The 57,671-nt window shown below is 75.3% G+C and carries 45 protein-coding genes (1 of these 45 running past the window's edge); 26 read left to right on the plus strand and 19 right to left on the minus strand.

Features of this window, described 5'->3' with window-relative positions; genetic code table 11:
* Positions 1-735 precede the first annotated feature (735 nt).
* Entirely contained in the window at positions 736-1,767 is a 1,032-nt protein-coding gene (locus ABWU78_RS12745) for a CorA family divalent cation transporter (RefSeq protein WP_253053863.1), read from the minus strand.
* The gene (locus ABWU78_RS12750; protein ID WP_253053861.1) at positions 1,767-1,958 is read right to left on the minus strand and encodes a hypothetical protein; all 192 of its coding nucleotides are present in this window, start codon (positions 1,956-1,958) and stop codon (positions 1,767-1,769) included. The genes ABWU78_RS12745 and ABWU78_RS12750 overlap by 1 nt, the downstream gene beginning before the upstream one ends.
* Before the next feature lie 509 nt (positions 1,959-2,467).
* Here ABWU78_RS12750 and ABWU78_RS12755 point away from each other — a divergent pair.
* The 4 genes from ABWU78_RS12755 to ABWU78_RS12770 all read left to right on the plus strand — a co-directional run bounded on the left by ABWU78_RS12755 (position 2,468) and on the right by ABWU78_RS12770 (position 11,486).
* Positions 2,468-5,536, plus strand: a complete 3,069-nt coding sequence (locus ABWU78_RS12755; RefSeq protein WP_439158610.1) for a LuxR C-terminal-related transcriptional regulator — start codon at positions 2,468-2,470, stop codon at positions 5,534-5,536.
* A gap of 258 nt (positions 5,537-5,794) precedes the next feature.
* Complete coding sequence (locus tag ABWU78_RS12760) at positions 5,795-7,702, plus strand: glycosyl hydrolase family 18 protein (RefSeq protein ID WP_439158611.1); 1,908 nt, start codon at positions 5,795-5,797, stop codon at positions 7,700-7,702.
* Positions 7,703-7,989: 287 nt separating this feature from the next.
* Complete coding sequence (locus tag ABWU78_RS12765; protein ID WP_439158612.1) at positions 7,990-10,662, plus strand: glycosyl hydrolase family 18 protein; 2,673 nt, start codon at positions 7,990-7,992, stop codon at positions 10,660-10,662.
* 203 nt (positions 10,663-10,865) lie between these two features.
* Positions 10,866-11,486, plus strand: a complete 621-nt coding sequence (locus ABWU78_RS12770; RefSeq protein WP_439158613.1) for a hypothetical protein — start codon at positions 10,866-10,868, stop codon at positions 11,484-11,486.
* A gap of 98 nt (positions 11,487-11,584) precedes the next feature.
* On the opposite strand, the gene ABWU78_RS12775 is transcribed toward ABWU78_RS12770, so the two are convergent.
* Both ABWU78_RS12775 and ABWU78_RS12780 read right to left on the minus strand, forming a co-directional pair.
* Positions 11,585-12,625 (minus strand): hypothetical protein, encoded by a 1,041-nt coding sequence (locus ABWU78_RS12775; RefSeq protein ID WP_353708399.1) that lies wholly within the window; start codon positions 12,623-12,625, stop codon positions 11,585-11,587.
* 291 nt (positions 12,626-12,916) lie between these two features.
* On the minus strand, positions 12,917-14,758 hold the full coding sequence (locus ABWU78_RS12780; protein WP_439158614.1) for a DUF4012 domain-containing protein: 1,842 nt from the start codon (positions 14,756-14,758) through the stop codon (positions 12,917-12,919).
* Between the two features lie 140 nt (positions 14,759-14,898).
* Between ABWU78_RS12780 and ABWU78_RS12785 the strand changes: the two genes are divergently transcribed.
* The 9 genes from ABWU78_RS12785 to ABWU78_RS12825 all read left to right on the plus strand — a co-directional run bounded on the left by ABWU78_RS12785 (position 14,899) and on the right by ABWU78_RS12825 (position 24,697).
* Positions 14,899-15,450, plus strand: a complete 552-nt coding sequence (locus tag ABWU78_RS12785; RefSeq protein WP_205206527.1) for an RNA polymerase sigma factor — start codon at positions 14,899-14,901, stop codon at positions 15,448-15,450.
* 69 nt (positions 15,451-15,519) lie between these two features.
* Complete coding sequence (locus tag ABWU78_RS12790; RefSeq protein ID WP_439158615.1) at positions 15,520-16,980, plus strand: hypothetical protein; 1,461 nt, start codon at positions 15,520-15,522, stop codon at positions 16,978-16,980.
* Positions 16,981-17,270: 290 nt separating this feature from the next.
* Positions 17,271-18,509 (plus strand): inositol-3-phosphate synthase, encoded by a 1,239-nt coding sequence (locus ABWU78_RS12795; RefSeq protein WP_439158616.1) that lies wholly within the window; start codon positions 17,271-17,273, stop codon positions 18,507-18,509.
* Entirely contained in the window at positions 18,506-19,423 is a 918-nt protein-coding gene (locus ABWU78_RS12800) for an SCO3242 family prenyltransferase (RefSeq protein WP_439158617.1), read from the plus strand. Before ABWU78_RS12795 ends, ABWU78_RS12800 begins: the two co-directional genes overlap by 4 nt.
* Complete coding sequence (locus ABWU78_RS12805) at positions 19,420-20,370, plus strand: sugar phosphate isomerase/epimerase family protein (protein ID WP_439158618.1); 951 nt, start codon at positions 19,420-19,422, stop codon at positions 20,368-20,370. Before ABWU78_RS12800 ends, ABWU78_RS12805 begins: the two co-directional genes overlap by 4 nt.
* Entirely contained in the window at positions 20,367-21,068 is a 702-nt protein-coding gene (locus ABWU78_RS12810; protein ID WP_253053843.1) for an EboA domain-containing protein, read from the plus strand. The genes ABWU78_RS12805 and ABWU78_RS12810 overlap by 4 nt, the downstream gene beginning before the upstream one ends.
* On the plus strand, positions 21,068-21,946 hold the full coding sequence (locus ABWU78_RS12815; RefSeq protein WP_439158619.1) for a TatD family hydrolase: 879 nt from the start codon (positions 21,068-21,070) through the stop codon (positions 21,944-21,946). Before ABWU78_RS12810 ends, ABWU78_RS12815 begins: the two co-directional genes overlap by 1 nt.
* A gap of 28 nt (positions 21,947-21,974) precedes the next feature.
* Positions 21,975-23,282 carry a metabolite traffic protein EboE gene (eboE, locus tag ABWU78_RS12820; RefSeq protein WP_439158620.1) on the plus strand — a complete coding sequence of 436 codons (1,308 nt, stop codon included), beginning with the start codon at positions 21,975-21,977 and terminating at the stop codon, positions 23,280-23,282.
* A complete protein-coding gene (locus ABWU78_RS12825; RefSeq protein ID WP_353708407.1) occupies positions 23,279-24,697 on the plus strand; it encodes an alkaline phosphatase family protein in 1,419 nt (472 codons plus the stop codon). Before eboE ends, ABWU78_RS12825 begins: the two co-directional genes overlap by 4 nt.
* A gap of 104 nt (positions 24,698-24,801) precedes the next feature.
* Here the strand turns inward: ABWU78_RS12825 and ABWU78_RS12830 are convergent, their stop codons facing one another.
* Together ABWU78_RS12830 and ABWU78_RS12835 are read right to left on the minus strand one after the other, a co-directional pair.
* Positions 24,802-25,491: a DUF4241 domain-containing protein gene (locus ABWU78_RS12830; protein WP_439158621.1), complete on the minus strand. Its 690-nt coding sequence runs from the start codon at positions 25,489-25,491 to the stop codon at positions 24,802-24,804.
* A gap of 99 nt (positions 25,492-25,590) precedes the next feature.
* Positions 25,591-29,193, minus strand: coding sequence for a S8 family serine peptidase (locus tag ABWU78_RS12835; protein WP_439158622.1), 3,603 nt, complete (start codon positions 29,191-29,193; stop codon positions 25,591-25,593).
* Between the two features lie 313 nt (positions 29,194-29,506).
* On the opposite strand from ABWU78_RS12835, the gene ABWU78_RS12840 reads away from it, so the two are divergent.
* The gene (locus ABWU78_RS12840; RefSeq protein WP_253053831.1) at positions 29,507-30,241 is read left to right on the plus strand and encodes a hypothetical protein; all 735 of its coding nucleotides are present in this window, start codon (positions 29,507-29,509) and stop codon (positions 30,239-30,241) included.
* Between the two features lie 4 nt (positions 30,242-30,245).
* Here the strand turns inward: ABWU78_RS12840 and ABWU78_RS12845 are convergent, their stop codons facing one another.
* From ABWU78_RS12845 to pnuC, 7 genes are all read right to left on the minus strand, one after another.
* A complete protein-coding gene (locus tag ABWU78_RS12845; protein WP_439158623.1) occupies positions 30,246-31,766 on the minus strand; it encodes an AMP-binding protein in 1,521 nt (506 codons plus the stop codon).
* A 22-nt stretch (positions 31,767-31,788) separates the two neighbouring features.
* Positions 31,789-32,400 (minus strand): hypothetical protein, encoded by a 612-nt coding sequence (locus tag ABWU78_RS12850; RefSeq protein ID WP_353708411.1) that lies wholly within the window; start codon positions 32,398-32,400, stop codon positions 31,789-31,791.
* On the minus strand, positions 32,390-34,378 hold the full coding sequence (locus tag ABWU78_RS12855) for a hypothetical protein (protein WP_353708412.1): 1,989 nt from the start codon (positions 34,376-34,378) through the stop codon (positions 32,390-32,392). Before ABWU78_RS12855 ends, ABWU78_RS12850 begins: the two co-directional genes overlap by 11 nt.
* Positions 34,375-35,658 (minus strand): hypothetical protein, encoded by a 1,284-nt coding sequence (locus ABWU78_RS12860; RefSeq protein WP_353708413.1) that lies wholly within the window; start codon positions 35,656-35,658, stop codon positions 34,375-34,377. The genes ABWU78_RS12855 and ABWU78_RS12860 overlap by 4 nt, the downstream gene beginning before the upstream one ends.
* Positions 35,655-37,262 (minus strand): ATPase, encoded by a 1,608-nt coding sequence (locus ABWU78_RS12865; RefSeq protein WP_439158624.1) that lies wholly within the window; start codon positions 37,260-37,262, stop codon positions 35,655-35,657. The genes ABWU78_RS12860 and ABWU78_RS12865 overlap by 4 nt, the downstream gene beginning before the upstream one ends.
* A gap of 82 nt (positions 37,263-37,344) precedes the next feature.
* Complete coding sequence (locus ABWU78_RS12870; protein WP_439158625.1) at positions 37,345-38,472, minus strand: AAA family ATPase; 1,128 nt, start codon at positions 38,470-38,472, stop codon at positions 37,345-37,347.
* Positions 38,469-39,110 carry a nicotinamide riboside transporter PnuC gene (gene pnuC, locus ABWU78_RS12875; RefSeq protein WP_439158626.1) on the minus strand — a complete coding sequence of 214 codons (642 nt, stop codon included), beginning with the start codon at positions 39,108-39,110 and terminating at the stop codon, positions 38,469-38,471. Before pnuC ends, ABWU78_RS12870 begins: the two co-directional genes overlap by 4 nt.
* Positions 39,111-39,365: 255 nt before the next feature.
* Here pnuC and ABWU78_RS12880 point away from each other — a divergent pair, with 255 nt between their 5' ends.
* On the plus strand, positions 39,366-39,809 hold the full coding sequence (locus tag ABWU78_RS12880) for an OsmC family peroxiredoxin (protein WP_439158627.1): 444 nt from the start codon (positions 39,366-39,368) through the stop codon (positions 39,807-39,809).
* 103 nt (positions 39,810-39,912) lie between these two features.
* Here the strand turns inward: ABWU78_RS12880 and ABWU78_RS12885 are convergent, their stop codons facing one another.
* Complete coding sequence (locus ABWU78_RS12885) at positions 39,913-40,956, minus strand: NAD-dependent epimerase/dehydratase family protein (protein ID WP_439158628.1); 1,044 nt, start codon at positions 40,954-40,956, stop codon at positions 39,913-39,915.
* Between the two features lie 62 nt (positions 40,957-41,018).
* Entirely contained in the window at positions 41,019-41,729 is a 711-nt protein-coding gene (locus ABWU78_RS12890) for a TetR/AcrR family transcriptional regulator (protein WP_439158629.1), read from the minus strand.
* Between the two features lie 115 nt (positions 41,730-41,844).
* Between ABWU78_RS12890 and ABWU78_RS12895 the strand changes: the two genes are divergently transcribed.
* The 3 genes from ABWU78_RS12895 to ABWU78_RS12905 all read left to right on the plus strand — a co-directional run bounded on the left by ABWU78_RS12895 (position 41,845) and on the right by ABWU78_RS12905 (position 48,392).
* A complete protein-coding gene (locus ABWU78_RS12895) occupies positions 41,845-42,654 on the plus strand; it encodes a hypothetical protein (protein ID WP_439158630.1) in 810 nt (269 codons plus the stop codon).
* Complete coding sequence (locus ABWU78_RS12900; protein WP_439158631.1) at positions 42,651-44,753, plus strand: YhgE/Pip family protein; 2,103 nt, start codon at positions 42,651-42,653, stop codon at positions 44,751-44,753. The genes ABWU78_RS12895 and ABWU78_RS12900 overlap by 4 nt, the downstream gene beginning before the upstream one ends.
* Before the next feature lie 720 nt (positions 44,754-45,473).
* The gene (locus ABWU78_RS12905) at positions 45,474-48,392 is read left to right on the plus strand and encodes an FAD-binding and (Fe-S)-binding domain-containing protein (RefSeq protein WP_439158635.1); all 2,919 of its coding nucleotides are present in this window, start codon (positions 45,474-45,476) and stop codon (positions 48,390-48,392) included.
* A gap of 58 nt (positions 48,393-48,450) precedes the next feature.
* On the opposite strand, the gene ABWU78_RS12910 is transcribed toward ABWU78_RS12905, so the two are convergent.
* Complete coding sequence (locus ABWU78_RS12910) at positions 48,451-48,945, minus strand: DUF6174 domain-containing protein (protein WP_439158632.1); 495 nt, start codon at positions 48,943-48,945, stop codon at positions 48,451-48,453.
* A 151-nt stretch (positions 48,946-49,096) separates the two neighbouring features.
* Here ABWU78_RS12910 and ABWU78_RS12915 point away from each other — a divergent pair, with 151 nt between their 5' ends.
* Positions 49,097-50,896: an oleate hydratase gene (locus ABWU78_RS12915; RefSeq protein ID WP_439158633.1), complete on the plus strand. Its 1,800-nt coding sequence runs from the start codon at positions 49,097-49,099 to the stop codon at positions 50,894-50,896.
* On the opposite strand, the gene ABWU78_RS12920 is transcribed toward ABWU78_RS12915, so the two are convergent.
* A complete protein-coding gene (locus tag ABWU78_RS12920) occupies positions 50,871-52,514 on the minus strand; it encodes a PLP-dependent aminotransferase family protein (RefSeq protein ID WP_439158634.1) in 1,644 nt (547 codons plus the stop codon). The genes ABWU78_RS12915 and ABWU78_RS12920 overlap by 26 nt on opposite strands.
* A 110-nt stretch (positions 52,515-52,624) precedes the next feature.
* Here ABWU78_RS12920 and ABWU78_RS12925 point away from each other — a divergent pair, with 110 nt between their 5' ends.
* From ABWU78_RS12925 to ABWU78_RS12945, 5 genes are read left to right on the plus strand one after another with little or no spacing between them, the layout of a single operon-like run.
* Positions 52,625-53,608, plus strand: a complete 984-nt coding sequence (locus ABWU78_RS12925; RefSeq protein ID WP_253053784.1) for an aldo/keto reductase — start codon at positions 52,625-52,627, stop codon at positions 53,606-53,608.
* Positions 53,609-53,667: 59 nt separating this feature from the next.
* Complete coding sequence (locus ABWU78_RS12930) at positions 53,668-53,856, plus strand: hypothetical protein (RefSeq protein WP_353708423.1); 189 nt, start codon at positions 53,668-53,670, stop codon at positions 53,854-53,856.
* A 40-nt stretch (positions 53,857-53,896) separates the two neighbouring features.
* Positions 53,897-54,514, plus strand: coding sequence for a nitroreductase family protein (locus ABWU78_RS12935; RefSeq protein WP_353708424.1), 618 nt, complete (start codon positions 53,897-53,899; stop codon positions 54,512-54,514).
* Positions 54,511-54,891 (plus strand): hypothetical protein, encoded by a 381-nt coding sequence (locus tag ABWU78_RS12940; RefSeq protein WP_353708425.1) that lies wholly within the window; start codon positions 54,511-54,513, stop codon positions 54,889-54,891. The genes ABWU78_RS12935 and ABWU78_RS12940 overlap by 4 nt, the downstream gene beginning before the upstream one ends.
* Positions 54,860-55,261 carry a hypothetical protein gene (locus ABWU78_RS12945; RefSeq protein ID WP_353708426.1) on the plus strand — a complete coding sequence of 134 codons (402 nt, stop codon included), beginning with the start codon at positions 54,860-54,862 and terminating at the stop codon, positions 55,259-55,261. The genes ABWU78_RS12940 and ABWU78_RS12945 overlap by 32 nt, the downstream gene beginning before the upstream one ends.
* 60 nt (positions 55,262-55,321) lie before the next feature.
* Here the strand turns inward: ABWU78_RS12945 and ABWU78_RS12950 are convergent, their stop codons facing one another.
* Positions 55,322-56,194, minus strand: a complete 873-nt coding sequence (locus ABWU78_RS12950) for a 2-phospho-L-lactate guanylyltransferase (RefSeq protein WP_353708427.1) — start codon at positions 56,192-56,194, stop codon at positions 55,322-55,324.
* A complete protein-coding gene (cofD, locus tag ABWU78_RS12955; RefSeq protein ID WP_353708428.1) occupies positions 56,187-57,140 on the minus strand; it encodes a 2-phospho-L-lactate transferase in 954 nt (317 codons plus the stop codon). The genes ABWU78_RS12950 and cofD overlap by 8 nt, the downstream gene beginning before the upstream one ends.
* 70 nt (positions 57,141-57,210) lie before the next feature.
* Here cofD and ABWU78_RS12960 point away from each other — a divergent pair, with 70 nt between their 5' ends.
* Together ABWU78_RS12960 and ABWU78_RS12965 are read left to right on the plus strand one after the other, a co-directional pair.
* Positions 57,211-57,531 (plus strand): MTH1187 family thiamine-binding protein, encoded by a 321-nt coding sequence (locus ABWU78_RS12960; RefSeq protein ID WP_353708429.1) that lies wholly within the window; start codon positions 57,211-57,213, stop codon positions 57,529-57,531.
* Between the two features lie 115 nt (positions 57,532-57,646).
* On the plus strand, positions 57,647-57,671 hold the start of the coding sequence (locus tag ABWU78_RS12965; RefSeq protein WP_353708430.1) for a hypothetical protein. The gene runs 1,430 nt beyond the window's last position; 25 of the gene's 1,455 nt are visible here — the first part of the coding sequence; the start codon lies at positions 57,647-57,649; its stop codon lies off the right edge, out of view.

Genomic DNA, 57,671 nt, shown 5'->3' on the forward strand with positions numbered 1-57,671 from the left:
GCCGCTCGTTCCTCGCGGCTCCCGCCAGGCCCGACCACGACGCGGCACCACCACCCACCCCGCCCTGCGTCGTCTCGCCCCGGTCTCCGCCCACCTGGGGCGACTGCCCGCGGTGTCGGTTCACCGAGCATGCTCCCGCTGTCGCCTTCGGTCGCCGCGTGGCACGGTCGCTCCCGGCTCCCGGCTCCCGGCTCCCGGCTCCCGGCTCCCGGCTCCCGGCTCCCGGCTTCCGGCTTCCGGCTTCCGGCTTCCGGCTTCCGGCTTCCGGCTCCCGGTGCCGCTGCGCCCTGGCCGTGGGTTGCGTCACCGTCGGACGGTGCTGGTCGTAGCGATGTCGCGTCGAGTCGTGGCGACGTCACGTCGAGCAGGTGGTTGTGGATCGTCGGGGGGTGCCTGACGAGCCGTGGTCGCCTGTTCGGCTTGCGAGGACGGCCTGGTCGGCCGGGCGGCGGGCTGTGGGTGGGCTGATGGAAGAGCGGTGGGGGTGGGCTCGGATGCGAAGGGGGGTCAGAGCGGCGCTCCGAGAACCCACGCCCGACAGGCCAGGGTGACGGCGCCGCAGCCCCGAGCACCGAGGCCACCCGCGCCGCGGACCCGACCCCGCGGGATTGAGGCCCAACCCCGCGGGCTTGAGGCCCGAGCCCGCGGGATTGAGGCCCGAGCCCGCGGGCTGGAGACCCGAGCGCGCGCCGCGGGCCGGGCTCGCCGGCGAGACGCGAGCGCGCGCTGTCGGGGTCAGCGGAGCCAGCCGCGGCGCTTGATGTAGGCGAGCGGGATGACGGCTGCCACGAGGGTGAGCAGGACGGTGAGCGTGAAGCCGTAGGGGCGGTCGAGCTCGGGCATGTGCGTGAAGTTCATGCCGTAGAACGACGCGATGAGCGTCGGCGGCAGGAACACGGCCGTGATGATCGTGAAGACCTTGACGATCTGGGCCTGCTTGACGTCGAGCGAGGTCATGATCGCCTGCTGGAGGTACCGCACCTTGTCGTGCTCGAAGCTCGCGTGCTGCTTCACCCCGTCGATGTCGGCCACCAGGGTCTCCACGAGCCCGGCGAGCACGGGGTCGGAGTCGGCGATCTCGCTGCGCAGGTGCCGCGCGGCGCGCGCGAGCGAGAGCTGGGACTCCTGGGCGCGCGAGACGATCTCCTCCGCGCGGTTCATGCGGGTGATGGTGTCCTGCATGTCGCTCACCCCGATCTCCCGACCGCGGGAGTCGACGCCGCGCGTCGCCTCGTCGATCTCGTCGGACATGTCCTCGAGCAGGTCGCTCGCGTACGACACGACGCGGTCCGCCGCCTCGTTGAGCGCGTAGAGCAGCGCGTACGCCACCCCGTAGGAGGATCCGGTGAGCCACGGGGTGCGCCGCATGCGCGCGATCGCCTTGTCGAAGACGCCGTAGTGGCGCTGCGGCTGGGCGGTCACGACGACGTCGGGGGAGAGGGCGAGCACGATCCGCTCGTAGACGACCCGGTCGCCGTCGCGCCGCGTGGCGGTCACCGGGAGGTAGACGTGCGCGTCGGTCTCCCAGACCCGGTCGCCGGCGGCGGCGAAGTCGACGCCGTGCTCGGCGGCGCGGGCCGTCGCGTCGGGGTCGCCCACGCCGACCTGGACCCAGCGGGAGCGCAGGACGCGGGGGTCGAACCGGGGTGCGCCGGTGCCCTGCGCGCGGGCGTGCAGGTCCAGCCCGCCGCGTGCGGGGGCGGGGAGGGCACGGTCGGCACCGGCCGTGAGGGCGAGGCCCGTGGGCTCGGGCAGCGTCGTCGTCATCAGACACCTCCGGCGGTGACGTGCGCGAGCAGCAGGGCGACGCAGATGAACACGTACAGGCCGACGGTGAAGGAGATGGACTGGCGTTCCAGGTTCGGTCGGCGGGCGCGACGTCGGTCCTCGCGCGCGTCGCGCAGGGGAAGGCGTGCGGGGCGCGTCCGGGTCTCGGTGGCAGGCGAGCGCTGGGTCATGGTGGTCGTCCTTCTCGGCGGGCCGACGACCACGGGCGAGCGCCACGGGGTGGGCGGCGGGCGCGGGTGGGTCGGCGAGGTGCGTCGGCGGGTGTTCCTGCGGCGCGCACGACGGCGCGCGCGGTGCGCACTGGCGACCTCCCCGCGCGGGGCGACGGCCGGCCGCGCGAGTCCTCGGGCTTCGCCGACTCAGGCGACGGGCTGCGGGCCACGGAGGGTGAGCGCGCAGTGCACGGTTCTATGACTGCTGCCGTCCGGCATGGGGCTCACCTCGCTCTCGTGGCGGCGGCGCCGTGGGCGCCGCACCCGGGTCGGGGCGCACGAGAACCGTGGCCGCGACGGGGATCGAGGCCAGGCTAGCCCTCCGTCCCAGACGGGGCAAGCGCCGTCGGCCCAGGTGGCGGTCGTGTGACGACCGGGAAACGATGTGGTGATCCCTTGTTTACGGAGGGTTGTTAACATTTCATCCGGTCGACGGGCGACGAAGCCCCCGGACGGAGGGTCCCGACATGTCAGAACAGCACGACTACCTGGTTCCCGAGCCGCACCGTCGCGCGGACACGCGGTCCGCGCGACGGCTCGAGCGACTCTCCTCCCGCGCGCAGGAGGTCGACCGCGCGCTCGCTGCCGTGAGCGAGGGCAAGGGCGGCCTCGTGTGGACGGCCGAGCGCGGCATGGGGGCGAGCGCGACGCTCGAGCTCGTGTGCGAGGCCGTCGCGACGTCCACCTTCGCGCGCCCGACGCTCACCCTGCGGTGTCGCCCGCCCGCGGGTGCTCCCGCGCCGGGCTCCGCGGTCGTGTCGCTCGTGTCGCAGGTGTCGCAGCTCGCGGGCGGCGTCGTGCCGGAGCGCCTCACGCGCGTCCTCGAGCCCGTCGACCCCGGCTTCGGCCACCTCCCGGAGGTCGCGGCGGTCGCGCTCGCCGAGCTCCTCGTGGAGTCGTTCGACGGCGCGACGGTCGTGCTCGTGGCCGACGACCTGCACCTCCAGGACGAGCTCAGCAGGGCCGTCCTCGCGAGCCTCGTCGCGCAGCGCCACGCGCCGGTCGTGCTCCTCGGTACGGCGACGGCGGGCGCGCTCGACCCGTCCTCCGGGCCGTTCGAGCTCCGCGCGGTCCCGCCGCTCGCGCCCGCCGACGCCCTGCACCTGCTGCTCGTCGAGCGCCGGCTCGCCGTCGCGCCGCACGTCGCGGCGCGCCTCGCGTCGCTCCTCGGCGGCAACGCCGCCGCGCTCACCCAGACGGCGGCGCTGCTCACGCCGGAGCAGCTCTCCGGGGGGTCGATCCTCCCGGACCCGCTGCCGGCGGTGCCCGCCGTGCGCTCGCTCTTCGCCGACCGTCTCGCCGCCCTCAGCGAGGGGGAGCGGCACGCGCTCCTGGTCGCGGCCGTGGCCGTCGTGGACCGGACGGAGCTGCTGCTGTCGGCGACCGGCCTCGCGATGGACGAGGTCCTCGACGGCCCGCTCGCCGAGCACCTCGCGCTCGTGGGTGGCCGCTTCGCGTTCGTCGACCCGCGCATGCGGTCCCTGGTCCACGCGGACGCGCGGCTCGCGGAGCGCACCTCGGCGCACGTCGCGCTCGCCGAGGCGCACCGCCGGGCGGGCGAGGAGGACGTCGCGGTGTGGCACTCGGCGCTCGCGACGCTCGTCGGCGACCCGGCGCTCGTCCCGGGACTGCTGCGGATCGCGCGTCGGCACCTGGACCGCGGGGACGTCGTCTGGGCGCACGAGGTGGCCCGCGAGGCCGCGAGCCAGGCCGCTACCGAGCACCGCGCCGAGGCGTTCGCGATCGCGGGCGTCGCCGCGCTGCGGTCGGGCCACGTGCAGGACGCGGCGGACTGGTTGCGCAAGGCGTCTCGCAGCGGCGACGACGCGCTGCGCGCGCGGACGCTTGGGCCGCTCGTCGCCGCGCTGACGCTCGCGGAGGGCCAGGTGCCGGACGACGTCCTCTCGCCCTACCTGCGCGGCGGACAGCCCGACGACCTCGCGCCGGACGCCGTGGCGGGGGTCGTGTCGGGCGTGCTCAACGCGGCACGGCTGCACGCCGAGCGGGGCGACGGCGTGAGCACGTCCCAGCTCCTCGACACGGCGACCTTCCTCGCGTCGTGGTGCGACGACGACGAGACGGCCGCGGGGCTCGCCCTCGCACGGTCCTGGGCGGCCGTGTTCGGCGTGGGCGAGCGCGGCGTGGTCCCCGACGTCGACCTCGGTCCCGACCACGAGGCGTCGCTGCAGGTGAGCCGCGCGCTCGCCCTCGCGGCCGACGACCGGCTGGACGACGCGGCGCAGACGCTCGCGAGCGTCGTCGCGTCCCTCGCGCCGGTCCGCGACGGCGGCCGGTGGTTCGACGGGCCGGACGCCGCCCTCACGCCGCTCGCGGAGGCGCACGTCCGGCTGGCCCAGTCGCTCGTGCACCTGTGGCGCGGCACGCTGACCCGGGCCGCGGACGAGCTCGCCGAGGCGGCGTTCCGGCTCCCGCTCGGGCTGCCGTTCGCCGGGCTCGGCGTGGCGGCGGCGCGCCGTCTCGACATGATGACCCGCGGCGTCGTGGGACCGGTGGCGACGGCGCTCGAGGAGACGTGCGCGAGCCCGACGTCCCGCCCGGTCCGGCTCGGGCTCCTCGTGGACCGGGCGATGGGCGCGGCGTTCGCGCACCACGTGACCCAGGCGGCCACGCTCCTCGAGCTCGCGGCCGAGCGCGAGCGCCCCGACAGCGCACGCATGCTCCCCCTGCCCGGGCTGGACGACGTCGAGGCCTGGGTCGTCGCCGGGCGCCACGACGCGGCGCAGCGCGCGCTGGCCCGGCGGAAGGTGGACGCGAAGGAGCTGCCGCCCTCGCTGCGGTCGGCGACGCTCGTCCGGGCCGACGTGTCTCTCGCCGCACCCGAGGACCTCACCGTGCCGCTCGAGCGGGCGACGCGCGTGAACCGGACCACGGCCTCGCCCTACGAGCACGCGCGGACGGACCTCTGCGCCGCGCGGGCTCTCGTGCGGGCCGGAGAGCTGCAGCGTGCGCACGGCCTCTTCCTGTCCGCGATCGAGCTGTTCGACGACGCGGGGGCGGACGCCTGGACGACGATCGCGCGGGAGGAGCACGCGGACGTCGTCCGGCTCCTCGGCGGACCGGTGACGGACGACGCCCCCGGGACGCCGGTGCCCGCGGGGCCGGTCGCAGCGGCGACCGGGGCCGTGGTGGGCGGCGCGCCCGCCGGCTCGTGGGCGGCCGCGGCGCGCGCCGCGGGCCTGCACGCGCCGCTGCCCGGGGTGCTCGGCGGGCAGCGGCCGGGAGCCGAGCCCGTGGCCCGTCCCGTGCCGCCGGACGCGTGCCGGCTCGCCGTGCGCGAGAGCGACGTGTCGGACGAGGCGCTCGCCGAGCTCCGGGGTCGGTGGTCCGACGAGCTCACCGAGCGCGAGCTCGACGTCGCGCTGCTCGTCGTCCAGGGCGCGTCCAACCGGGAGGCCGCGGACCAGCTGTACCTCTCGGTGCGCACGGTGGAGGTGCACCTCGGTCGCGTGTTCCGCAAGCTCGGGGTGCGCTCGCGCGTCGAGCTCACCGTGCTCGCGCACCGCGTGGGGCGTTGAGGGGAACCCACCACCCCGTCGGGACGCTACGTAGCGAGGGGCGCGAGCCGCGTTCGATTCGGTGTGATTCGTCCGCTTCTGAGGGTCTCTGTCCTACGGGTGAACCCTTACGTGGCGGGTAAGTTCGCACCATGAACAATGTGGGAAGCGCGGATAACGCCGCGGTGCCCGCGTCATTACGTTCGAGAGGACCCGAGGGCGACGACGACTCCGGAGGACGGCAGCGTGGCCCACCGCACCAGCAGCGAGGCAGGACCCATGGACGTGTCCCTCTTCACCCGACCACCCCGACCCGGGCGCCGTCGCGGCGCACGCGTCGCGGCGCTCGCGACCGCTGCGGCGCTCGTCGGCGGACTCCTCGCGGGAGTCGCACCGGCCCAGGCCGCCGAGGTCGCACCCGCCGCCGTCTCCCACCCGGGCGACAGCGACGTGAACGGCTACCGGAACGTCGGCTACTTCACGCAGTGGGGCGTGTACGGCCGAAACTTCCAGCTCAAGAAGGTCCAGGACTCCGGCGCTGCCCAGGACCTCACGCACATCAACTACTCGTTCGGCAACATCCACTACCAGAACCTCACGTGCTTCATCGCGAACAAGGCGCAGGGCACGGGGCCCAACGGCTCCGACGGCGCTGGTGACGCGTGGGCGGACTTCGGCATGGGCTACACCGCCGCGAACTCCGTGGCCGGCGTCGCCGACACGTGGGACCAGCCGCTCGCCGGCTCGTTCAACCAGCTCAAGCAGCTCAAGGCGAAGAACCCGCAGCTCCGCGCCCTCATCTCCATCGGCGGCTGGACCTGGTCCAAGAACTTCTCGCGGGCTGCCGCGACGCAGGCGTCGCGCGAGAAGTTCGTGTCGTCGTGCATCGACATCTACATCAAGGGCAACCTCCCGGTGATCGACGGCCGCGGCGGGGCCGGCGCCGCCGCCGGTGTGTTCGACGGCATCGACATCGACTGGGAGTGGCCCGGCTCGAACAACGGCGAGGTCGGCAACTACGTCGACACCGTCAACGACCGCGCGAACTTCAAGCTGCTGCTCGCCGAGTTCCGCAAGCAGCTCGACGCGTACGGCGCGCAGACCGGCAAGCACTACCTGCTCTCGGCGTTCCTCCCGGCCAACCCGGACGACATCGCGGCGGGCGGCTGGAACGACCCGGCGATCTTCGAGTACCTCGACTACGGCAACGTCCAGGGCTACGACCTGCACGGCGCGTGGGACCCCGCGCTCGCCGGCCCCCAGGCCAACCTGTACGACGACCCCGCCGACCCGCGGGCGGCCAACCGCCAGTTCAGCGCCGACAAGGCGGTGCAGGAGTACCTGCGCGGCGGCGTCGACCCGAGCCAGCTCGGCCTCGGCATGGCCATGTACGGTCGCGGCTGGAAGGGCGTCACGTCCTCGGCCCCGTGGTCGGCGGCGAACGGGGCCGCACCGGGCACCTGGGAGGCGGGCAACGAGGACTACGACAAGCTCCGCACTCGGGGCCAGGACTACTACGACCCGGCGACGGTCTCGGCCTGGCGCTACGACGGCGACCAGTGGTGGGGCTACGACAACGCGCGGTCCGTCGCCGCCAAGGCGGAGTACATCGACCGCCTGAACCTCGGCGGCGGCATGTGGTGGGACCTCTCCGGCAACCACGACGGCACGCTGCTCGGGACCTTCACGGACAAGGTCCGTGCGCTCCCGGCGGGTCCGGTCGACGGCACGGACGGCTCGACCGACCCGACGGACCCGACCGATCCCACGGACCCCACGGACCCGACCGACCCGACGGACCCGACCGACCCGACGGACTGCCTGGCCGCCTGGTCGTCGACCGCGGTGTACACGGGCGGCGCGACGGTGTCGTTCGAGGGGAAGAACTACCGCGCCAAGTGGTGGACCCAGGGCGACCGCCCGAGCGCGGGCGGCCCGTGGGAGGCGACCGGCACGTGCGGCGCGACGGACCCGACGGACCCGACCGACCCGACCGATCCGACCGACCCCACGGACCCGACCGACCCGGGCACGTGCATGGCGCCCGCCTGGTCGTCGAGCGCGGTCTACACCGGTGGCGCGACGGTCTCCTACCTGGGCCAGAGCTACCGCGCGAAGTGGTGGACGCAGAACAACGTCCCGGGCGCGGAGCAGTACGGCCCCTGGGAGTCGCTGGGCGCCTGCTGACGCCCACCCCTGACGGCGCCGGTCGCCACGAGCGACCGGCGCCGCCGAGCGGGGCCCCGTCCACGACGTGGTCGACGGCGGGTGCGGTGACGAGTCCCGTGCACCCGCCCGTGCACCCTCCCCTCGCCGCGTCACCGAACGCCTCCGTCGTCGACCGCCGTCGTGACGGGTCCCGCTCGGCACCCCTCAGCAACCCTTCACCCGTCGGTCGCCCTCCCCCCGGCGACCGTGCCCGACGCGACGCCGTCCGGCGTCGTGCGCACCGACCCAGCAGATCGAGGTACCCCATGCGGTTGTCCCTGACCCCTCGGGCGCGCGCCCCCCGCGCTCCCGGACGCCGGCCACAGGTCGTCGCGGCCGTCACGACGCTCGCCGTGCTGGCCACCGGCCTCGCCGGTGCCGCGGCCGCGCAGGCCACGACCCCCCTCGCCGCCGCCACGGCCACGGCGTGCGCGGACCCCTGGTCCGCGACCCCCGCCTACGTGGGCGGCGCGACCGTCGCGTACGGCGGCCAGAACTACCGGGCGAAGTGGTGGACGCAGAACAACGTCCCGGGCGCGGAGGCGTACGGCCCCTGGGAGTCGCTCGGCGCGTGCGGCGACACCCCGACCGAGGAGCCGACGACGGACCCGACCACGGACCCGACGACCGACCCGACGACGGACCCGACCACCGACCCGACGACCGACCCGACGACCGACCCCACGACGGACCCGACGACCGACCCCACGACGGACCCGACGACCGACCCCGCCGCGAACCCGGACGAGAAGTGCCGTCCTGACGGCATGGCGCAGACGCCGGGCGTCAGGACGCCCTACTGCGACGTGTACGACGAGAGCGGTCGGGAGAAGCTGCCGAACGGGCTCGACCGCCGCGTCATCGGCTACTTCTCGAGCTGGCGGACCGGCACGAACGGCCAGCCGCGCTACCTCGCGAGCGACATCCCCTGGGACAAGCTCTCCCACATCAACTACGCGTTCGCGCACATCGACGGCAACGACAAGGTCTCCGTGAACGCGGGCGCGGCCGGCAACGCGGCGACGGACATGACGTGGCCGGGCGTCGCGGGTGCGGAGATGGACCCGGCGCTCGACTACACGGGCCACTTCAACCTGCTGGCGAAGTACAAGAAGGCCCACCCGGGCGTCAAGGTCATCCCGGCCGTGGGCGGCTGGGCCGAGACGGGCGGCTACTTCGACGCGAGCGGGAAGCGCGTCGCGTCCGGCGGCTTCTACACGATGACGGAGTCGCAGGCGCGCATCGACACCTTCGCGGACTCGGTCGTCGACTTCGTCCGCCAGTACGGGTTCGACGGCATCGACATCGACTACGAGTACCCGACGTCCAACAACCAGGCCGGCAACCCGGACGACTTCCAGATCTCCGACAAGCGCCGCGGGCAGCTCTTCCAGGGCTACGTGAACCTCATGAAGACCCTGCGCGAGAAGCTCGACGCGGCGGGCGCGCAGGACGGCGAGTACTACATGCTGACGACCGCGACGCCGTCGTCGGGCTGGCTGCTGCGCGGCATGGAGGTCTACCAGGTCACGCAGTACACGGACTACGTGAACATGATGACGTACGACCTGCACGGCGCCTGGAACGAGTACGTGGGCGGCAACGGCGCCCTGTTCGACGACGGCAAGGACCCCGAGCTCGCGGCCGGCGGCGTGTACAGCGCGTACAAGGGCATCGGCTACCTCAACGGCGACTGGGCCTCGCACTACTTCCGCGGCGCCATGCAGGCCGGCCGCATCAACCTGGGCGTGCCGTTCTACACGCGCGGCTTCCAGGGCGTCCAGGGCGGCACGTACGGCATGGGCGGCACCGCGAAGGCGCCGGCCGGGTTCCTCTGCCCGGCGGGCACGAACAACAAGTGCGGCTACGGCGCGGAGGGCATCGACAACCTCTGGTACGACAGCGACCCGCAGGGCAACGCGGTCCCGGCCGGCGTCAACCCGATGTGGCACGTGCTCAACCTCGAGAAGGGCGTGACGGGCGACTACGTCTCCTCGTACGGCGTCACGGACACGATCCAGGGCACGTACGAGCGCCACTTCGACCCGGTCACGAAGAACGAGTGGTGGTGGAACGCGCAGACGAAGACGTTCCTCTCCGGTGACTCGACCGAGGCGATCGCGGCCAAGGCGGACTACGTCGCGAACACCGGCCTCGGCGGCCTGATGATCTGGGAGCTCGCGGGCGACTTCGGCTACGACCAGGCGAAGGGCCAGTACGAGATCGGCAGCACGCTCGTCGACCTCATGCACAGCAAGCTCTCGGCCACGACGCCGTACGGCGCGTCGAAGGCGAACGCCGACCGGACGATGCCGACGCAGGCGCTCGACGTCGACATCCGGTACACGGAGTTCGCGCTCGGCGACAACAACTACCCGATCTCGCCCAAGGTCGTCTTCGCCAACAACGGTGCGAAGGACATCCCGGCGGGCGCGACGATCTCGTTCCAGTACGGCACGACCGACCCGGGCGAGATGAGCGACTGGAGCGGCTTCAAGACCACGGTCACCGCGAAGGGCCACACGGGGGACAACGTCGGCGGCCTCGACGGCGACTTCCACACCGTGCAGTTCACGGTCCCGACGGGGGGCATCCCGGCGGGCGGCTCGATCACGAACCAGCTCAAGTGGTCGATGCCGGCCGCCCAGTTCTCCAACGTGATCGTCACGGTCGACGGCGTGGACTACGCCACGACGTACGACCACCCGCGCGGCGTCACCGTCGTCGACCTCCCGGGCTCCGGGAGCGGCGGGGGTCCGGGCGGCCCCGGCACCGGCACGGGCGAGTGCACCGCCGCGGCCTGGGTCGCGGGCACGGTCTACACCGGCGGCGCGGTCGTGAGCCACGGCGGTCACGTGTGGACGGCGCGCTACTGGACCCAGAACGACACCCCCGGCGCCTCGGCGTGGGGTCCGTGGGCCGACGGCGGCGCGTGCTGACGCACTGCCGGCGTCCCTGACGAGGTCCCGCCGCGACGGCTCGCGGGTACGGGGAATCCCGTACCCGCGAGCCGCCATCGTGTGGGTCTCACGCATCTCGACCCGTGGTCGCGCTCGCTAGCGTGACAAGACCGACGAGGTCTCCGCAGCTCCCCCCAGTGGGCTGCGGGGACCTCCGACCGTGAAAGGCGACCAACGTGCACGTGCAGCATCGAACGACCCGTCTCTCCCTCTCCCTCGCGGCCGTCGCGTTCGGCGGCCTGCTCCTCGCCGGCTGCTCGGGGGGCTCCGAGCCCGACGCGACCGCCGACGGAGGCTCGGGCCCGGCGACGGCCGAGGACCACGGCGCGCACGGCGCCCACGCCGACGAGAGCAAGGTCCCGGTCGGCCCCCTCCAGCTCCCGGCCGCCGAGTACTGGTCCGTGCTCCAGCCCGCCGACGGCGTCACGCAGGTCCGCTCGGGCGGGTGCCCCGAGGACGCGGTCTGCCCCGCCTTCGAGATCCTCACCGGGGCGGGCCTCGACGGCGTCGACCCCGCCGCCGCCCACGTGCCCGACGGCGCGACCTGCCCGGGCACCGACCAGCTCGCGGCCCGCGCGGTGGGGGAGGCGGTCGAGTCGGACGTCGAGGTCGCGGGGACGGCCGCCACGCTCGCGCGCTGGACGCTCTCGTGCGTCGACCCCTCCGGGGCCGAGGTGCGCACCGTCGAGCAGCTCCAGTGGTACGTCCCCGACGCTCCGGGCGGCGCGGTGCTCGTCGTCGACCGCTGGGCCTTCGAGGGCCTGGAGTCGCGCCTGGCGGCCGGTGCCTGGGCGGCCGCCTGACGGACCCGCCCCCGACGGGTCGTCTCGTCGCGACCGGCGATGCACGAAGGCCTCGCACCCTTCCGGGTGCGAGGCCTTCGTCGTGCGTGCGGTGCCCGTCAGCCCTTGCGGGTCCGGCGCGTCAGCAGGACGATCGCCGCGCCGACCACGGCGAGCCCGGCCGCGATCGCCGCGTACAGGCCGACCGTCGCGCCGGTCTCCGCGAGCGTCGGGTTCTGGCTCCCGGCGACGGGGTTGTCGACCGGCGTCACGCCCGGGAAGCAGTTGCTCGTGTCCTGCGGGTAGGTCACCGGGACGGTCACCTCGGGGTTCACGGCGAACGTCACGTCCACGGTGCCCGTGGCCCAGCCGTGGGTCGCGGTGTTGATCCACATGTTGTTCACGAGCTCCCAGCCCTCGTCGGCCGGCAGGTCGACGAAGCGCTCGGGATACGCGCCGGGCCACAGCACCCGTCCGCTGAGGGGGAGGTCGGCCATGACCTCGTCCTCGCCGTCGGGGTTGTGCCACGTGAGGGTCGCCGTCGTGTTCGGCGTGCCGGTGACCGAGACCCCGTAGTCGAGGTAGGACACGCCCTCGACGCACACGGGCGTGAGCACGTCGACCTTGATCGTCGGCTCCGGGGTGCCGGGCGGGTTCGTCGCGCACTCCGGCGTCGACGGCGGGTAGGCCACGACGGTCTCGGCCGTCGGGTTGACCTCGAAGACCACCGTCACGCCCGCGCGGACCCAGTCGAACTCGTCGCCGACGACCCACTCGCCGTCCACGAGGCTCCAGCCGGGCCAGTCGACGGGGTTGCCCGCGCCGTCGACCTCGGCGCCCGGCCACAGGACGCGGCCCGAGAGCGCCAGGCCGGACTGGACGACGTCCTCGCCGTCCGGGTTGACCCAGGTGATCGTGAGCGGGTTCGTCTCGTCGTTCTCGTAGTTCTCGGGGAGCTCGAAGACGTAGTCGAGGTAGGGCACGTCGCCGTCGCACACCGGCGAGGCCACGGTGATCTCCGGGACGTACGTCTCGGGGTCGGTGGTAGCAGCGCTCGCGGTCGTCGCGACGACGGGGACGGTCAGGAGCGCGGCGACCGCGGAGAGCGCTCCGACGAGCACCGCCCGTCCCGTGCTGCGCAGACCCTTCGAGGTACGCATGGCTTCTTCACCCGTCTCGGTTCAGGGATTGTGGTGTTCCGGTACACAGAGAGCCCCGGAGTGCGGTCCGTGATGCATCGTGCGCCACGGACCGATGGCACGGGTCGAGCGACAGGCGCCCAGGATAGCGAGGATCGGACCCTGAACTGGACGGTCGTCCGGGTGAAATGTGCCCGTCAGGACCATCGTTATCGTGCCGTGATCCTCGGCGTCATCCTCGGCGGGAGACCGCGCGTCCGTCCGCCCGTCCCGGGGGCGGGGCCGGCAGGTTCGGGAGGGCGTCGCGAGGGTTCACCCGCACGCGGCGACCGGCACCACCTCGAGGCCGGGCGCCGACACCGTCGGGGTCGTCCACACGTCGATCGTGCCGTCGGCGCCGGGGTGGTCAGGGGCGTCGCCCGGCGTCGTCACGGTGAAGGAGACCGCCGTGCTCTGACCCGGCGCGAGCTCGACGGGGAGCGAGGTCGCGCGCCGTCCCCCCACCTCCGCGACGAGCGCCCCCGTCGGTGCCCCGCCCACCCGGACGGTGCCGACCTCTCCGCCCCGCGGCGGGTAGAGGACGACCACCGTGCGGACGTTCCCCGGGGTGACGCCCGAGATGCCGCCGCCGGTCACGTACCACGGCAGGCTCGTCCCGGCGTCGGCCGGTGCGGTGGACGTGAGCGCGGCGCTGAACGTGTCGACCCGTCCGCCGCCGGTGCACACGCTGCCGGTGAGCCGGACGTCCGTGCCGAGGTAGTAGCTCATCTTGCCGCCCGTGGCGTCGTTGAGGAACACGCCGACGGAGCCCTCCGCGCGGTCCGCGGTGTCGATGTCGCCCGCGACGACCGTGCCCGCCAGGCGGTCCTGCTCGTCGGGGTGCGCGGACCAGAGGAGCACGCGGTGCTCGTCGGCGCCGCGTGCGAGCGCGTCGCGGGCGAGCGCGGGGTCCGCGCCCCCGGCGAGGAACGTCCCGAGGACGGTCGACGCGACGGAGGCGAAGAACGCGTCCGTCTGCTCCCCGGGCTCCAGCTCGACGTAGGCGTCCGAGAGGAGGACCTGGACGACGTTGCCCGCGTCGAGCGCGACGGTCTCGTCCCCGAACGGCACCTGGACCGCCCCGGTGGCCTCCAGCAGGTACGACAGCGCGACGGGGTCGATCGCGGCCACGCCGTCCACCGTCTCGCCCTGGGCCTGCTCCCACATGGCTGCCGTGAGCTCCGCGGTCGTGGGGAAGTCGGGCGTGAGCGGGGTGTCCTGCACGTACCGGCCCACGCGGTCCGTGAAGAGCTGCTCGACCCCGGCGTCCAGCGGGAGGACGGGCTCGGCGAACGGCGGGACGTCGGCCGTCGAGGCCTGGCGCTCCAGGGAGACCGCGCCGCCGTCGACCGTGAGGACCGCGAGCGCCCCGGGGATGCCGCCGCCCGCGCGCAGCTCCGCGTTGTTGAGCGCGACCACGAGGTACCGGCGCGGGCCGTCGGCGCCGAGCATGGCCGGGCCGAGCGCGGTGACGCGGTCGGCGGTGCGCACGACGGGGCGCAGGTCGTCGGTCCGGGCGACGAGCGTCGCGTACGGCTCCGCGATCTCCTGGTGCAGGGCGTCGGGCGCGACGGCCGCGAGGCGCGCGTCGATGTCGTCGAACGCGTCCGCGGCGCGGGCGACGGCGGGAGCGGCAGCGGCGAGCGGGGCCAGGTCGACGCGCCCGTCCGCGACGGTCAGGCTGTCGCCCTCGACGGCCCCGAGAGCCTGTGTGAGCGCCGGCAGCACGGTCGCGGCCAGGTCGTCCACGGTCGCCGCCGCGGCGGAGAACGCGCGGACGTCCTGCCCGTACACGGGGAGGTGCGCGGCCAGGGACCACAGCGGGCCGTCGGTGCTCGCGCGCGCGGTCGCGGTGAAGGGCTGGACCCGGTCCAGGGCCGCCTCCGCGGTCTCGACGTCGCCCGCGCGCAGCGCCTCCTCGGCCGCGGGGACCTCGTCGAGCGCGCGGGTCAGCGCGTCGCGCGCGGCGAGGGCGTCGCGGGCGAGCAGCGCGACGCAGACCACCAGGAGCACGGCGAGGAGGATCAGCGCCCAGCCCAGCCACGACGCCCAGTGCCGCCGTCGTCGGCCGCCCGTGTGGCGGGGCGGCAGGTCGACCGGCTCCGTCCTCGTCATGCCCCACAGCGTAGGTGCTGCGCGGTGGCAGGATCGGTGCCGTCGCGGGTGAGGTTCGGGTGAAGGACGTGCCGTGCAAGGAACCGGCTCCCCGGGACACAGAGCGGTTGACAGCCCCGACCCGCCGACGAGGAGCCGCCGTGACGACCGACGAGGCAGCCGACGCCGCCGTCCACGACGAGGCCTGGTTCGCCGCGCTCTTCGCCGCGCACGCGACGCCGCTCTACCGCTACTTCCGCCGCCGGCTGCCGAGCGCGGCCGGCTCCGTCGGGCCGGACGCCGACGACCTCACGGCCGAGGTCCTCGCGACGGCCTGGCGGCGCCGCGAGGACGTGCCCGACGGCGCCGAGCTCCCGTGGCTCTACCGCACCGCGGGCTTCGTCCTGGCCAACCACCGGCGCAAGGCGCGGGCGGTGCCGGTGGCCGAGGTGCCCGACCGGGGCGACGAGGGCGCGGACGTCGAGCACGTCGTCGTGCAGGACGACGAGGTGCGGCGCGCCCTGGGCGCGCTGTCGGTCCGCGACCGGCGCATCCTCCTCCTGCACGCCTGGGAGGGCCTGGGCGGCGACGGCCTGGCGGCGGTCCTCGGCACGTCGCGCGGGGGAGCCGACGCGGCGCTCTCGCGGGCGCGGGCGCGGCTGCGCACCGCGTGGGCGGAGCAGTCGGCCCTCGCGCAAGAGTCGGGCGCCTGAGCACACATCACGGGTAGACCCGACCGGCCGCGCCCCCGCGGCGCGGCCCCGCAGTACCTGGAGGGCGACATGACCAGCCACACCCCCGACCAGCCCGACGACGTCGACCTGGAGCGCCTGCGCGCCGCCGATCCGGCGGCGAGCGCCGCACCGGACACCGGCGCCCTGGAGGCCGCGGTCCGCGACCGCGTCCCCGAGGCGTTCGGCGACCGCTCGGTGGTGACCGGCGAGCCGCTGTCCGGGCCGGGCGGCCCGACGGCGACGCTCGTCGACGAGCTCGCCGAGCGCCGTGCGCGACGCCTGCGTCGGCGGGCCCCGCTCCAGGTCGCCGCGGTGGTGGCGGGGGCGCTCGTCATCGGGGCGGGCGGCTACGCGCTCGGTGCCGGAGCGGTGGGAGCGTCGCCCGCGGGGGACTCGGCCGTGGAGTCGACGGCGCTCGCGCCGTTCCGGCTGGGGGGCGCGGGCGCGGCCCAGGAGGAGTCGGGCCTCGCCCCCGACGCCGCCGCGTCGGGGCAGGCGTTCTCGTCCGACGCACGGGCCTCGGCGGACATGGCCTACCCCGGCGCCTGGGGCGGGCGCACGGTGTTCCACCAGGACGGCCTCTCGACGCAGGGGACCAGCGCGGACGCCTGGGCGTACGACGCCGCGGGCGTGTTCTCGCAGGAGACCGCACGGCGCGTCGCGGACGTCCTCGGCGTCTCGGGCGAGGTGCGCGAGGAGTACGGCTCCTACGTCGTGGGGTCGGCGGACTGGACGGGGCCGACCGTCTCGCTGCAGCCCGACGGCCTCGCGAGCGTGAGCTACAACGACCCGACGAAGGACCCGTGGGGCTGCGTGGCCGTCACGCCGCTGCCGGCCGACGGTGCGGACGAGCCGGACGGCCCGTCCGCCGAGCCGGGCGCGTGCCAGGAGCGGGACCACGGTGCGCCGCCGAGCGGTGCGGACGCGGTCGAGCGGTTGCGCGACCTGCTCGGGACGCTCGGCCTGGACCCTGCGGGGTACGAGGTCGTCGCGGCGGAGCAGCCCGCCGACCAGGGCGCGCCGCGGGCGACCGACGTGACCGCCTACGAGGTCGTCGAGGGGCGGCGCACGGGGACGCAGTGGAGCGCGACGTACTCCGGGGACGGCCTCGCGTCCCTCTACGGGAGCCTGGCGCCGCGCGTCGCGATCGGCGCGTACTACGTGGTGAGCCCGGCGGAGGCCGTGGACCGCCTGGGCGACCCGCGGTTCGGCGGGGGAGGCATGATCGCCTTCGCGCGGGAGGACGGCACCGCGCAGGCCGTGCCCGAGATCGCGCCCGCCGAGCCGGAGGCGCCGACCGTGCCGCCCACGGTCGGCGAGGGCGCCCGGTTCGCGTGGCCCGTCACGGACGTGACGATCACGGACGCGCGCCTGGGGCACGCGGTGCAGTACCAGCCCGACGGCGCGGCGGTGCTCCTGCCCGCCTACGAGCTCTCCGACGCCGACGGCAACGTGTGGTCCGTCGTGGCCGTCGTGGACGACCGGCTCGACTTCTCTCCCGCGGGCTGAGCCCACCTCTCCGGGGACGACCCGGCGGCCGGTGTCCGCGCGATGCCGACCGTCGGGTCGTCCCCGGCGTGCGCTTTTGCATCGTGCAAGCGTCGTGCTCCGCGAAAGTAGGCACGCTTTTGATTGACCCTCGACAAAAGTGTGGCTAGGGTCGCAGCAGACCGGGCGCCCACCGGGTCGGAGAGCGGTCACACGCCCTCGTCCGGGCGTGCGGTCCGACGATGGCAGGGAGGCCATCGTCGTCGTGCTCGGCGGCGCTCCGGCGTCCGCCGACGGGAACGGGAGCAACGATGCACCACTTCGCTTCTGACGGCTCGTCAGACCGCCCTGCTCCGGACGCGCGCACGGGGCTCTGGCTCGTCGGCGCCCGCGGCTCCGTCGCGACCACCGCGGCCCTCGGCCTCGCCGCCATCGCGGACGGGCGTGCCGCGCCCACGGGGTGCGTCACCGTCTCCGAGCCCTTCGCGTCGGCGCCGCTCCCGTCGTTCGGCGACCTCGTCGTCGGCGGCCACGACATCTCCGACGTCTCGATGGTCAAGCGCGCCGAGCTGCTCGTCGAGGCCGGGATGATCGCGCCGCGCCTGCTCACCGCGGCGCACGCCGCGCTGGAGCGGGCCGACGCCGAGGTCCGGCCCGGCTACTCCGCCCACCCCGCCGAGGGGGCACCGCGCGAGTCCCAGCAGGCCGCCGCGGAGCGCCTGGCCGCGGACATCGTCGACTTCCGCGAGCGCCACGGCCTCGCCCGCGTCGTCGTGGTCGACCTCGTGTCGACCGAGCCGCTGCCCGAGCCGGCCCCCGAGCTCTCCGACCGGGAGCTCCTGCGCGTCGCGCTCGCGGACCCGGAGCGCGCCGTGCTCCCGCCGAGCTCCGTGACCGCGTACGCGGCCCTGCTCGCGGGCGCCCCGTTCGCGGAGTTCACGCCGTCGGCGAGCATGCACCTGCCGGTGCTCCTCGAGCTCGCCGCCGAGCGCGGCGTCCCGGTCGCGGGCCAGGACGGCAAGACCGGCCAGACGTGGCTGCGCACGATCCTGGCGCCCGCCTTCGCGGCGCGCGGCCTGCGCGTCCTGTCCTGGGCCGGCGCCAACCTGCTCGGCGGCGGCGACGGCGCCACCCTGGCCGACCCCGAGGCCGTGCAGAGCAAGCTCGTCTCCAAGTCGCGCGGACTGCAGGACCTTACGGGCAGCCAGGTCACGCCGCTGCACATCGACAACGTGCCGGACCTCGGAGACATCAAGGTCGCGTGGGACCACGTGCACGTCGAGGGCTTCCTCGGCTCGCGCCTCACGCTGCAGACCACGTGGTCCGCCTACGACTCGATGCTCGCCGCGCCGCTCGTGCTCGACCTCGCGCGCCTGCTCGCGCTCGCCGACGCCGCGGGGTACGCGGGACCGGTCGCGGAGCTCGGGTTCTTCTTCAAGGACCCGTGGGCGAGCGACGTGCACGACTTCGCGGCGCAGACCGTCGCGCTCACGGACTGGGTCCGCGAGGCGGCTGCCCGCGTCGGCGCCGCACCGGCCGACCGGCCGTGACCGGCTCGCTCCACGACCACCTGGACCTCGTCCGCGCCCCCGCGGTCCTCTCGGTGGTCGGTGACACCCTCGCGGGCGCCGCCGCCGCCGGTCACCCGCTCACGCCGCGCCGTGCGCTGCTCCCACTCGCGTCCGCGTGCCTCTACGCCGGAGGCATGGCGCTCAACGACTACGCGGACCGCGAGCTGGACGCGGTGGAGCGGCCCGAGCGGCCGATCCCGTCCGGGCGCATCTCCGAGGGCCGCGCGCTCCGGGTCGCGGTGGGTCTCACGGCCGCGGGCGTGGGGCTCGCCGCCGCGGGCGGGGGACCGCGGGCGCTCGCGGTCGCCGTCCCGCTCGCCGCGAGCGTCTGGACCTACGACACGGTCGCCAAGGAGCACGCGGTGGGTCCCGTCGTCATGGCCGCGTGCCGTGGTCTCGACGTCCTGCTGGGTGCGGGCGTCGGGCACCTGCGTGCCGCGCTGCCCGCCGCGGCGGGGATGGCGGTGCACACCGCGGGCGTGACGTTCGTGTCCCGCGGCGAGGTGCACGGCACGACGTCGTCCCTCGCCACCGGGGTGGCGGCGGCCACCGCGGTGGGCGGCGCGGTCGTCGGCGTGGGGGCGCTGCGCCGCGGTCGCGGGACCGGCCCCGGCCGTGCGACGCGTGTGGCGACGGCCGTCGCGGGCGCCGTGGCGGCGGGCGCGTACCTCGCGACCGCGCTGCCGCGTCAGGTCGACGCCGCGATCACGCCGTCGGCGAGCAACGCGTTCGCGGCGACGAAGGCCGGGATCCGGGCGATGCTCCCGCTCCAGGCGGCCTGGGCGGCGCGCGGCGGCAGCCTCGCGTCGGTGGGCGTGCTCGCGGGCGTCGAGGTCGCGGGTCGCCTGCTGCGCCGGGCCGGGCACGGACGCGCCGAGATGAGCGAGACGTGAGCGGGCGCGAGGACTCCGGGCGGGGCGCGCCGTTCACGCTCGGCTACGGCACCAACGGCTTCACGGACCACCCGCTCGACGTCACGCTCGACGTGCTGGAGCACGAGGGCTACGGCGCGGTCGCGCTCACCCTCGGGTTCCCGCACCTGGACCCGTTCGCGGACGGGTGGCGCGCGGAGGTCGAGGCGCTGCGCGACCGCCTCGCCGCGATGCACGGCGGCGCGGGGATGCGGGTCGTCGTCGAGACGGGCACGCGGTTCCTTCTCGACCCGTACCGCAAGCACCGGCCCACGCTCGTCGACGCCGAGGCCGACGCCCGGCTGCGCTTCCTGCGTCGCGCGGTCGAGATCGCGGCCGTGCTCGACGCCGAGTGCGTGTCCTTCTTCTCCGGCGTCCTGCCCGACGGCGCGTCCCCGGCCGCGGGCTGGTCGCTCCTGCGCGACCGCCTGCCCGGCCTGGTCGAGCACGCCCGCGGCCACGGCGTGCGGCTCTCGCTCGAGCCCGAGCCCGGGATGCTCGTCGAGACCGTGGGCGACGCGCTGCGGCTGCGCGACGACCTCGGGGGCGACACCGGGGACCTCGCGGACCTCGGCGTGACGGTGGACGTCGGGCACTGCCTCGTCGTCGAGCCCGACGGCGTGGTGGGTGCGCTGCGCGCCGCCGCGCCCTACCTCGCGAACGTGCAGCTCGACGACATGCCGCGCACGCACCACGAGCACCGCCCCTTCGGCGAGGGCGAGATCGACCTGCCGCTCGTGCTCGCGACCCTCGCCGAGGTCGGCTACACCGGCGTCGCCGCGGTCGAGCTGCCTCGCCACTCGTACGACGCTCCCGGCCTCGCGCGCCGCAGCATGACAGCGCTGAAAGAGGCGTGGGACCGACGCCCCGCGGTGCACGCGCCCGACCAGGAACCACCCGTCTCCGACCACCCCCAGGAGGTGCCATGACCGAGCCAGCCCCCGCGGCCCCCGCGGCCCAGGACGGCGCGACCACCGAGGGCGAGCGCTGGCTCGCCGAGGCGCGCGCCGACGTCGCGCAGGACCCCGCGACCGTGTCGCGCGCGTTCGCGCTCGCCGGCCGCAAGGTCGGCCGGGCGCCGGTGCGCCCGGACGCCGACCCCGCCGGCGTCGTCCACGGGACGGTCGACGACGAGGCGCGCGCCGCGATCGTCGTCGCGCTCGCCGAGGCGCTCGGGCGCGGCGCCGACGGCGACGCGTCCCTCGCGGCCCGCCTCGCCGACCTCTACCAGCACGGCGACACCGCCGAGCGGCGCGGGGTGCTGCGCGGGCTCGACGCGCTCACCGCGCGAGGGGCGCTCGCGGGCGACGCGGCGCCGTCGGTCGTCGCCGTCGGGCGCGACCTCGCCGCCGACGCGCTGCGCACCAACGACCAGAGCCTCGTCGCCGCGGCGGTCGGGCCGTTCGCGGCCGCGCACCTCGACCAGCACGCGTGGCGCCACGCCGTCCTCAAGCTCGTGTTCATGGGCGTGAGCCTGGACGCCGTCGCCGGTCTCGACGACCGCGCGGACGACGAGCTCGCCCGCATGGCGCGCGACTTCGCCGCCGAGCGCCGCGCCGCGGGACGCGTCGTGCCCGACGACGTCGCCCGCCTCGCCCCTGACGTCACCACCGGGAGGACCGCCTGATGCGCATCTTCGACCCCCACATCCACATGACCAGCCGCACGACGGACGACTACGAGGCCCTGTACGCCGCGGGCGTGCGCGCGCTCGTGGAGCCGGCGTTCTGGCTCGGGCAGCCGCGCACGAACGTGGGGTCGTTCCTCGACTACTTCGACGCCCTGCTGGGCTGGGAGCGGTTCCGGGCGGCGCAGTTCGGCATCCGCCACCACGCGACGATCGCGCTCAACCCCAAGGAGGCGAACGACCCGCGGTGCCGCGAGGTGCTCGACGAGATCCCGCGCTACCTGCTCAAGGACGGCGTCGTGGCGGTCGGCGAGGTCGGGTACGACTCGATGACGCCCGAGGAGGACGAGGTGTTCTCCCGCCAGCTCCAGATGGCGCGCGACGTGGACCTGCCCGTCCTCGTGCACACGCCGCACCGCGACAAGCTCTCGGGCACGCGTCGCACGCTCGACGTCGTGCGCGAGTCCGGCGTGCCGTCGGAGCACGTGCTCGTCGACCACCTCAACGAGACGAACGTGGCGCTCGTGCTCGACGCGGGGGCGTGGGCCGGGTTCTCCATCTACCCGGACACCAAGATGGACGAGGACCGCATGGTCGCGATCCTCCAGGAGCACGGCACGGACCGGATGATCGTCAACTCCGCGGCGGACTGGGGCCGGTCCGACCCGCTCAAGACGCTCAAGACCGGGCGGGCGATGCTCGCGGCGGGGTTCACCGAGGACGACGTCGACAAGGTGCTGTGGCGCAACCCCGTCGAGTTCTACGGGCAGTCCGGCAACCTCGTGCTCGACCCGGTGCCGGGCTTCGTCGAGGGCGACCTGCCGACGCCGGGCGTCGAGTTCGAGGGCTCGTCCGTGCTGCGCGGCGTGCGGGCGTAGCGGGCCGTCGCGGAAGGGCACCACCACCATGCTGTTGTCGTACTGCACCAACGTCCACCCGGCCGAGGACCTCGACGGGGTCGTCGAGCAGCTCGTGACCTACGCGGGCCCCGTCCGCGCGGCCGCGGGCCTCGACGTCCTCGGCGTCGGGCTCTGGATGCCCGCGACGCTCGCGCACCGGCTCGCCGCGTCGCCGGCGGACCGGGCGTGGCTGCGCGCCGTCCTCGACGAGCAGGGTCTTCAGGTCCACACGCTCAACGCGTTCCCGTACGGCGGGTTCCACGCGGACGTCGTCAAGCTCGACGTGTACACGCCGACGTGGGCGCAGCCCGAGCGGCTCGCGTACACGCTCGAGTGCGCCGAGGTGCTGGCCGACCTGCTGCCCGACGGTGCCGCCGGCTCGATCTCGACGCTCCCGCTCGCGTGGCGCGAACCGTGGTCCGCGGCCGACGACGACGCCGCGACGCGCGCGTTCGTCGCGCTGGGCGCGGGCCTGCGCGAGCTGCGCGAGCGGACGGGGAAGACCGTGCGCGTCGCGGTCGAGCCCGAGCCGGGGTGCGTGCTCGACACGGTGGACGACGTCGTGGGCTGGCTCGCGGCGCGCACGGGGCCGCTGGGTGCCGGGGGCGTGCCGGACGAGAGCCGGATCGACCCCGAGCACGTCGGGGTGTGCCTCGACACGTGCCACCTCGCCGTGTCCTTCGCGGACCGGCGCGCGGGGACGGCGGCCACGGTGCGGCGCATCACGGACGCCGGGCTGCGCGTCGTCAAGGTGCAGGCGTCGGCGGCGCTGCACGTGGACGACCCGTCCGACCCGGCCGCGCGCGCCGCCGTCGGCGCGTTCGCCGAGAAGCGCTACATCCACCAGGTGCGCGAGCTCACGGCGGCGGGCGACGTGCTCGCGGCCGACGACCTGCCCGACGCCCTCGGTGACGGGCCCGGGACCGGGGCGGGGGACGCCGTCGGGCACCCGCTGCCGGGGGAGGGGCCGTGGCGCGTGCACTTCCACGTGCCGCTGCACCACGAGCCCGCGGCGCCGCTCGCCGCGACGACCGACGTCCTGCGCGACGCGGTCGACGCGGTGCGGGCGGCCCCGCACGGCGACGAGGCCCACCTCGACGTCGAGACCTACACGTGGTCGGTGCTCCCGGAGGGAGCGGCCACGGCCTCGCTCGTCGCCGGCATCGCGGCCGAGCTCCGCTGGGCCACCACCCACCTCACCGCCGAGCACGAGGTTGCTCCCGGAAAGACGCCGACAACGAGAGCAACCCCGGACTCGACCGCGAGCAACCTCGGGCTCGGCCACGAGACTCACTTCACCAGGAGGACCGCATGAAGCCCGTGCTGCTGCTCGACGTCGTCGGGCTCACCTCGACCGCGCTCGCGCACATGCCGCGCCTGCGCCAGCTCGCCGCGAGCGGCTGGCAGTCCGAGCTCGCGACCGTGCTGCCCGCCGTGACGTGCAGCGTCCAGGCCACGATGACGACCGGGCTCAGCCCGGCGGAGCACGGGATCGTCGGGAACGGGTGGTACTTCCGCGAGCTCGGCGACGTGTACCTGTGGCGCCAGCACTCCCGGCTCGTCGAGGGCGAGAAGCTGTGGGAGGCCGCGCGCCGGGCCAGCCGCGAGTATTCGTCGGCGAACGTCTGCTGGTGGTACGCCATGGGCATGACGACGGACGTCACCGTCACGCCGCGCCCGATCTACCACGCCGACGGCCGCAAGTCCCCGGACGCGTACGTGCGCCCCCCGGCGCTGCACGACGACCTCGTCGGCCGGTTCGGCGAGTTCCCCCTGTTCACGTACTGGGGCCCGACTGCGGACATCTCCTCGTCCCGGTGGATCGTCGACGCGACGCGGCACGTGCTGCGCACGCACGCGCCGGACCTCACGATGGCGTACGTCCCGCACCTCGACTACGACCTGCAGCGGTTCGGGCCGACGTCCCCGCAGGCCGACGCCGCCGCGGCGGAGCTCGACGCGACGCTCGCGCCCCTGCTCGACGACGCCGCGAACCAGGGCGTGACCGTCCTCGTGGTCTCGGAGTACGGCATCGCGGACGCCGACCGGCCCGTGCACCTCAACCGCATCCTGCGCCGCGAGGGCCTGCTCGAGGTCTACGTGCAGGACGGCAAGGAGCAGCTCGACCCGTGGACGTCGCGCGCGTTCGCGGTCGCGGACCACCAGGTCGCGCACGTCTACCTCGGCGACCAGCACGACCCCGCGCTCCAGCGACGCGTCACCGACCTGCTGCGGGGGATCCCCGGGGTCGACGAGGTTCTCGACCGCGACGCACAGGCCCGGTACGGGCTCGACCACGAGCGCTCCGGCGACCTCGTCGTCGTCGCGGAGCCCGGGGCCTGGTTCACGTACTACTTCTGGCTCGACGACGCGCGCGCGCCCGAGTACGCGCGCGGCGTCGACATCCACCGCAAGCCCGGCTACGACCCCGCCGAGCTGTTCTTCGACCCCGCGGACAAGCTCGCGAAGGCGAAGGCGGGGCTCAACCTCGTGAAGAAGAAGGTCGGGCTGCGGTACGCCATGAGCACCGTCCCGCTCGACGCGTCGTACGTGAAGGGCTCGCACGGCCGGCTGCCCGACTCGTCGGCCGACACCCCGCTCGTGCTGTGCTCCGACGCCGTGGTGCCGGCGTCCGTCGCGGGCGTCGTGGAGAGCGGGAGCGGACAGATCCCGGCAGCCGCGATCAAGGGCCTGGTCCTGGAGCTGCAGGGGCTCGGAGCCCGCGTCTGACCCGCAGCCCTCGGGCCGGCCGTCCCCGCGCCACGACGCCGAACCCGGGATCCCTCCTCAGCGACGGTCGCCGCTGAGGAGCGGTCCCGGGTTCGGCGCAACCGTCAGTCCTCGTCGTCGTCCGGGAGGGCGACGAGGAGGTCCAGGTGCAGGCCGAGGACCGTGCCGTCGGCGGCGACGGTGCGCACGAGCGGGTAGAAGCCGTCGCCCCAGCCCGAGTGGGAGAGCACGACGTTCTCGCCGTCCTGCGCGCCCGGGAGCAGGATGTTCGCCGACCCCTCGCGCAGGTGGTCCGGCGAGTCCGTGAGCGCGAACCAGCTCGTGTCCGTGCCGTCGTCGAACACCTCGTCGTACCAGTCGCCGTCGGGCATGAGCCGGGCGACGGCGTCCGCGTCGGCGAACGCGACCGTCCCGGCGTCGACCGGCACGCCGTACGCGGCGCCAGCCTCGGGCGGCCCGTCGGCACCCTCCGGGACGACCGGCTCGACGGCCGCCACCTCGCCGTCGGCGAGGACGACGCTCAGGTACGCCTCGCGCAGGTGGGACCCGTCCTGCTCGTCGGAGACGTCGGCCACCGTGACGCGCACGGGGTAGCGGCCCGGCTCCACCTGCACGACGAGACCCTCGCCGAGCAGCGTGAACGGGTCGGACGCCTCGAGCCGGCCGCTCGGCAGGACGAGCTCGCCCAGGTCGTGCACGGTGAGGCGCAGACCGGGGCTCCCGGCGGGCCCCGTCCCCGTGGCGGGGCCGGGGCGCAGGGCGAAGAACGTGTCAGGGGTGGGGAAGTCGCTCACGCCGCGAGCCTAGCCGCCGCCGGCTCGGGCCCGCTCGGCCCCTGACGCGGCGAGGGCCGCCACCCGGACGGGTGACGGCCCTCGCGGTGCGGCGCGCGGCTACGAGCAGCTCAGCGCCTCGTAGTCGGCGTCGTAGGTCGTCGTGACCTCCTCGCCGTCGACCTCGGCGGTGAGGGTCGCGGTCACCGAGCCGGCGTCGAACGACGCAGAGCGCGACGAGAACGACTGGTAGGCGTTCTTGCCGTCCTTGACGTTCGGGAACGTCTTCTCGCCGTACGGGGTCGTCACCACGACGTCGGCCGTCGCACCCGACTCGTTGAGCACGCGGACCGCGACGTGCGCCTTGCCGCCGAGGCAGCGTGCCTCGGCCGTGACCGTCGCGTCGACGACGGCGGACGTCGTGACGTCCACGGTCTGCCAGCGCTTGGTCGCCGTCGCGTTGTGCAGGTGCAGCAGCAGGAGCTTGCCGCTGCCCGCCTCGACCGCGGCCTGGGAGCGGTGCACCGGGATCGACGTGTCGTCGGCTCCGACGTACAGGAGCTGGTCGCCGCCGTCGAACCAGTAGGCCGGGTCGTACGGGTCGCCCGTGAACGTCTCGGTCGCGTCGACGAGCTGGTCGGCGGCCTGCGAGTACGGCGAGTACGTGAGGACCTGGAAGGTCGGCACGTCGCCCTCCTCGATCCCGAGCGACCCGATGCCGACCGGGATGACGACGACGTTGTTGTCGAACACCGAGGTGTCGACGTTCCCCCACACCGAGTTGATCGGCTGGAGGTCGACGTTGTCCCCGGCCTCGTACTCCGTGCCGTCCGGCGCGGTCCAGTCCTTGAGCGTGAACGTCGCCGCGAGGGTGAGGTCCGTCTCGCTGTTGTACTTGATCGCCGCGATCTCGAAGTCGGCCGTGCCGTCGGAGTCGACGTCGACCTCGACCGCCGGGATCGAGACCGAGCCGAGGCTCGCCCACTCCCCGTCGACCGCGACGCCGATGCCGATGACGCCGTCCGCGGGGTCGCCGCCGTCCGCCGCGACCTGCGGCGCCGTCGACGTGAAGCCGACGGCGCGCACGTCGGCCGCCGCGATGGCCGACGCCGAGGCGCCGACCGCCGCGTCCGCCTCGAGGCGCGGGCTCGTCGTCTTGAGCTCGAACGGAGCGACGAGCGAGAACCAGCCGCCCGAGGCCACGCCGCGGCCGTCGAGGTCGAGGTCGGCGGTGGTGGCCGAGCCCGGGAAGGCGACGGCCGTGCCGGAGAGGTCGCTCACGAGCTTCGGCGACGCCTGGACGGGGACGCGCAGCGCGGCGCCGCCGTCGGTCGGGGTGAGGACGACGCGGCCGCTGACGGACGACACGAAGTCGCGCGGCACGCCGACGCCGGAGTCGGCCGACGACGTCGGGTCGAGCTCCTTGGCGAGCGTCGCCGGGTCCGCGGTCAGCGTCACGGTGACGACCGTGCGCTGCCCCGCGGGGACGGTGACGGACGCCGGGGCGACCGACACGGTCGCCCCGCCCGCCGTGCTGGACTGGGCGAAGCTCGTCGCGTACGTCTTCGGGGCGTCGCCCGTGTTCTGCACGGTCACGGTCTTGCGCACGGTCACGGTGTCCTGGCCGACCGGCACGACGCCGAACGCCACGGACACCTGGTCGGAGTCCTGCGACGCGTAGGCGAGGGTCGTGTTCGCGACCGCGTCGACGGCGTCGACGCGGCCGGAGCCCACGCGCTCGGGTCCGTAGGCGGTGCCCGTGCCCGACGGCCCGGTGAAGACGTCGTGCGTCGCGGTGTTCATGACCGACGCCTTGACCTCGGCCGGCGCCCAGCCCGGGTGGGCCTCCTTGACGAGCGCCGCGATGCCGGCGACGTGCGGGGTGGCCATGGACGTGCCGGACTTGATGCTCGCGCCGTCCAGGTGACCGGACGCGACGGAGGCGATCCCCGTGCCGGGGGCCGCGACGTCGGGCTTGGCGACGCCCAGCGAGCCGTGCACCCCGCGCGACGACCCGCTGTTGAGCGTGTCGCCGATCTCCGGGATCGAGACGAACGACGACAGCGCGAGCGACGGGCCGATGGTCATCGTGACCTGGCCGGCCTCGATCGCGGGGCGCAGCGCGTCGTGGCTCGGGCCGGTGAGCTGGGCGCCGGGGATGCCGGCGTTGCCCGCGATGCCCGCGACGAACGACGAGAGCTCGGAGGAGAGCAGCACGCCGACGGCGCCCGCGGCCTGCGCGTTGTTGAACCGTGCGGCGCTGCCGCACGCGCGCGTCGCGTCGTTGTCGTCCCAGGAGAGGAACGCGATCTTGCCCGCGACGGCCGCTGCCTGCTCGGGCGTGAACGCCTGGCAGCCGTCGACGTCGCCCCCGAGGAACGCGACCGGCGCGGTGACGTCCGCCCCGCCCGCGTAGTCCACCGAGTTCTGGGCGGGGTACTCGCCCGCGAGCGCCTCGGGGGCGTCGACGCGCACGGCGTCGAACGTCTGGGTGTCGCCGACCGAGTTGGCGACCGTGAGGGCGGTGCGCGCGTTGCCGGGGGAGCCACCGACGTCCGTCACGTCGCCGGCGTTGCCCGACGCGATGACGGACAGCGTCCCGAGGCGGGAGAGCTGGTCGATGAAGAGGTTCTCCGGGTCGTCCGCGGGGGAGCCGTCGGAGCCGAGGGAGAGGTTGACGATGTCGAGGCGGTCGGAGAGGTCGCCGTCGCCGTTCGGGTCGGCCGCCCACTCGAGCGCGTCGACGACGACGCCGGTCGAGCCGCCGAGGTCGCCGAACACCTTGAGCGCGTACAGGCCCGCCTCGGGCGCGGAGCCCGGGCCGACCTGCCAGTCGGAGATGTCCGTGAGCGTCGAGTAGTCGCCGTCGAACGTCTCGCCGTCGGCGGTGACGCCGTAGGCCGCGGTCGTGCCGGCCACGTGCGAGCCGTGGCCCGAGCCGACCGAGTCGAGCGAGTCGATGGGGTTCTCGTCGGGCGTCGGCACGAGCGTCGTGCCGGGGACGGTGCCGCTCGCGTCGTAGTCGTACCCCGCGAAGTCGTGGCCGCCGAGGAACTTCAGCTCGTCGTAGGTCCCCTCGGGGACCGGGCCGGTACCGCGGTCGCCGTAGGCCTCGTCGAACGCCTCCTGCGTGCCGGGGCCGCCGAACGCCTTGTGCGTGTAGTCGATACCCGTGTCGATGATGCCGATGCGCACGCCCTCGCCGGTGAGGCCGGTGCTCTGCCACGTCTCGAGCGCCCGCGTGAACACGTCCGTGCCCTTGTTCGCCGGCTTCTTGGGGATGATCCGGTAGACCGTGACGACGGAGGCGTCGCGCGCGAGGTCGCGCACGCGGGCCGCGTCACCCGTGACGACGACGCCCGCGACGAGCGTGCTCGTCACCGACACCTGCTGCGGGTTCCGCGCGCCGGCGCTGCGGGCGGTCGCCTGCTGCGGGACGACGTCGTCCGCGAGCTGTGCGACCTCCTGCGCGTTGGCCTCGACCTCCTGGGGGCTCGCGCCCTGCGCGGCGAGGTCGACCGCCGACGGCGCGTCGAGCTCGACGAACGCCGTGACGGTGCCGGTCGCCTTCGCGAGGGACGGGGCGACCTTGTCGGTCGGGGCGAGGGACGCGCCCGACTGCACGCCGAGGGAGTCCCCGGGGTCGGGCGGCGGGTCCGCGACAGCAGGCGCGGCGGCCGCGGCGACGACGGCGAGGCTCGCGGCGGCAGCGGTCAGTGACACGGGTAGAGAACGGTGCTTCATCGACACTCATCTCCCCGGCAGAGCCGGTTCGGCGAAGGGTTCGTGGATGGGTCCTTCCCTGCGGTCTCGCCCGGGTGGGACACAGACCACCCGAGCACGGTAACCAACGACCGCCCGAACTGCCCAGCGACGGGCGCCCGCACTCGGGCACGGCGCCCGGAGACAACGTGGCCGGCACGCTCTACGATGCGGGCGGGGTCACAGGACGTGGCCGTCCTGTGGGAGTCCCCTTCCCGCGTCAGGTCCACGGGGGTGCGAAACCCGGGGGCGTGGCCCACGCAGAAGGAGAACCATGACCAGATCCTCGCTCCGGGTCCTGTCCGCCGCGCTCGTCGCCGGCGTCGTCGCGACCGCCGCGGTCGCCTCTCCTGCCCTGGCGTCCGAGCCCGACCTGCGCGTCGTGACGTGGGACCGGACGGCCACGACCGACCCGACCGCCGACGCCGCCTCCGACGCGCAGGTCTCCAGCGGGGAGAGCTGCGCGGTGCAGGCCCAGCCCCTCCTGCCCGGCCAGGACCCCGCCACGCTCCCGCCGGCGCCCGAGGTGTGCTTCGACTCGCTCGAGGAGGCGCTGGAGTTCGCCTCGGGCGGCGACGTCGCCGCGGCGCGCCTCGCCGACGCGACCCCCGCCGAGGTCGAGGGGCTCGTCGCCGAGCTCAACGCGTCGGCGGTGGCCGGGTCGGGTCTCGGCACGACGGCGCGCGCGACCACCGCGGCGGCGAGCTCGCTCGTCCTGGGCGTGCTGTGGCGGGACGCCAACTACAAGGGCGCGTCGAAGGTGCTCTACGGCTCCGGCACCAACGGCTGCTACGGCGGGTCCACCTACGGGTTCCCGAACCTCGCGAACCTGCTCATGAACAACGTCGTCAGCTCCGCCACGACCTACGCGGGCTGCTGGGTGACCCTGTACGACTCGTACAGCTACGCGGGCGCGAAGAAGAACTGCACGCCGCACTGCGCGACGCTGGGCACGTTCGACAACAAGGCGTCCTCGGTCGTCTACCGCCCGGTCGGCCAGCTCGGCTGAGGCGTCAGGCGGCCCCGCCGGGCACGTCGCTCGACCAGCGACGCGCCCGGCCCGCCCCGAGCCGGGCGGGGCTCACCTCGCGCACGGCGACGCGGCGTCCCAGCAGGTGCCCGACGGCGTCCCCCGCGGCGCGCACGGCCCTGGCCCCGGCGTCACCGGGCGCGTCGGGGACGACGTCGAGCACCACGCTCCCGTCAGCCGCCTGGTGGAGCTGCCACGCGGCCATGCCGTGGGCCTGGAGGTGCTGGGCGGCGTCGACCGACGGCACCCAGGCGCCGTCGGGCCGCAGGTAGCGCACGGGCGACCGGCCCTCCAGGTCGTGCAGCTCGACCTGGTCACCGCGCCGCACGATCCGCGCGCGGTCGCCGGTGCGGTAGCGCAGCAGCGGCAGGTACGGGTTCTCGTCGACCGTGACGACGACCTCGCCGAGGCCGCCGTCGGGGACGGGCACGCCGTCGTCGTCGAGGATCTCGACCCAGACGCGTCGGCCCCCGACGACGACGAACGGCCCCCCGTCCGTGCGGGCCGCGACCGCGCCCGTCTCGCGCAGCCCGTAGAGGTCGGCGACGGGCACGTCCCACGTGGCGTGCAGGCGTGCGCGGGCGACGCCCGACAGGTGCGCGGCCCCGCTGACGAGCGCGACCGGGTGCAGGGCGAGACCCTCGTGCGCGAGCCGGGCGAGCGCGAGCAGCGGCAGCGGCGAGCTCGACACCACCTGCGGGTCCTGCGCCGCGAGGAACGCCGCACGGTCGCCCGGGCGCGTCCACGCGCCGGGGTCGAGGTTGACGCGCGCCATGGTCGGTGCGGCGACGCCGGGGCCGCGCCGGAACCCGGTCATCGCCGACGCGTACGTGAACGCCTCGCGCTGGTCCACGAGGTTCATCAGGCCCAGGCGGCCGGGCGCGGGCTCCCAGTCCGCGCCCGTGCTCGCGACGAGGTGCTGCAGGAGCACGAGGTCCGCCGCGACGGCCACGGGGTGCAGCGGGACGCGGACCGCCGCGCCCGTGCTGCCGGAGCTCGTGCCCTCGAGCACGCGGCCGAGCGGCACGTCCACGGGGACGAACGACGCCACGTCGTGCCGCAGGTCGTCGCGCGTGACGGGGCTGACCGCGGTGAGCGGCGACCCGGCCCGGCTCTCCCCGCGGTCGCGCGCCCGGCGGTACCGCGGCACGACGGCGTGCGCCTGGTCGACGAGGGCGCCCACCCACGCGGGCGGGTCGACGGGCGGCGGGTCGGTGCCGGGCGTCGCGGCGGGGCCCTCGGCGCGGGTGCCGGTACGGGTGTCGGCATGGCCCGCGGCGAGGCGGGCCGCGACCTCGTCGAGCACGGGCAGGTCGTCGGGGCGCAGCCGGTCGCCCGTGACGTGGACCCAGGCGGGCGCGGCGGGGTGGTCCCGCACCGCGTCGAGCGCGGCCCGGCCCGCGTCGTCGAGCGTGGGCCAGCGCTCGGCGTCGGTGAGCGCGACCGCGGAGCCCGGGGCGTACTCGTCGAGCGTGAGGTCGGGGGCGTCGTCGGGTGTCGTCATGGAGTCCTCGTCAGGAGCTTCGCTAGTAGTTCGCGTACTGCGCGGCGGCCTCCTTGGCGCGCTTCTCCGCGAGCTCGCGGGCGAGCTGCTCGGCGCGGCGCGCCTCCTGCGCCATCTCGCGGGCGATCCGGCGCTGCTCGGCCGTGCTCACGGCCACCCACCGGTCCGCGGCCACCTCGGGGCTCTCGCCCGCGGGCCGCAGCCCGAGCTCGCGCAGCACGGCGCGCGCCAGCTCCTCGCGCGCCGTCGGCGCGTGCAGCCACTCGTCCGGCGTCCGGAGCAGGGCGAGGGCGGGCACGGTCTGCTCGACGACCCGGACGAGCGCGCCCGGCGTCGCGGCGGCCCGGGACGCGGGCGCGGCGAGCAGGCGCTCGTCGCGCAGCAGCCAGCAGACCGTCCCGGCGAGCGCCGCGTACGGGGCGTGCGTGCACAGCGCCTCGACGGCGGCGCGCTGCGGGCCGCGCAGCACGCCGACCGCGCCGGACCCGGCGAGGAGGTCGGCGGTGTCGCCGACGAGCGCGGCGGCCGCGACCACCCGGTGGTCCAGCACGTCCGGGGGCGTGTCGGCCAGACGGTGCACGACGTCGGCGAGCGCGGGGCCCTCGACCGTCGGGCGGGCGAGGTCATCGGTCACGGCGGGCTCCTTCCGGTCGGCTGCTCGCTGTCGTGCTCCTCGACGGTGCGCTCGCCGGGGCGCCGGTCGAGGAGCCCCACAGCTCGCGCGCGAAGGCGCGGGCGAACGCGACGAGGTCGTCCTGGGTCTGCACGGCGTGGACCCGGTAGCCCACCGCGTAGTCCCGCACCGTCTCGGCACCCTTCGCCGAGACGTCCAGCACGAGCGTGCCCCCGCCCCCGGCGGCCGCGACGGCGCGCGCCGCGGTGCCCTCGTGGGGCGCCACGAGCTCCGTGTCGGGGCGCGCACCCCAGCGGAGCCGGACGACGTCGTCGAACATCGACACGACGCCGTCGTCGGAGATGACGGCGACGTGGCACGGGCGGGTGCGCGTCGGCGGGGCGCCGGTGACCGGGTCGCCGAGGTGCGTGCGCTCCAGGAGCGGGACCGGGAACGACGTCGAGCCGCCGAAGTGCGCGACGACCGCGTCGAGCACGCGGTCCTCGTCGCGCACGAACCCGTCCGTCCCGGCGACCTGCTGCGGCCCGCTCCACGTCGTGGCCTGCACGCGGGCACCCGCACGCAGGGCCGAGAGCGCGAGGACGGCCCCGGCGAGCGCGATCGGCGCGACGCGTCGCGTCGGGTCCGGCATCGAGCCGGACGAGTCGAGGTAGAGGTCGAGGTCGACGGGGACGCGGTCGGGCTCGTCGCCCGCGTCCTCGTCGACCGACCGGCGCACGGTCGTGAACCCCGGCACGACGACGGGCGAGCGCAGCAGCGTCCCGGTCCAGTCCACGTCGCCCAGCTCGTCGCCCACGTCCCACTGCTCGTGCGCGCCGAGCAGCGGCTCGGTGGCGCGCACGTGCTCGCGCACGGGGAACGGGACGAGCAGGGGCGCGGCGCGCTCGCGGTACCAGCGCCGGGCGGACGCCGCGGCGTCCGTCGTGAGCCCGAGCAGCCGGAGCGTCGCGTCGTAGTCCGCCGGCGCGAGGGCCTGGCCGGTCGCGTCGTGCGCGCCCTCGCCGTCCGTCCCGGGCGCGTGGTGCGCGGCGTCCGTCACGGGGTCTTCCTCCGCGCCCAGCCCGAGGTCCCCGACGACGCGCGGGTCGAGCGCGGGGTGCCGCACCGGCTCGACGGCGCGCGGGTCCGTCGCGAGCCCGCCGGGCACCGCCCCGGCCACCTCGTCCTGCCCGCAGACGACCTGGGGCAGCGTGGACCGCCGCCGCTGGAGGTGCCGCCGTCGGGCCTCGCGGTCCCCGCGCTCGGGCCGGGCCTGGCGGCGCGGGTCCTGCGCGGTGGCCGGCGACCCCGCCTCCGCCGCGAGCAGCGTGCGCAGCAGCGCGGCGAACCCCGCGGCGCCGCCCACGGGGTCGTCCGCGTAGGCGCGCACGAGGCGCGCGACGAGCGTCGCCTCGCGCTCGGCCACCGGGACGTCGGACGCGGTGAGGTTGCCGCGCGGCAGACCCCAGAGGATCTCGTCCGCGCGGAGCACGGTCTGCATGACCGTGCTCGTCCCCGGCCCCAGCGCGCGCCACAGCCCGGCGAGGTCGATCCCGGCGCGGCGCTGCAGGCGGTCGTTGATGAGCAGGTCGCTCCACAGGTTGGCGGTGAGCGGCGCGAGCTGGTCCTGGTCCACGAGCCCGGCGCGCGTGCGCGCGACGAGGAGCGCGCTCGTCGTGAGGTCGCCGGGGGAGAGCACGTGGTGACCCACCTCGTGCGCGAGGACCGCGACCGCGTGGTCCTCGATCCCCAGCGCCACGACCTCGGCGAGGTCCACGTGCACGCTCACGCGGGTCGTCGAGAACCACGCGAACGACCCGACCCCCTCCGGAACGGTGCCGGGTCCGTGCAGCGTCGGGGCGCCGAGGCGCGTGAACCGGCCCCAGGCCGCGAGCGCCTCGGGCCACGCGGCCTGCCACCGCTGACGCAGCGCCCCGAGGTCGGCGCGAGGTCGCTCGTCGGGCAGCGCCCCGACCGGTCCCTGCGCGGGCGCGCTCACCGGGGCCACCGCACGAGGAGGACGTCGTACGAGCCGGTCCGGCTCAGCAGCGCGAGCCGGCCCGACGGCGTCTCGACCACCGCGGCGCCGCTGACGTCGGTCAGGGCCGCGTCGGGCGCCGGGTCGGGCGTGGGTCGTCCGGCGGGACCGTGGTCCGACCCGTGCAGGCCCTGGTCGTCGACGTCGATGTCGGCGCGGGGCGGCGTGACCGCGCCCGTGGCGTGGTCGCCGGCGCCCGGGGCGCGCGCGACGAACGCGCCGTGGACGTCGGCGACGAGCGTCCACTCGACCGTCTCGGCGCCGACGGTCGCGGCGTCCGCCGCGGCGCCCACGGCGGCCGGCACGCCGTCGCCGGTCGAGAGCAGCACCCAGCGCAGGCCGGGATGGCGCGCGTCGGTGCCGACCACCAGCGCGGGCGACAGCCACGGCCCGCCGAACCCGCGGAAGCCGCCGAAGCGACCCAGGACCTGGGCGGGCCCGGGAGCGCCCGGGAGCAGGACCCACCGTGCCCCGGCGGGCTCGTCGCCCGGCCCGACGGCGGGCCACCACCACGGGTCCGCGGCGTGGCGGTCGAGCACGGCCCGCAGGTCCGCGGCGTCGACCGTCCCGACCGTCCCGGAGGCCCCGCCCGCCCCGGACGCAGGGAGCGACAGCGCGGCCCGCGCGACCGGCTCCGGGAGCGACCGCGCGGCGTCGAGCGCCGCGCCCCGGTAGCGCACGAGCCCGCTGCGCCACGCCGCGACGAGGACCGCGCCCCGGACCAGGTCCGCCGCGGAGGGTCCCGGACCGACGTCCGCCGGGCTACCGACCCCCACGGTGGCGGCGTCGACCACGCGCGCCGCCCACGCCGTCACGTCCCCGCGCGCGCCGGGACGGCCGCCGACGGCCCGTGCGGCGTCGACGACCGCTGCGACCGTGGCCGCGGGGGCGAGGGCGAGCCACGGCGCGAGCCGCGGGACGACGTCGAGGAGCGCGCGCCGCTCCGGTGCGCCAGGACGCCAGCGACGCGCGGCGGCGAGCCGCGCGAGCGCGTCGACGAGCGCGTCGCACGTCGCCGCGAACGCGTCCGCACCGAGCTGCCGGGCGAGCGGGTCCGCGGCCGCGGCCACCTCCCGCACCGCGTCGGCCAGGCCGTCGCGGTCCGCGCCGTGCGCGAGCGCCCGCGCGAGGACGGCGTCGTACCGCGCGCGCTCCGCGAGGGCGCGGGCGGCGAACGTCGGGCGGACCCCGGGACCCGCGTCCCCGGCCGACGGCGGGTGTCCGCCGTCGGGCAGCGTCACGCGCCGCTCCAGCGCAGCCAGGTGAGGTAGTTCGTGTACCGCTGGTGGGCGTACTTGAGCGCGAGCGCGTCCTCGTACACGTGGCCGTGCAGCTTGACGTGCTTCTCCCACGACGCGAGCACGTGCTCGATCCGGGCGAGCCGGCGCAGCACCTCCGCCTCGGGCAGCCCCTCGAACCCGGCCGCGACGTCCGCGAGGACCGCCCCGACGTCGTCCTGGTCGTCGAGGCCGGCGGCGTCGTACTGGCGGCACGCCGTGTCGAAGAGGTCGCGGATCCACGACACGCGGTCCGAGCGCAGCGGCTCGCGCTCGCGGTCGTCGAACGGGGCCGACTGCAGGTCGGGGAGCAGCTTGTCGTGCAGCACGAACGGGAGCACCGCCCGCAGGTCGGCGAGCTCCACCTCGGCGTCCCCGCGGAAGTACGCCATCGCCTTCGCGTACGCGACGAGCGACTGCAGCGCGCGCACCGACAGGCCGTTGAGGGTCTGCGCCCCCACGTCGCCCAGGCGGTCGCGGCCCGTGTCCGCCGTCGCGACGAGGTGCGGGTCCACGCCCGCGACGCGCGCCGTGTCCTTCGTCCGGTACTCGAACTGCCACCCCGCGCGCTCCAGCACCTCGAGCTGGCTCGCGAAGAACTCGAGGCGACGGCGCACCGGCTCCGGGAACGGGACGGCGAGGATCGCGGCGTGCAGCGCGTCGTGCTCGGCGGCGTCGAACACGATCTCCGGCGGCACGTTCTCCTCCGGGCGCACGCGCCGCTCGGCCCGGGCCACGAGGTCGCCGAGGAAGCGGTTGTTGAACGGCAGCGCGTGCACGACGACGTCGATGCGGTCCCGCAGCGCGTCGACCACCTGGTACGTGCCGCCGCCCGCGTCGTCGTTCGCCGTGAGGTACCAGGCGGCGTCGCCCGTCTCGTACACCTGGTCGTAGACCTCGACGTACCCGTCCGCGAGCACCGTGAGCAGCGCCGACTGCGTGCGCGTCGGGATGCGGTTGTACTCGTCGACGATCTTCACGCGCATGCCGAGCCACGACCGCCACGCGACGTCCACGTCCGCGAGGCTGTCCGCCTGCACCAGGTCCTTGGGCAGCGGCATGCCGAACAGGTCCGACACCGTGAGCTGCGGGTGCCCGTGCTGCATCGCGCGGCGCACGTCGAGCACCGGGTAGCCCGCGAGGACGCCCATGAGCACGGCGCTCGCGGTCTTCCCGCGGCCCGGACCGCCGATCATGAGGCACCGCCCCCGCACGGCGAACGTCAGGAGCGGCAGCAGCACGAAGCTCGAGTACGACTGGTCGCTCGGCAGGGTGAGCAGCGCCTTCGAGTCGCCGAGCCGGAAGCTCGTCTCTCGCGCGCCGGGCGCCGCGAACTCGACGTCGTAGTGCGGGCTGATGATCGCGTGGTTGACGACCCAGAAGTACGCCTGGCGCAGCTTCTCGTCGAGCGGCAGCCCGCCCCGGGCCGCGCCGTCGTCGGAGCCGGCCCCGGTGATGGGCGTGCCGAACAGGTCGTCGACGCCCAGGGCGAACGGGTCGCGCCCGTCGGCCTGCCCCGCGGGCTGCGGCCGGGTCGGCGCGGAGGAGACGTGCTCGAGATCGGTCACGGCCCGATCCTGCCACCGTCGTCCGCGGGCCGTGGGGACGTCCGTGCCGGGTGCGCGAGGCTCGCCGGGGCCGGGCCGAGGATCAGTAGGCGTCGGTGCCGGCCTGGGGGAGCGGGTCGGCGACGTGGCGCGGGGTCGCGAGCAGCGGCTCGACGGCGGCCAGGGCCTGGGCGAGCCGGCCGGCCCGGTCCCCGCGCACCTCGAACCACGGCACGCCCGGGCGGCGGCCGTCCGGCGTCGGCAGCTCGGCGGGGCCGAGGTGGTGCACGACGTCGGCCGGGTCCGCCAGGCGCGGTCCGGTCGCAGAGAGGACCTCGCGGAACCGGTCCTGCATCGCGTGCCGCACGTGCTCGCCGTCGCGCAGGCCGTCCTGGACGAACGGGATCTCGTCGCCGGTGAGGACGTAGAGGTCGGGGCGCCGGGCCGCGGCGAGCGCCTCGACGGTGGGGGAGCGGTGGCCCACGTAGCGCTCGTGCCAGAGCGTCGTGGCGAGCACGTCGGTGTCGCACACGAGGAGCGGGACGGGCGACACGGCGGCGGCGTCGTCCTCGCGCCGGGCCTGCTCGCGCGCGACGAGGTCGAACTCGGCGGTGTGCCACGGCGCGGCGAGCCCGCCGGGCCGGACCTCGGACCACTCGCGCCCGAACTCGAGCACGGGGTCGAGCCCGAGGTGGGCGGCGAGGTCGGCGGCGAGCGTCGTCGAGCCGGTGGACTCGGCGCCGAGCACGACGACGCGCCGCACGTACCAGGACCGGACCGGCGCGGGCAGCGCCCACCAGTGCGCCGCGGGGTCGGCGCGGACGGCGGACCCGGACACGGGCAGGTGGCGGCGGTCCGGGTCCACCTGGACCCACGTGGCGTCGAAGCGTCGCGCGAGCTCTACGCCGTACCGGTCGGAGGTGAGCACCGCGTCGACGGGCGGGTCGTCGGGGTCGAGCAGCGACCGCATGACCTTCACGTGCTCGTCCCACGCGTGGGGGTCGGCGTAGTCGACGGGGGCGTCGTCGAGCCCGTGGACGACGCGGGCGCCCGGGACCTCGGCGCGCAGCCACGCCGCCCGGGTCTCGGCGGGGATCGACTCGCTCGTCGAGGCGAGCACCTGCACGGTGACGCGCTCGCAGCGCGCGAGCGCGGTGCGGACGAGGTGCACGTGCCCGGCGTGCGGCGGGTAGAACTTGCCGATGACGAGGCCGTGGGCGAGCCGCGTCACCGGGCCGGCTCCGCGTCGTCGGTCACGGGGGCCGGCCCGACGGCTCCGGGCTCGACGACGCCTGCGGCCGCCTCGGCGCCGGGGTCGCGCCGGGCCGCCGACCACTCCCGCAGGCCCTGCACGCACAGCGCCACGAACCCGACGTAGAGCACGGCGGTGAGCCACAGGCCCTGGCTCGCGTAGAGCCCGACGAGCACGACGTCCGTCGCGATCCAGACCCACCAGTTCCCGATCCACTTGCGCCCGAGCATCGTCTGCGCGAGCAGGCTCGACGACGTCGTCAGTGCGTCCCAGAACGGCACCGCCGAGTCGGTCCAGGTCGTGAGGACGGCGACGAGCGCGGCCGTGGTCGCCGCGGCGGCGACCAGCCCGACCACCCACGCCGCGCGCGGCGTCCGGTGCACCACGAGGCGTCCCCGGTCGGTGCCGCCACGTAGCCACCAGTACCAGCCGAGCGCGCCGAGCACGAGGTACACGACCTGCAGCCCCGCGTTCGCGTACAGGCCCGCGCCGGTGAACAGCACGAGGAACACCACGTTGTTGGCCAGCCCGACGGGGAACGTCCACACGTTCTGCCGCACCGCGAGCCACACGCACGCGGCGCCCGTGACGAACCCCAGGATCTCCTCGACGCTCACGGGCGCACACTCTACGGGCGCGCCGCCGAGAGCTCGGGCGGTGCTCGTGCAGCGGCACCGCGACCTCGGCACTCGCGGTCGAGATCGGCGACTGCGACCGCCGATCTCGACTGCGACCGCCGATCTCGACCGGGGCCGCCGATCTCGTGGGACTGTGACGTGCGCCGCGCTCGGGGGCAGGCGGGCCGTCGGGGCGTTACGGTCGGGACGAGCCCGGGTCCCTCCCGGGTACCCCGACGTCGAAGGAGATCTCGCATGCCCACGCGTATCGCTCGTACCGCCTGGAACGGTGGCCTGCAGGACGGTCAGGGCCAGGTCGAGCTGTCGAGCTCGAAGGTCGGCACGTACGACGTCTCGTTCCCGCGCCGCGCCGCGGACGACGCGGGCGGCGTCACGAGCCCCGAGGAGCTCATCGCCGCCGCGCACTCGTCCTGCTACGCCATGCAGTTCTCGGCGCTGCTCGGCGAGGCCGGCGCGACGCCCGTCTCGCTCGAGGTGACCGCCGAGGTCACGCTCGCGCCGGACCCCGCCGGCGGCTTCCAGATCCCGACGATCGCGCTCACGGTCCGCGGCGAGGTCGAGGGCATCGACGCGGCCGGGTTCCAGCAGGCGGCCGAGGCGGCCAAGGCGACCTGCCCCGTGTCGAAGGCGCTCGCGGGCGTCCCGACGATCACGCTGGACGCCACGCTCGAGAGCTGACGCCTGCGCGCCCGCGCGCCGAGCACGACATGAGGGTCGTTATCCGTGGGATAGCGACCCTCATGTCGTGCTCGGCGACGCCCGGGGCGCAGCCCGAGTGACTTCAGCGGGGGAGGAGCGGCGGGGTCGATGTGCCGGCGCCGTCACGGATACCGTCGACGAGCTCGGTGAGCGTGTCCTGCGCGCCGTGGGCCGGGTGCCACCGCAGGAGCTCCCCGGCGAGGCTCGTGTCGAGCACGGGCACGCGCATCGCCATGTCGAGCCAGCCCTCGCCCACCGGGGCCAGGCGCGCCCGCCACGCGGCCGCGACGGCGGTCCGGGCCGTCCCATAGGGGACGGTGCGCAGCGAGCCGTCGGCGACGACGTCCGCCAGGTCCTGCGGCGTCAGCACCGTGGGGTGGGCGACGTTGAACGGCCCGGGGTGCCGGCCGACCACGATGCGCGCGTACGCCTCGGCCGCGTCCTCGGCGTGCACCACCTGGAGGCGCAGCCCCTCGGGTAGGGGGACGGCGGGCAGGGGGGAGCGGCGGAGCGCGCGCGTGCCGAGCCGGCCGAGGAAGTACCGCGCGATCTCGGAGGCGGCGTCGCGCTGGAACACCAGCGCCGAGCGCACGCGCGAGACGACGATCCCGCTCCGGCGGTCGAGGTCGTCGAGCAGCGTCTCGACGGCCGCCTTGTCCTCGGAGTACGACGAGCCGGGGATCCCCTCGACGGGCCAGCCCTCGTTGACCGGCGTGTCGCGCGCGTCGCCCGCGTAGGGGGCGGGCGAGTAGGCGCCGACGGACGACGCGACGACGAGGTGCGCGACGCCGGCCCGCTGCGCCGCCTCGACGACGCGGCGCGTGCCCTCGACGTTGACGCGGCGCAGGCGCTCGCGGTCGTGGCTCGGCTGGACCGCCCACGCGAGGTGCACGACGACGTCCGCTCCCGCCAGCGCGGCGTCGAGCCGCTCGTCCGCGTCGGCGGCGGCGACGTCCGCGTACCGCCACGTCGCCGCGTCGTGCGGGGCGCGCACGGTGCTCGACCCGTCGGCGCGCGGCACGCGCCGCGCGACCGCGACGAGGGACGTCACGACGGGTTCGGCCGCGAGCCGACGCAGCACCGCCGTGCCGACGTTCCCGCTCGCCCCGACGACCACCACGCGCATGCGCTGCCTCCCGACTCGTCCGCCCCGCGCTGTGTCCGTGTGTGGCGGGCGCTCTCCCGACGCTAGCCCGCCGCGCCCGAGTTCGCCCGGGCGATGGCGAGGACGGCTCCGCGCGCGGGCTCGGGGAGCTCGGGCACGAGGACGACGGTGCTCGCGAGGACGAGCCGTTCGATCTCCGCGCGCGACAGGTCGCCGCCCCCGAGCCACGCGGCGGTGACGTTCTCGACGAGCGCGACCCAGCCCGCCGCGATGAGCCGCAGGCGCGGCGAGGCGAGGGGCGAGCCGGACGTCGTCGCGGAGACCGTCGAGGTGAGGCGGGCGACGAGGCCCTCGCGGACGCGCGCGAGCGCCTCCTGCGTCGCGTCGTCCTCGCCGAGAGCGCCCCGCCAGAGGTCCTGCCAGACGAGGCGCCGAGCCTCGACCGCGTCGAGGAACGACGCGACGGCGAGCGCCGGGCGCTCCACGAGGGGACGATCGTCCGGTGCGACGGTCGCTGCCTCGAGCCCCGCCACGGCCTCGAGCGCGACGGCCCGGCGTAACCCGGCGGTGGAGCCGAAGTAGTGGAAGACGAGCGCCTTGGACGCCCCGGCGCGCGCGGCGACGGCCGCGGGCGTCAGCGAGTCCAGGCCGTGCTCGTCGGCCTGTCGCGCAGCGGCGTCGAGCAGCTCGCGACGACGGTCGGCGGGCTCGCGACGGCGACGCGCGCCGTGCGGCGGGCCCGCCGCGTCGGCGCGGGACGGGGGATCGACGGAGGGGGCGGTCGAGCGGGGCATGACATCCGTTGTACGCCGTTGTTGACCGCGAGTCAACAAGAGGCGTAGCGTTGTTGACCGTGAGTCAACGGCGTCCTCGGGGAGGACCGGGGACCCACGAGAGGGAAGAGCCGGGATGCAGATCACGCTGACGGACGTCCGCGTCGACGGGCGGCGCGAGCCGATGCTCGAGCCGATGGACCTCGCCTGGTCCGCGGGCGAGTGCGTGCTCGTCGCGGGCGAGCCCGGGCACGGGCACACCGCGCTCGCGCTCGTCGCCACGGGACGGTTCGACCCGTCCGCGGGCGAGGTCCGGCTCCTGCCGGCGAGCACACCGTCGCGTCGCAACGGGCGTACGACCCGTGGCGCCGCCGCCACCCTGCGCGACGTGACCGCCGTCGTCGACGTCCCCGGCATCAGCGAGCCCGACGACGCGCTCACCGTGTCCGACGTCGTCGCCGAGGGCCTCGCGCTCGCCGGGCGACGGTCGCTGCCCTCCGACGGGACGCGCTGGCTCGCCGACCACTCACTCACCGCCGACCGCGCCCGGCGCCTCGACCAGGTCCCCGGTGTCGTGCGCACCGCGCTCCTGGCGGCGCTCGCGGCCGAGGACCCCGACGTCCGCTTCCTCGTGCTCACCCTCCCGGACCGACACGGCGGCGAGCCGTCGGGCTGGTGGGAGGTCGCGCAGTCCCTCGCCGCCGCGGGCTACGGCGTCCTCGTGCAGTGCACGCGCGCGTCGGCCCGCGACCTCGGCGTCGACCTGCCCCCGGCCCGCGGCGCCTCGATCCACGAGCCGCCCGTCGTCGTCCTCCGCACCCGCCCCACCCCGATCGCCCCTCCCGCCGAACCCGGCGACATCCCCGGGTTCGGCGCCGCACCTGACCACAACCCCGGGTTCGACGCCGCCGCCGACCGTCAGGACGACCCCGAGGAGGGCCGATGACCGCGATCCGCCTCGGGCTGTCCGAGCTGCGCCGCCTCGCCGCGGGCACGCTGCCGCGCCTCGCCATCCTCGCGATGGCGCTCATCCCCACGCTCTACGCGGGCCTCTACCTGTTCGCGAACCACGACCCGTACGACAAGCTCGACCAGATCCCCGCCGCCCTCGTCGTCCTCGACGAGGGCACCACGACCACCGACGCCCAGACCGGGGCAACGACGGAGCGGCACTTCGGCCGCGACGTCGCCGACCAGCTCCTCGACGAAGGGGGGTTCGGCTGGGTCGAGACCAGCCAGGTGGACGCCGAGTACGGCGTGCGGTCGGGGCGGTACGACGCCGCGCTCGTCATCGGCCCCACGTTCTCCGCGGACCTCGCGTCCGCGGGCGAGTTCGAGCCGCAGCAGGCGAGCCTCACGCTCATCACCAACGACGCGAACAACTACCTCGCGCGCACCATCGCGGACCAGATCGTCGGCAAGGTGCGCGACTCGATCGCGGAACAGGTGGGTACGGAGGCGGCCGACACGTTCCTCCGCGGCTTCGCCTCCATCCACACCAATCTCGCCGACGCCGTCGACGGCGCGGACCAGCTCCTCGACGGCGCGACGCAGCTCCGCGACGGTCTCGTCACCGCGGACGACGGCGCGCACACCCTCGCCGACGGCGCGGGGCAGGCCGCCGACGGCGCCGAGCGTCTCGACGCGAGCACCGGGACGCTCGCGGACGCCGTCGGGCAGCTCGACGACGGCGCCGACGCCCTGGCCTCCGGGCTCGGGACGCTCCGGGGTGCGACGTCGTCGCTGCCCGACCAGACGCGCCAGCTCGCCGACGGAGCGGCCCAGGTCGCGGACGGAAACGCCCAGGTTGCGCAGTACGGGCAGCAGGCCGCCGACGCGGCCGGCCAGGTGCTCCCGACGCTCGACGCGATCCGCGGCGACGTCGACGCGCAGCTCGACCAGCTCGTCGCCGACGGCGTCATCGACCAGGCGACGGCCGACCAGGTGCGGTCGCAGGTCGCGCCCGTGCTCGACCAGCAGCGCGAGCAGGTCCAGGGCGCCGTCGACCAGGTGACCGCCGCGTCCGGCAAGCTCGACCAGCTCGCGGACGGGTCGCGCCAGGTGTCCGACGGCGCGGCCCGGCTCGCGGCCGCGACGCCGCAGCTGACCTCGGGCATCGCGAGCGCCGCCGACGGCGCGGACCGCCTCGCCGACGGCACCGGACAGCTCGCCGCCGCGACCCCGCAGCTCGTGGACGGCGTCTCGCAGCTCGCCGACGGCACGCGCCAGGTGTCCGACGGCGCGACCTCGCTCGCCGACGGCACGTCGCAGCTCCGCGACGGGTCGGGCGAGCTCGTCGACGGCGTCACCCGGCTCCGCGACGGGCTCGCCGAGGGTCTGGGCCAGGTGCCGGACCTCGACGAGCAGACCCGTCAGGACACCGCCGAGACCATCGGCAACCCGGTCTCCGTGCAGAACGAGGCGCTGTCGTCCGCCGGCACGTACGGCGGCGGCCTCGCGCCGTTCTTCCTGTCGCTCGCGACGTGGATCGGCGCCTACGTGCTGTTCCTGCTCGTGCGCCCGCTGTCGTCGCGGGCCCTCGCCGCCGGGCGGTCCGGCCTCGCCACCGCCCTGGGCGGCTGGCTCACTCCGGCCGCGATCGGCGTCGTGCAGGTCGCCGCGATGTTCACCGTGACGAAGTTCGCGCTCGACATCGACCCCGTGCACGGCGTCGGGACCGCGCTGTTCCTCGTGCTCGTCTCCGCGACGTTCGTCGCGATCCTCCAGGCGCTCAACGTCTGGCTCGGCGCCGCGGGCCAGTTCCTCGGGCTCGTGCTCATGCTCGTCCAGCTCGTCACCGCGGGCGGCACGTTCCCGTGGCAGACGATCCCCGAGCCGCTGCGCTCGATGCACCAGTTCCTGCCCATGACCTACGGCGTCGAGGGACTGCGCCAGCTCCTCTACGGCGGCAACATGGCGACGGTGACGCGCGACGTCACGGTCCTCGTCGTCGTGCTGGTCGCCGCCCTCGCCCTGACGACGATCGCCGCCCGCAAGCAGCGCGTCTGGACGATCAAGAAGCTCCAACCAGAGCTCGTCCTCTGACCCACGAGACCGCGCCCCGGTCCGCCGAGGTAGAGCCCTGCTTGGCCGAGGTAGAGCCCTGGTTGGGCGAGGTCGAGCCGTGGTCATGTCCGACGGCGTGTGGTCGCCCTGGGTGGTCGGGGTGGGTGGTGGTGCCGCGTCTACCATCCGCGCCGCTCGTTCCTCGCGTCGCTCCCGCCAGGCCCGCCACGACGCGGCACCACCACCCACCCCGCCCGGCGTCGTCTCGCCGTGGTCTTCGCTCACCTGGGCGAACTGCCCGCGGCGTCGTTCGCACACCTCGGGCGGCGACCCGCCGTGGCGGGCGACCGGCCGCCGTCGGGCTTCAGGTGCCCATGCCGGCCGGTAGCCCGGACGTGACGGGTGACCACGCGCCGTCTCGCCCGACCAGGCGTCTCTGTCGGCGGACCGGACACTTACGTCGGCATACCACGCCTCTACGTCGGCGGACCACGCCTCTACCTCGACCGACCAGGGCCCTACCTCGGCAGGGCGGCTGCCAGGGGGCGGACGGTTCCGGGGGTTCGGGCGCGAGGGTGCGACAATCGCGACGTGTCCGCTGAGATCGACGCCAACCCGACCCCCGCCCCGCAGCACCCCGGGAACGGCTCGCGGCGGTCCGGCTCCCGCGCGACGTCGTCGCCGGAGGCGGAGCGCGCGGCCGCTCTCCGCGAGGCCGAACGGGCGGCCGACGCGGCCCGCACGGCGCTCGCCGAGGCGCTGCGGACGGTCGTGCGCGGCGGGGTCGACTCCTCCACGCGCCGCCGGGCCGAGTACTCGACGGACGCGTCGAACTACCGCGTCGTGCCCGAGGCCGTGGTGTACCCGCAGGACGCGGACGACGTCGTCGCCGCGCTGGACGTGCTGCGCGAGCTCGAGGTGCCGGTCACGGCGCGCGGGGCCGGGACGTCGGTCGCGGGGAACTCGATCGGCCCGGGCGTCGTCCTCGACTTCACGCGGCACGTGAACCGCGTGCTCGACGTCGACCCGGAGGCGCGCACGGCACGCATCGAGCCGGGCGTCGTCATGTCGACGCTCCAGCAGGAGGCGGCGCCGCACGGGCTGCGGTTCGGCCCGGACCCGTCGACGCAGAACCGCGCGACGCTCGGCGGCATGATCGGCAACAACGCGTGCGGGCCGCACGCCGTCGCGTACGGGCGCACGGTCGACAACGTCGTCGCGCTCGACGTCGTCGACGGCCGCGGGCGCCGCTTCACAGCGGGCAAGGGCGACCCGACGTTCGCGGCGGTCCCCGGCCTGGCGGAGCTCGTCCGCGAGAACCTCGCGCTGATCCGCACCGAGTTCGGACGGTTCGGACGCCAGGTGTCGGGCTACTCGCTGGAGCACCTGCTGCCGGAGAACGGGTCGGACCTCGCGAAGGCGCTCGTCGGCACCGAGGGCACGCTCGTGACGATCCTCGAGGCCACGGTGCGCCTGGTGCCGGTGCCGTCCAAGCCGACGCTCGTCGTGCTCGGCTACCCGGACATGCCGTCCGCGGCCGACGACGTCCCGACCTTCCTCGGCCTCAGCCCCCTCGCGGTCGAGGGCCTCGACGCGCGGCTCGTCGACGTCGTGCGCCGCGCCAAGGGCGACGCGTCCGTGCCGCCGCTGCCGCCGGGCGCCGGCTGGCTCATGGTCGAGGTCGGGGGCGCGACCCCCGAGGAGGCGATGACGAACGCGGAGGCGATCGTCGCGGCGTCGGGCAGCGAGGCCACCATGATCCTGCCCGCCGGCCCCGAGGCGACCAAGATGTGGCAGATCCGGGCCGACGGCGCGGGGCTCGCCGGGCGCACGCCCGCGGGCGAGCAGGCGTGGCCGGGGTGGGAAGACTCCGCCGTCCCGCCGGAGAAGCTGGGCGACTACCTGCGCGACCTCGACGCGCTCATGGCGCGCTACGGCGTCGACGGACTGCCGTACGGGCACTTCGGCGACGGCTGCGTGCACCTGCGGATCGACATCCCGCTCGAGGCGTCGGGGTCGGTGCTGCGCACGTTCATGCTCGAGGCGGCGGAGCTCGTCGCGAAGTACGGCGGCTCGCTCTCGGGAGAGCACGGCGACGGGCGCGCGCGCTCGGAGCTGCTGCCGGTCATGTACAGCCCCGAGGCGATCGCCCTCATGGAGCGGTTCAAGGCCCTGTTCGACCCGCAGGACGTCATGAACCCGGGCGTCGTCGTGCGCCCGAGCGCGATCGACGACGACCTGCGCCGCCCGCACGCGCACCCGCTGCTGTCGACGGTCGGCGCGCCGGGCACGCCCGGCACGAGCACGGCCGCGCCCGCGAAGGCCACGAAGATCTCGCGCCGCGCCGGCTACCAGGGCTTCTCGTTCGCGCACGACCACGGCGACATGACGCAGGCCGTGCACCGCTGCGTCGGCGTCGGCAAGTGCCGCGCCGACACCAGCGCCGCGGGCGGGTTCATGTGCCCGTCGTACCAGGCGACCAAGGATGAGAAGGACGTCACGCGCGCCCGCGCCCGCGTGCTCCAGGAGGCGGTCAACGGCACGCTCGTCGGCGGCCTCGCGGCACCCGAGGTGCGCGAGTCGCTCGACCTGTGCCTGTCCTGCAAGGCGTGCTCGAGCGACTGCCCCGCGGGCGTCGACATGGCGCAGTACAAGTCCGAGGTCCTCTACCGCACGTACCGCGGCAAGCTGCGCCCCGTCGACCACTACTCGCTCGGCTGGCTGCCGATCTGGGCGCGCCTCGCCACGGGCATGCCGCGCCTGGCGAACAAGCTGCTCGGGTTCCGCCCGCTCGCGAAGGTGGTCCTGTGGGCGGGCGGCATGGACACGCGCCGCTCGATGACGGAGTTCGCCGAGGTGCCGTTCCGCACGTGGTGGAAGCGCGGCGGCGCGACGCAGGGCGTGCCCGGCCTGCGCATCGGCGAGCGGCCCGGCCACCCCGTGCGCGACGAGCGCCCGAAGGTCGTGCTGTGGACCGACTCGTTCAGCGACAACATGTCGCCGGGCGTGCCGCAGGCGGCCGTCAAGGTGCTCACCGCGGCCGGGTACGACGTCGTCGTCCCGGACGAGCAGGCGTGCTGCGGCCTCACGTGGATCAGCACGGGCCAGCTCGACGGCGCGCGCAAGCGCCTGGAGAACCTGCTGTCCGTGCTCGGCCCGTACGCCGTGAACGGCATCCCGATCCTGGGGCTCGAGCCGTCGTGCACCGCGGTGCTGCGCTCCGACCTCGTGGACCTGTTCCCCGACGACCCGCGCGCCCGGGCGGTCTCCGCCGCGACGCGCACGCTCGCCGAGCTCCTCACGTCGGTCGACACCGCGCCCGGCCGCGAGTCCGGGTGGCGCGTGCCCGACCTGTCGGACGTCACCGCCGTCGTGCAGCCGCACTGCCACCAGCACTCGGTGATGGGGTTCGCCGCGGACGAGCGGCTGCTGCGCGACGCGGGCGCGACGATCAAGGTCCTCGCCGGCTGCTGCGGGCTCGCGGGCAACTTCGGCATGCAGAAGGGCCACTACGAGACGTCGGTCGCGGTCGCGGAGAACGCGCTGCTGCCCGCGCTGCGCGACGCCGCCCCCGGCGACGTGTACCTCGCGGACGGCTTCTCGTGCCGCACCCAGGCCGACGACCTCGCCGGCGTCCAGGGCAAGGCCCTCGTCGAGCTGCTCGCCGAGCGGCTCTGAGCGTCGCGCTGCGCGGCCAGGTCGCCCGGCGGCGCTCGGTCGCCCGCGCGGGCGGCCGTCAGCCGCGCGCGGGGTGCACGTCCGTGATCGCGTAGCACTCCTCGTCGTCGATCGCGCGCGGCATCGGGTCGAGCGTGAGCGACGTCGGGTAGCCCAGCTCGTCGTCGAACGCGACGTCGGTGACGTCCTCGTGGCGCTCGTCGACGAGGTCGAGGAACCCGTCGATCGTGCGGCCGCCGCTCTCGACGTACGACTCGGGGGTCATCTCCAGGTGCGCGAGGCTCGCGGCGACCGCGACCACCTCCCCGGCCGCGACCTCGACGTCGAAGTCCCCGACGAGGTTCCGCTCGCCGCACGACGACGTCAGCGTGAACGCGTAGTCGTCGTACCCCGCCGCAGCCCACCGGTCCCGTGCTTCCGGGAGCCCGGCGACGGGCCCCTCGGCGCTCGCGGGCGCGCACGCGGTCACGAGCGGCGCGACGACGAGCGCGCCCAGGGCGAGCACCGCCGTCGTCCAGGACGGCCGAGCACGGCGGCGCGAGGTCTTCTCCATGCCCTGCTCGTGTGCCGACCCGGCCCGGTCTTGCCCTGCGCTGCACGTTCGTGCACCGAGGTGCGGTCCGTGGGGACCGGCGTGAGCATGGCAGGGGAGCGCCACCGCGGGCGGCGCTTCTTTCCTGTCGTCAGCGGTGAGAGGGAGTGGCATGTACTACTCGAGCGGCAACTACGAGGCGTTCGCGCGGCCGCGCAAGCCGGAGCGGACGGACCGGCTCGGGTCCGTGCACCTGGTGGGAGCGGGCCTCGCGTCGCTCTCCGCGGCGGGCTTCCTCGTCCGCGACGGCCAGGTCCCGGGGGAGAAGATCACCGTCTACGAGCGGCTCAGGCTCCCCGGTGGTGCGCTCGACGGCATCAAGGAGCCGCGGCGCGGGTTCGTGATCCGCGGCGGGCGCGAGCTCGAGGACCACATGGAGTGTCTGTGGGACCTGTTCCGCTCCGTGCCGTCGATCGAGACCGAGGGAGTGTCGGTCCTCGACGAGTTCTACTGGCTCAACAAGGACGACCCGAACTTTTCGCTCCAGCGCGTCACGGAGGACCGCGGCAAGGACGCGCACTTCGACAACCTGTTCCGCCTCGACGAGAAGGCGCAGAAGGAGATCACGAAGATCTTCCTCGCGCGCCGCGAGGACATGGAGGGGAAGTCGATCGAGGAGGTCATGTCGCGGCACTTCCTCGACAGCCAGTTCTGGCTCTACTGGCGCACGATGTTCGCGTTCCAGGAATGGCACAGCGCGCTCGAGTTCAAGCTGTACCTGCACCGGTTCATCCACCACGTCGGCGGCCTGCCCGACCTCTCGGCGCTCAAGTTCACCAAGTACAACCAGTACGAGTCGATGGTGCTGCCGCTCACGCGCTGGCTCATGGACCAGGGTGTCACCTTCCGGTTCCACGTCGAGGTCACCGACGTCGACTTCGAGCTCGCCCCGGGCCGCAAGGTCGCCACGCGGCTGCACCTGCTGGACCACGCGGCGGCCCACGAGCCCGGCGGGGCGGCCGTCGAGCAGACGATCGACCTCGGGGAGGACGACCTCGTCATCGTGACCATCGGCTCGCTCACGGAGAACTCCGACAACGGCGACCAGCACACGCCCGCGCGCCTCGACACGGGGCCCGCGCCCGCGTGGGACCTGTGGCGGCGCATCGCGGCCAAGGACCCGTCGTTCGGCCGGCCCGACGTGTTCAGCACCGACATCCCGCGCACCAAGTGGCAGTCCGCCACGGTCACGACCCTCGACCGGCGCATCCCCGAGCACATCGAGCGCATCTGCCGGCGCGACCCGTTCAGCGGGAAGGTCGTCACGGGCGGCATCGTCACCGCGCGCGACTCGGCCTGGCTCATGAGCTGGACCGTCAATCGGCAGCCGCACTTCAAGGCGCAGTCGCCGGACGAGATCGTCGTGTGGGTCTACGGGCTGTTCGTCGAGACGCCGGGCGACTACGTGAAGAAGCCGCTCCAGGACTGCACGGGCGAGGAGATCACGCAGGAGTGGCTGTACCACCTCGGCGTCCCCGAGGCCGACATCCCGACCCTCGCCGCCGAGGCCGCGAGCTGCGTGCCCGTGATGATGCCGTACGTCACGGCGTTCTTCATGCCCCGGCACGCGGGCGACCGGCCCCAGGTCGTGCCCGACGGCGCACGCAACTTCGCGTTCATCGGCCAGTTCGCCGAGACGACGCGGGACACGATCTTCACCACCGAGTACTCCGTGCGCACCGGCATGGAGGCGGCCTACCAGCTGCTCGACCTGGAGCGCGGCGTGCCCGAGGTGTTCAACAGCACGTACGACGTCCGCAAGCTGCTCGCCGCGGTGAGCGCCCTGCGCGACGGCGAGGAGCTCGACCTCCCCGGGCCGCGGATCCTGCGCGACCGGCTCCAGAAGAAGGTCGACGCCACCGAGATCGGCGAGCTGCTCGCCGAGTTCAGCCTCCTGTCCCACGACGAGTAGCGGCACGCACCGCGTCGGCGAGCCGGGAGACGGCTTCGTCGACGCGGGCGTCGGCGAGGTTGCCGTACCCGAGCACGAGGGTCGTCGACCGCTCGGCGGGGCGCACCTGGTAGCGGCGCAGGTCGACGACGGTCACCTCGCGCCGCGCGGCCTCGCGCACGACGTGAGCGGCGTCGGGCGCGGGGTCGTCCGGCGAGCCCGGCAGGGAGAGCAGCGCGTGCATCCCCGCCGCGATGCCGCTCACCGCGGCGCCGGGCAGCTCCCGGGCGAGGGCGTCGAGCACGGCGTCGCGACGGCGGCGGTAGCGCCCGCGCGCGGCGCGCAGGTGCCGGTCGTAGCCGCCGGACGCGACGAGGCGCGCGAACGTGAGCTGGTCGACCGTGGACGGGGCCGCCGTCGGGCCGTGCGGCGCGGCCGCGCGCGCGACGGACTCGCGCCAGCGGGCGGGCACGACCATCCAACCGACGCCGAACGCGGGGCTCATCGTCTTGCTCACCGAGCCGAGCAGCACGACGCGGTCGGGGTCGAGCTGCTGGAGCGCGGCGACGGGCCGGCGGTCGTAGCGGAACTCGGCGTCGTAGTCGTCCTCGATCACGAGGGCGTCGACGGTGCGGGCCCACGTGAGCACCGCCTCGCGCCGCTCGGGCGCGAGCGCGGAGCCGGTGGGGAACTGGTGCGCGGGCGTGAGCAGCGCCGCGCGCGCCCCGGTCCGTCGCGACGCCGCGACGAGCGCGTCGACGTCCGCGCCCGCGTCGTCCACGGGGACCGGGACGGGGGTGAGACCGGCCCGTGCCGCGACGTCGCGCAGGACCGACCAGCTCGGGTCCTCCACCAGGACGTGCGTGTGGCCCGCCTCGACGAGCGCGGCGGCGACGCGCGCCATCCCGTCGGTCGCGCCGCGCGTGAGCACGACGGCGTCGTCCGGCCCGGAGACGACGCGCGCCCGGCGCAGGTGGCCGGCGACGACGGCGCGCGCGTGCGGGTGCCCGGCAGGGGCGGGCTGGCCGAGGTCGTCGTTCGACGCGGTACCGGTCGAGGAACCGAGCGCGTCGCGCGCCGCCCGCAGCCACGCGTCGCGCGGGACGTGGCGCAGGTCGGGTACGCCGGGCGCTAGGTCGAACCGGGCGCGCGCGGCGTGGGTCCTGCCGGTGTCGGTCCGCCCGGCGTCCACGACGGCGCGCGCGGGACTACCATCCGCCGCTCGGTCCTCGCGGCTCCCGCCAGGCCCGCCACGACCCGCGCGCGCCGTCGTTCCCGCCGGGCTCGTGGGCCGCTCGCCCAGCGCACTCGTTCCCCTCGGGCTCGTCGATCGGGCGCCGGCTGCGGCGGAGACGCGGGTCGCGGAGCCGGTGCGCGCCTCGAGGAAGCCCTCGGCGACGAGCTGGCCGTACGCCTCCGTGACGACCCACCGCGACACCCCGAGCGACTCGGCGAGCTGGCGGCTCGGCGGCAGCGCCGCCCCGACCGGGACACGGCCGGTGTGCACGGCGTCGCGGACCGCGCGCTCGAGCCGCTCGACGCGCGACCCCGGCCCCGTCCCCAGGTCGAGCAGCGCCTCCCAGGCGAGCGCCGCCGTCGGGCCCGGCGGTGAAGCAGGATTGGTCTGGTCGACACTCATGGAATCGGACCGTACACCCGTGCCGATCGCTCCGTAGCGTGGAGCACGTCATCAGGACCACGGGTCCACCACGGACCACGCGGGTCCACCACGAACCTCGGGAGACCACCATGCGGTACCGCACCATCGGCGACGGGCGCACCTCCTTCGACGTGTCGACCCTGTGCCTCGGCACGATGAACATGGGCACGCTCGTCGACGAGGACACGTCGTTCGCGATCCTCGACCGCTTCGTCGAGGCGGGCGGCACGTTCCTCGACACGGCGAACAACTACAGCCTCTGGGCCGGGGGGCACGGCCGCGACAGCGAGGACCTCCTCGGCCGCTGGCTCGCGAGCCGCGGCGTGCGCGACCAGGTCCGCATCGCGACGAAGCTCGGCGCGGCGCAGAAGGACAGGTCCCTCCCGCTGTCGAACACGCCGCCGACGAACTTCCAGGGCCTCGGCGCCGACGTCGTCGGCTACGAGGCGCACGAGAGCCTGCGGCACCTCGGCGTCGACCACCTGGACGTGCTGTACGGGCACGTCGACGACCACGAGACGCCGCTCGCCGAGACCGTCGGTGCCTTCGGCAAGCTCCAGGCCGAGGGCGTCGTGGGCATCACCGGCATCTCGAACGTCGCGCTGTGGCGCGTCGTCGAGGCGCGGGAGGAGGCGCTGCGCCAGGGCGTCGCGCCCTACGGGCTCGTCCAGCAGAACTACACGTACGCCTACCCGACGCCGGAGGTCGGCCGGCACAACTGGGCCTCGTACGAGCTGCTCGACTACGCGGCGTCCACGGGGGTCGACGGGCGCCCGCCGCTCGCCGTCACCGCCTACTCGCCGATCCTCCAGGGCGCGTACGTGCGCCGGGACAAGCCGCTGTGGGACGGGTTCGACCACCCGACCACGCGCGAGCGCATCCGCCTCCTGCACGAGGTCGCGGGCGAGCTCGGCGCGACGCCCAACCAGGTCGCGCTCGCGTGGCTCCTCGGGGGCGAGCACCCGGTGATCCCGCTCGTCGGGCCCAGCACGATCGAGCAGCTCGACGAGCTCCTCGGCGCGGCCGACCTCGAGCTCGACCCGGAGCTGCGCGCGCGGCTCGACGCCGCCTGAGCCCGCGTGCTCGCCCGGCCCGGCGCCACGGCGTCGGGCCGGGCTGCCACCGTGGGCGGGTGCTCACCACCACCGTCGCGCGCGTCCGGGCGGACGACTGGCGCGACCTCCGGGACGTCCGCCTGCGCGCGCTCGCGGACGCGCCGACCGCGTTCGGCTCGACCGTCGCGCGCGAGGCGGCCTTCCCCGACGACGTGTGGCGCGAGCGCGCGGCCGGGCTGCGGACGTCGTGGGGCGTCGCCGGATAGGGTGCGGGGACCTGTTCCCGGACCGTGCCGAGGGGGCCACGTGGAGTTCCAGGACGTCGTGCGACGCCGACGCATGGTGCGCCGGTTCACCGACGAGCCCGTCGCGCCGGACGCCGTCGACCGCCTCGTGCACAACGCCGTCCGCGCGCCGAGCGCGGGGTTCGCGCAGGGGTGGTCGTTCCTCGTGCTCACCGAGCCCGACGACGTCGCGCGCTTCTGGGCCGCGACCTCACCCGAGCGGCCCGAGCGGAGCATGAGCGCGTGGCTCGCCGGGATGCGCACCGCGCCCGTGCTCGTCGTGGTCCTCACGTCGAAGGACGTCTACCTCGACCGGTACGCCGAGGACGACAAGGGCTGGGCGGACCGCGACGAGAACCGCTGGGCCGTCCCCTACTGGCACGTCGACGCCGGGATGGCGGCGCTGCTCATGCTCCAGACCGCCGTCGACGAGGGGCTCGGCGCGTGCTTCTTCGGCGTCGCGCCGGGCGAGGTCGGGCGGCTGCGCGCGGCCTTCGACATCCCCGACGCGTACGCCCCGACCGGGGTCGTCGCCGTCGGGCACCCCGCCGACCGGGCGACCACGGGCTCGCCGCGACGTCGCGAGCGCAAGCCGCTCGACGACGTCGTGCACCGCGGCCGCTGGGGAGGCCGATCGTGAGGCGCCCGCCCGCCCGCGCGGCGGTGCTCGCGACGTCGGCCGTGCTCGCCGTCCTCGGGACGACCGCCTGCACCGGCGGACCGTCGCCCGGCCCGACCGGCGGCCCGACGACGTCGGGCACCGCGGACGCGCCCGGTCCGGACGCCGGCGACCCCACGTCCCCGGCGCCGACGACCGAGACCGCACCGGGGGATCCGGACGCGACGACCGGCGGCCCGTCCGACCTGCTGCCCGACCCCGCGGACGCGCCGGGCCCCCGAGGTCACGATCCTGGGCGGGGCCGCGTCCGCACCGCCGCTCGTCGCGCGCGCCGGGTGGCAGGTCGTCGGGTCGAGCGGCGCGTGCGTGCTGTCGTGGCGCGGCGCGAGCGACCCTGAGGCGCCGGGAGCAGGCGCCCGGGAGGCGTCCGACGCCCTGCTCACCGAGACCGTCGTCGCGGACCGGGGCGACCCGGGTGCGACGCGTGAGGTCCTGCTCCCGCTCACGTCCGACGGCGTGGCGGTGCAGGGCGTGAACGCGGTCGCCCAGGACTGGGCCGTGGGCACGCCGCGCGGCGAGGTCCCGGTCCGCGGTGCGGCGCGCGTCGTGAGCGTGCCGACGTTCGACGGCGGCGCGTCGACCCAGTCCGTCGTGCTCGCGCTCGACTGCGCCGGGCCGCTCGACGAGGGCGCGTGGCAGCGGCTGCTCGCCGACGTGCGCGTCGGTCTCGTCGCACCCGTCGAGGAGCCCGGCGTCTGGCTCTCGTAGCCGGATCCTGGAGCCGGCGCACGGCCCGGCCCGTGGGCGCGGAGCCGTGGCGCGGCGACGTCAGGCGTCGCGGTCGCGCAGCGCCGGGACGTGCAGCCCGACGACGGCGCGCGCGTCCGCGGGCAGCTCGTCCCAGTCCTCGACGGTGTCGAGGTCGACCGCGGTCCCGGGCCGCTGCACGACGACGGCCCGCAGCCCGAGCCGCGCGGCCTCCGCGACGTGGGCCGCACGGCTGCCCGCCCCGAACCGAAACCGAAACCCGTCGCCGACGGGACCGCTGCCTCGCCGAGCACGAGGTTCCCGTCGTTCTGAGCCGGTTTCCGACAGCGACCCCGTGGTCGTCGGCGCGGAAGCCGGGGGGTCGAGGACGAGGAGGTTCGTGCCCGTGCCCCCGCGGTCCGTCGCGACGACGACGGGCGCGTCCTCGGCGAGCAGCGCCGCCACGTCGGCGGGCGTGAGCGCGGGGAGGTCGGCGTGCGCGACGAGGAGCCGCACCGGACCCTCCGGGGACTCGTCACGCGCCGCGATCTCCCGGCCGAGGTCGACCGCCGCGTCCAGCCCCGGCCGGTCCGCGGGCTGCAGCACGATGCGCAGCCGGTCGGCGTCGTCGGTCAGCAGGAGACCGTCCGACGCGGCCGCGTCCGCAGCGCCGGCGGACTCGTCCACCACGACGTCGCGCAGCGCCCGCCACGTGAACCGCGGGTCCGACGTCACCACGACCACGCGCTCGACGCCGTCGCTCGCGAGCAGCGTCCCCACGACGTGCCGCGCGAGCACGGCGATCAGCCGGCTGCGCGCCGCGGGGTCGAGGACGTGCGCGAGCCGCGACTTCCCCGACGACCCGTCGCGCAGCGGCACGACGGCGACCACGCGCCCCGGGCGGTCGGGCCCACCGGGACGAGCAGCGCCGTCGGGCACCACGAGGTCACCCACGCGCGGCACCCGCCGACGCGAGGAGCGTGCGCGCGAGGCGCTCGCGGCCCGCGGCGCCGCCCATGACGGTGTCCGTGACCACGACGTCCATCTCGAGGCCCCGCACGGCGTCCGCGAGGTGGGCGTCGTGGTCGTCGATCACCATGACGTCGACGAGCCCGGCATACAGGCGCGCGACGCCGAGCGCGGAGACCTCGTGCCCGAGCGTCGTGAGGATCTGCGCCGCGGGCCCCTTGATCGCGCGGCCGCCGACGATCGGGCTCACCGCGACGCGGCGCGCGGACGTCCCGGCCAGCGCCTCCCGCACACCCGCGACCGCGAGCACCGGCTCGACCGACAGGAACGGGTTCGACGGCGCGACCACGACCACGTCGGCGTCGGTCACCGCGTCGAGCACGCCGGGCGCGGGGCGCGCGGCGTCGATCCCGTCGTAGACGAGGCCCAGGACGTCGTCCGCGTGCCGGCGCCCCACGAAGTACTCCTGGAACCCGAGCCGGCCCGCGGGCGTGTCGACGAGCGTCGCGACGCGGTCGTCGCTCACGGGCAGGACGCTCGCCCGGACGCCGAGCGCCGTCGTGAGCCGCGCGGTCACCTCGGTCAGGGTCGACCCCGCGCGCAGCCCGGCCGTCCGGACCACGTGCGTCGCGAGGTCGCGGTCCCCGAGCGTGAACCACGTGTCCTCGCCGAGCCGGCCCATCGCCTCCAGCGCCGCGTACGTCTCGCCGACGACGCCCCAGCCGCGCTCCTCGTCCGCGAGCCCGGCGAGCGTGTACGTCACGGTGTCGAGGTCGGGCGAGATCCACAGCCCGTGCAGCTCGACGTCGTCCGCCACGTTGACGACGACCGTGAGGTCGGCCCCGGCGAGGTCCAGGCCGTGCGCGAGGCGTGCCCCGCCGACCCCGCCCGCGAGCACGGTCACGCGGTCGGTGCGGTGTTCTGCTGTCACGACGACGAGCCTACGTCGGGGCGTCGGGGTCCCGGCGGTTCGTGCGCCGGACCCGTGCCACGATGGGCTCATGGCCGTCTTCGCCTTCTCCGTCGCCCCGCTCGGTGCCGGCGAGTCCGTCGCGGACTCCGTCGCCGAGGCCGTCCGCATCGTCCGCGAGTCGGGCCTGCCCAACCGCACCACCGCGATGTTCACCGAGATCGAGGGCGACTGGGACGCCGTCATGCCCGTGATCCAGCGCGCCACGGAGGCCGTGGGCGCGGGCGGGCACCGCGTCTCGCTCGTCATCAAGGCGGACATCCGGTCCGGTCGTACCGGGGAGCTCACGGGGAAGGTCGAACGGGTCGAGGAGCGCCTCGCCGTGGAGTCCGAGGAGACCGGGCACGCCTGACCTGCACGGTCGCGCGGGGGCGGTTCGACCGGTTCGAGGGACTTGACCGGCGACGTAGGCTATGGCGCAAACGCCCCCGCCCAGGTCGCGTCCCGCTGCAGCAGGAGATCCCCCGATGCCCCTCTTCGAGGTGGACGCCG

The organism is Cellulosimicrobium sp. CpK407 (assembly GCF_051844275.1).
Classification (GTDB): domain Bacteria; phylum Actinomycetota; class Actinomycetes; order Actinomycetales; family Cellulomonadaceae; genus Cellulosimicrobium; species Cellulosimicrobium cellulans_G.

Excerpts from the sequence above, each read along its gene's own strand:
- ABWU78_RS12745 (WP_253053863.1), bottom strand. The coding sequence starts at position 1,767 with ATGACGACGACGCTGCCCGAGCCCACGGGCCTCGCCCTCACGGCCGGT.
- ABWU78_RS12750 (WP_253053861.1), bottom strand. The coding sequence starts at position 1,958 with ATGACCCAGCGCTCGCCTGCCACCGAGACCCGGACGCGCCCCGCACGC.
- ABWU78_RS12755 (WP_439158610.1), top strand. The coding sequence starts at position 2,468 with ATGTCAGAACAGCACGACTACCTGGTTCCCGAGCCGCACCGTCGCGCG.
- ABWU78_RS12760 (WP_439158611.1), top strand. The coding sequence starts at position 5,795 with ATGGACGTGTCCCTCTTCACCCGACCACCCCGACCCGGGCGCCGTCGC.
- ABWU78_RS12765 (WP_439158612.1), top strand. The coding sequence starts at position 7,990 with ATGCGGTTGTCCCTGACCCCTCGGGCGCGCGCCCCCCGCGCTCCCGGA.
- ABWU78_RS12775 (WP_353708399.1), bottom strand. The coding sequence starts at position 12,625 with ATGCGTACCTCGAAGGGTCTGCGCAGCACGGGACGGGCGGTGCTCGTC.
- ABWU78_RS12780 (WP_439158614.1), bottom strand. The coding sequence starts at position 14,758 with ATGACGAGGACGGAGCCGGTCGACCTGCCGCCCCGCCACACGGGCGGC.
- ABWU78_RS12790 (WP_439158615.1), top strand. The coding sequence starts at position 15,520 with ATGACCAGCCACACCCCCGACCAGCCCGACGACGTCGACCTGGAGCGC.
- ABWU78_RS12795 (WP_439158616.1), top strand. The coding sequence starts at position 17,271 with ATGCACCACTTCGCTTCTGACGGCTCGTCAGACCGCCCTGCTCCGGAC.
- ABWU78_RS12810 (WP_253053843.1), top strand. The coding sequence starts at position 20,367 with ATGACCGAGCCAGCCCCCGCGGCCCCCGCGGCCCAGGACGGCGCGACC.
- ABWU78_RS12815 (WP_439158619.1), top strand. The coding sequence starts at position 21,068 with ATGCGCATCTTCGACCCCCACATCCACATGACCAGCCGCACGACGGAC.
- eboE (WP_439158620.1), top strand. The coding sequence starts at position 21,975 with ATGCTGTTGTCGTACTGCACCAACGTCCACCCGGCCGAGGACCTCGAC.
- ABWU78_RS12825 (WP_353708407.1), top strand. The coding sequence starts at position 23,279 with ATGAAGCCCGTGCTGCTGCTCGACGTCGTCGGGCTCACCTCGACCGCG.
- ABWU78_RS12840 (WP_253053831.1), top strand. The coding sequence starts at position 29,507 with ATGACCAGATCCTCGCTCCGGGTCCTGTCCGCCGCGCTCGTCGCCGGC.
- ABWU78_RS12845 (WP_439158623.1), bottom strand. The coding sequence starts at position 31,766 with ATGACGACACCCGACGACGCCCCCGACCTCACGCTCGACGAGTACGCC.
- ABWU78_RS12880 (WP_439158627.1), top strand. The coding sequence starts at position 39,366 with ATGCCCACGCGTATCGCTCGTACCGCCTGGAACGGTGGCCTGCAGGAC.
- ABWU78_RS12885 (WP_439158628.1), bottom strand. The coding sequence starts at position 40,956 with ATGCGCGTGGTGGTCGTCGGGGCGAGCGGGAACGTCGGCACGGCGGTG.
- ABWU78_RS12890 (WP_439158629.1), bottom strand. The coding sequence starts at position 41,729 with ATGCCCCGCTCGACCGCCCCCTCCGTCGATCCCCCGTCCCGCGCCGAC.
- ABWU78_RS12895 (WP_439158630.1), top strand. The coding sequence starts at position 41,845 with ATGCAGATCACGCTGACGGACGTCCGCGTCGACGGGCGGCGCGAGCCG.
- ABWU78_RS12900 (WP_439158631.1), top strand. The coding sequence starts at position 42,651 with ATGACCGCGATCCGCCTCGGGCTGTCCGAGCTGCGCCGCCTCGCCGCG.
- ABWU78_RS12910 (WP_439158632.1), bottom strand. The coding sequence starts at position 48,945 with ATGGAGAAGACCTCGCGCCGCCGTGCTCGGCCGTCCTGGACGACGGCG.
- ABWU78_RS12915 (WP_439158633.1), top strand. The coding sequence starts at position 49,097 with ATGTACTACTCGAGCGGCAACTACGAGGCGTTCGCGCGGCCGCGCAAG.
- ABWU78_RS12920 (WP_439158634.1), bottom strand. The coding sequence starts at position 52,514 with ATGAGTGTCGACCAGACCAATCCTGCTTCACCGCCGGGCCCGACGGCG.
- ABWU78_RS12925 (WP_253053784.1), top strand. The coding sequence starts at position 52,625 with ATGCGGTACCGCACCATCGGCGACGGGCGCACCTCCTTCGACGTGTCG.
- ABWU78_RS12960 (WP_353708429.1), top strand. The coding sequence starts at position 57,211 with ATGGCCGTCTTCGCCTTCTCCGTCGCCCCGCTCGGTGCCGGCGAGTCC.